Source organism: Flavobacterium sp. 2755, from assembly GCF_031455715.1.
Taxonomy (GTDB): domain Bacteria; phylum Bacteroidota; class Bacteroidia; order Flavobacteriales; family Flavobacteriaceae; genus Flavobacterium.
Window position 1 is genome coordinate 461,371 of sequence record NZ_JAVDTG010000004.1, and the last position, 57,671, is coordinate 519,041.

The following is a 57,671-nucleotide window of genomic DNA, read 5'->3' on the forward strand; positions in this document are numbered from 1 at the left end:
ATGACAGTAAAAATGATGTTGACAAAAAAACAAACGAATTAGGAACTTACGATGACAAACGAAGCGATGATAAAGGTTCTGAACCAGAAGCTGTAGTTGTTGCTAAAATGGGAAATCAGAATATTTTATTTGTAGGTCTTGAAAGATCTGATGCTTTTATGACTTATGATGTTACGAATCCTGCTTCACCTCAATATTTACAAACGGTAAAAACGGGTGATGCTCCAGAAGGTGTACTTTATATTCCTGCTTCAAAAAGCCCAACTAAAAGAAGTTTAGTTGTTGTGAGCAGCGAAGGTGACGGAACAATAAAAATTTATCAGCCAGATTTAAAATAACCAGTATTTTAAAATTCAAAAAGGGTAAAATTTAGATTTTATCCTTTTTTTTTTGCTAAAAACAAAAGTTTAATTAATGTATTTTCAGATTCTTAGACAAAACAATGGGAATTATGTAAGACGGTATACAACACATTCCAAAAATGCCAGCCCTACTTTTGCTAAGAGTTTAAATAAAAGCCGAATTAAATTTTTTGATATTATGAAAAAGAAATTAGCATCTGTATCTCTTTTACTATTAGCCTTCGCTGCAAATGCACAAATGACTACCATGTCTACAGCACCAAGTATTGAAAAGCCAGAATATAACAAATGGTCTATCGAATTAAATGGTGGTGTTAATAAACCAACAAGAGCCATGACTCCGGGATATGCTACTGAAAGCCTGAATTTGTTTCATGGTGATTTAGGTGTACGATATATGTTTAATCCAAAGTTTGGTGTAAAGTTAGATGTTGGATACGATCAATTTACAGAAAAAAACAATACTCCTGATTTTGAAAGTCGATATGTACGTGCAAGTTTACAAGGGGTTATTAATGTTGGACGCGCCTTAAATTTTGAAACATGGACAAATACTATTGGGATTTTGGCTCATGGGGGTTTTGGAGTTTCGCAAATTAGTACTGAAACCGGTTTTGGTGGTCAGGATTATATGGCGCACGGAATCGCAGGTTTGACAGGACAAATTAAATTAAGTAACCGAGTTGCTTTGACTGGTGATCTTACCGGAATTATTAACGGAAGACAAAACTGGAATTTTGACGGAATGGGAAATACTACAACTGATTCTTTTGATGGTATTTTACTAAATGCTTCTGTTGGTTTGACTTTCTATTTAGGTAAAAATGAAAAACATGCTGACTGGTATTCTGAAGAAAATGAAAGGTTAAATAAATTAGAAGATAGGGTTACTACTATTGAAACTGGCCTTATTGACAGTGATAAAGATGGTGTCGCTGATCTATATGATTTAGAACCAAATACGATTGCCGGAGTGGCTGTAAATACAAAAGGACAATCTATTGACAATAATCAAAATGGTGTACCGGATGAACTGGAAAGCTATTTAGAGAAAACATACGGACAAAACGGTAAAGGTGCAACAAACAGCACTGTAGAAGAATTAATTAATGGAGGATATGTAAATGTTTATTTCGATTTTAATTCGTCTAAACCAACAAACGCTTCTTTATCAGGTGTTGATTTCTTAGTGAAATATCTAAAAAATAATCCTGGAAAATCTGCGGATATTGTGGGTTACGCTGACGAAATTGGAAAAACAAGTTACAATACTGAGTTGTCAAGAAAAAGAGCTGAAGCTGTTAAGAAAGTCGCTGTTAATGCGGGAATTGATGCTTCAAGATTGAATGTAATTGCGAACGGAGAAGATACTTCGGTAAACAAAAACTCAAAAGAGGCACGTCAAATCGTGAGAAGAGTTACTTTCAAGGTAAAGTAAATTATATATTACATTAAAAAAGTCGGTTTCAAATTATTGAAACCGACTTTTTATTTTATATCAAGATAAATCTAAATTATTTATCAATTGCTCTTTTTGTAATATCTCCAAAAGCATCAATTCTTCTGTCTCTGAAGAATGGCCAGTTTTGACGAACATTTTCCTGTAAATCTAAGTCAACCTCAGCAATTAAGATTTCTTCTTTATCATGAGATGCCTGCGCTAAAATTTCTCCTTGCGGACCAGCAATGAATGATGCTCCCCAAAATTGAATTCCTTCTGTTCCTTCAAGATATTTTTCAAGACCAATTCGGTTTGCTGCTGCAACGAAAACACCATTTGCAACGGCGTGGCCTTTCATTACGTTCATCCAGGCTCCGTATTGGTTTTCTCCGTATTGTTCTTTTTCTTTTGGATGCCATCCAATTGCAGTTGGATAAAATAAAACTTCTGCACCTTTTAAAGCTGTAATACGAGCTGCTTCCGGATACCATTGATCCCAGCAGATTAATGTTCCAACTGTTCCTTTTTTAGTTTCTATTGCCTTGAAACCTAAATCACCTGGCGTAAAATAGAATTTTTCATAGAAATGCGGATCGTCTGGAATATGCATTTTACGGTATAAACCAGCTTCTGTACCATCTGTATCGATGATATAAGCACTGTTGTGGTAAATTCCTGCCATTCTTTTTTCGAAGAAAGGAACAATAACTACTACTCCAAGTTCTTTTGCCAACTCGCTGAAAGCAATAAATGAAGTGCTGTAAAGTGGTTCTGCTAATGCAAAATTGTCCACATCTTCGCTTTGGCAGAAATAATGACTGCTATATAATTCCGGAAGTAAGATAACTTCTGCGCCTTGACTTGCCGCATCTCTTACCCAGCTGATACATTTTTTTAAATTGTTTTCGGCTACATCATTCAGGTTTAACTGAATTACCGATATTTTATATTTTCTTTTCGACATGACATAAAATTTAGAGTGCAAAAATAGTAAATTTTAGAGGAATGGCAAAAGCGCAATATTTTATGATACAATTAAATTTGTAGATATTACTAAAATAAAAACCATTTCACATCGGTTTAAAATTAAACGTCTGCAAAATGGTTTTACCACCTAAAGTAATCAACTAAGAAATGTTAGTCTATAACAACACTTTTAGTTATGAATTCTGTTGCTGATTTTTTGAATTTAATGTCAAAAGTTCCTTTTGCAGTTGCTTTAAATTTGTAAGCTGTCTTTTTAGGATCTGGAACCTGCTGTGTGCAAACTCCAGTTGGATATTTCGCTATAACTTGTAATCCGTTTACGTCTCCAATTTTTACTTCAGAAATTTTATCGAATTCTCCACAACCATTATCTACAACAAAAGATATTTCGTAGCTTAACTCGTCATTCACTTTTCCTGTCGCCGGTCCTTTAATTTCAGTAACAAATGCTGTTTTTGAAAATGAATTGTTTACCGGTTCCTCGTCGTCATCATTATTACATGAAACAAATGCAATTGACAAGAATAAAACTACTAAAACTGATTTTAATTTAAAACTTTTCATATAAAATAATAATTTAATGTTATAATATGAAGATGCGGAATAAATAAAATGGTTGCTTTAGCCAAATGTTAATTTGCACAATAAAAAGAGTAAACTTTTGTAATTGAGAGACTTATTTAGCAAAAATAATTTTAAAAAGAAACATAATTTCTTATGAAAAACAAAAAAGTCTCGTTTAGCCCCGATAGAAACGGCATCCTTTTATGGTCTCGTTTCTTTAACGAGACCATAAAAGATATAGTGGATAGCGGGACTGCAGGTACTTTGAAAATTGATAATTCTGCTTCAAAAAAAAACACCAATCTTTCGACTGGTGTTTCATAAATTATTTAATCTTATTTTTAGATTAATGTTTTTTCTTTTTGAATATTTTTTTGAAGAGATTCACAAATCCTAAAACGACAAGTCCTAAAGCCAATCCAATTACGAATTCTTTTATAATGGAAGGGATCTTAATTTCTTCAGATAAATGATGGAAATATGGAATGTAGTGCACAAAAATACCTCCGGCAACTAATATTAAAGCGATTGTACCAATTACGGTTAAACTTTTAATAACTAATGGAAGTGCTTTAACTAAAATATTTCCGATGAATTTTGATATGCTTTTTTCTCTTTTACTAAATTTAATAAGCTTATACCCTGCTTCGTCCATTCTAACAATAAGGGCTACAATACCATAAACTCCTATCGTTGCGATTACGGCAATTATTGATGTTACGATAATTTGCTGTGTAAGAGGTTCATCAATAACAGTTCCCAAAGCTATAATTACGATTTCGACAGATAAGATAAAATCGGTTACGATTGCTGATTTTATTTTTCCTTTCTCTACTTCTAAAATTTGTTCTTCTGTTAGAACTTCTTCGGTAATTCCTTCTGATTCTTCGTGATCATGAGGAAAAATAAATTCGTAAATTTTTTCGGCTCCTTCATACGCCAGGAAAAGTCCGCCTAGAACCAGAATTACAATGATTGCAATAGGAAAAAATGCACTTAATAGAAAAGCGACAGGCAAAATAATGATTTTGTTAAGAAGCGAACCTTTGCTTATTGCCCACAAAACAGGAAGCTCTCTCGATGAAGCAAATCCAGAAGCTTTCTCGGCATTAACCGCTAAGTCATCGCCCAGAATACCTGCTGTTTTTTTTGCTGCAACTTTACTCATTACTGCAACGTCGTCCATAATTGCTGCGATATCGTCTAGTAGTACGAAAAAACCTGATGCCATTATATTTTGTCTTTGTTTAAAATTTAGTTGTGCGAATTTAAGACTTTTTATGCTGATGTTTTTAATGATTTCATGGATTTAATTTTTAACTGCACTGACCTAATAAAAGCCAGATAATTACAAAAACCAGTATGGTTCCAAAACATCCGCCGCCTAATTTTTTTGCTCCATATCCTGCGATTAACCCTCTAAATATATTGTTCATGATAATTAGTTTTATGTTATAGTAAATTTGAGAATTAAATCAGATTTCTTGTTTATAGGACTTTTGGAAAAAGTTTCATTATTTACGGATATAAAAAAACACCAGCCTTTCGACTGGTGTTTTCTCCTCAAAAATAATTAACCAAATAAATTATAGTTGTGTTTGATTTCTAAAAACCAAATTACCATCAAAAGCATCTAGTAAAATGATGCTGTCTGTTGTTATATTTCCTGCCAAAATTTCTTTTGACAATTGATTCAATACTTCTCTCTGAACCACACGTTTTACAGGTCTTGCACCAAAATGCGGATCATAACCTTTGTCTGACAAGTAAGCAATTGCTTCTGGAGTTGCATCCATCGTAATACCTTGAAGTGCCAGCATTTTTGTAACGCTCTTTAATTGCAGACTTACAATTTTTGAAATATTCTCAACTGTAAGCGGCGTAAACATTACGATTTCGTCGATACGATTTATAAATTCAGGACGAACGGTTTGTTTCAACAATCCTAAAACTTCGTTTTTAGCAGCTTCTGTAGCAACTTCAACGCTTCCTTTTAGGTTTTCAAATTTTTCCTGAATAATATGACTTCCCATATTTGAGGTCATAATGATAATCGTGTTTTTAAAATCGGCAAGGCGGCCTTTGTTATCTGTTAATCGGCCTTCATCAAGAACCTGCAATAAAATATTGAACGTATCCGGATGGGCTTTTTCGATTTCATCTAATAAAATAACTGAATACGGTTTTCTACGAACGGCTTCTGTCAATTGTCCGCCTTCATCATAACCTACATATCCCGGAGGCGCACCAACTAAACGGCTCACGCTGTGACGTTCCTGGTACTCACTCATATCGATACGGGTCATCGCATTTTCGTCATCAAAAAGATATTCTGCCAATGCTTTTGCCAACTCTGTTTTACCAACTCCGGTTGTTCCAAGGAATAAGAAAGTTCCAACTGGTTTTTTCATATCTTGTAGACCCGCACGGCTTCTGCGAACGGCATCACTAACAGCTTCAATCGCTTCTTCCTGACCCACTACACGTTTGTGTAATTCATCTTCAAGATGCAATAGTTTTTCTCTTTCTGTCTGAAGCATTTTCATAACCGGAATTCCAGTCCATTTTGCTATAACTTCTGCAATATCTTCACGGGTTACTTCTTCTTTAATCAAAGAATTATTTGATTGAAATTCTAACAATTGTTTTTGTAATGCTTCCTGACGTTCTTGTGCTTCTTTTATTTTTCCGTAACGAATTTCGGCTACTTTTCCGTAATCACCGTCACGTTCTGCACGTTCTGCTTCGTATTTAAAATCTTCGATTTCTAATTTTACAGCCTGAATTCCGTCCACAATATCTTTTTCAGATTTCCATCTGGCGTAGATTTCGTTGCGTTCTTCTTTCAGGTTTGCCAAATCCATACGAAGGATTTTCAGTTTGCTTTCTTCTTTCTCACGTTTGATCGCTTCAATTTCAATTTCCAACTGCATGATTTTACGATCCAAAACATCTAATTCCTCAGGTTTTGAATTGATTTCCATACGCAGTTTCGAAGCCGCTTCGTCCATTAAGTCAATCGCTTTATCTGGTAAAAAACGATTGGTAATATAACGCTGTGAAAGTTCAACAGCGGCTATAATCGCCTCATCTTTAATCTGTACTTTATGGTGTGTTTCGTATTTCTCTTTAATTCCACGTAAAATTGAAATCGCACTTTCTGTATCCGGTTCGTCAATTAAAACTTTTTGAAAACGTCTTTCAAGCGCTTTGTCTTTCTCAAAATATTTTTGATATTCGTCCAAAGTTGTGGCACCAATTGCTCTCAATTCTCCACGAGCCAAAGCCGGTTTCAGGATATTAGCCGCATCCATTGCGCCTTCACCTCCACCCGCGCCTACAAGCGTGTGAATTTCATCAATAAACAAAACGATATCTCCTTCGGCAGAAGTAACTTCTTTTACAACCGATTTTAATCGTTCTTCAAATTCTCCTTTAAATTTTGCTCCGGCAATCAAAGCCCCCATATCTAATGAGAAAACGATTTTATCTTTTAAGTTTTCCGGAACGTCACCATCAACAATTCTGTGTGCTAAACCTTCTGCAATGGCAGTTTTACCAACTCCGGGCTCACCAATAAGCATTGGGTTATTTTTTGTTCTACGAGTCAAAATTTGCAATACACGACGAATTTCTTCGTCACGGCCAATAACCGGGTCCAGTTTTCCTGTACGGGCTAATTCATTTAAGTTTTTAGCGTATTTATTTAATGAATTATAAGTTTCTTCGGCAGATGCAGAAGTTACTCTTTCACCTTTACGTAATTCTTCGATTGCGGCTTTTAAGCCTTTTCCGGTAACGCCCTGATCTTTTAAAATTTGAGAAACTTTGCTTTTTGAATCGAAAATTGCCAAAATTAAATGTTCGATAGAAACGTATTCGTCATTCATTTTTTGCGCAATGATTTCTGCTTCATTCAAAGCTTTATTTGCATCTCTGGAAAGCAGAATATCGCCTCCTGAAACTTTTGGAAAACTCTGAATTGTGCTGTCTAAAATTTGTAAAAACAAAGGCACATTTACGTTTAATTTTTTCAAAATAAATGGCGCGACGTTTTCATCAACTTCAAAAATGGCTTTGAAAATGTGTTCATTTTCAATTTGCTGCTGGCCGTTTCGCTGTGCTAATTGCTGCGACAACTGAATGGCTTCCTGCGATTTAATAGTAAATTTATTTATGTTCATATTGTTAAGATTTGATTGATTTTTTATTTTAAATATTCGATTACATTAAAGTTAAGTCTTATTGAGATATTTTTTTAACTCAAAAGATTTAACTTTGCTAATCGATATTCAAATTATATTCCACAGTAAAAACAAAGACAAAATGACGTAAAAATCTTGATTTTAATCAGTTTTAGATGTCAAAAAGTCACAAAACAAGCCAAATATGAGTTTTTTAAATTCAATCTTCGGAAATTCTGAGAACTCAGATGCTCCAAAAAGCAAAGTTAATTGGACAGAATTGACCGATATTCATCAGTTAATGGAAATCGAAGCCATATCTAACGAAAAACCTGTTGTAATTTTTAAACACAGTACAAGATGCAGTATCAGCCGTATGGCTTTAAAACAATTTGAAAGAGAATTTGATCTTGAAGAAGTTGTTGATGCTTATTTTCTTGATTTAATTGCACATAGAGATATTTCTAATGAAATTGCAGATAGATTTGGGGTTTACCACGAATCGCCTCAATTAATTTTAATCAAAAACGGAAAAGCAGTTTACAATGTTTCGCATAGTGATATTGATGCTGAGGCTTTGAAAAGTAAAGTTTAATAATTCTAAAGTTGATTAAATGGATGTTCAGACGGCTTATCAAAAAACAATAATTTTTGCAACAATAAAGCATTTAGAAAATAATCAGACTATTACTGATTCTAATCTTCCGTATGTCATTCATTTGAGCAATGTTGCGATGGAAATTTTAATTGCATCGAATAATACTGAAAATTTCGATTTAAATTTTGCTACACAAGTTGCTTTATTGCACGATACTTTAGAAGATACCAATACTACTTTTGAAGAACTTGAACTTGAGTTTGGATTAGATATTGCCGAAGGAGTTTCTGCTCTTACAAAAAACAGTGATCTACCAAAAGAAGAAAGAATACTGGATAGCTTAACCCGAATTTCAAAACTTAAAAAAGAAGTCTGGGCTGTAAAATTAGCGGATAGAATTACCAATTTGCAAAAACCTCCAAAAAGCTGGGATAATCTTAAAAGAAGAAAATATAAAGATGATGCCGCAATTATTTTAGAAAAATTAAAAGGCGGTAATGCCTATTTAGAAAATCGTTTACGTTCTAAAATTGAAGAGTATGAACAATATCTTGATTAAGATTCTTTATTAAAACAAACAAAAAACGCTGAATAAAAATTCAGCGTTTTTTGTTTTATAAGTTTTCACTTTTTAAATTTTCACTTTTTAAATTTTCACTATAATAATAATTAACCATTCACAATTTACAATTAATTAAAAGCTCTCTCCGGATCCGCCGCCGCTAAACCCTCCTCCTCCAAAATCCATTGGCGATTCTGTTTTAACTTCTGGTTTCATACCAAAAGTTGAAGCTACGATTAAAGTCTGAGCATTTAAAATTGCAGTTGAATGATTGATCCTGTCTGGTTTAAAAGTTAATCCGGATTCTTTATTTTTTAATTTTTGGATAGAGAAAAATGCAATGGCAAACATCACTAATCCTCCAATAGTCAAAGCTGCTTCAATTGGTAAAACTGAATAATAAAATCGGATGGTAAAAACAGTAAAAGCTATTACTCCAAAACTAATCCAAAGCATGATTCTGTCTTTGGTTTTTAAAGCCTGAACCAAATACACAACCGGTACTATAAACGTAAATGCGTAAAAGAAATAGGCAAACGGAATATCCTGTCCCGGCTGAACTTCAACTCCTAAAAGTTCTGCAGAAAGTTCTCTTACTACTAAATAATTGCAGGAAAGATAAAATAGAATCAAACAGAAACTATTGGCTAACAATAATCCGTTGTAATAGTAAACTTCTTTTAAATTCTTGATTCTTTGTTTTGTAAAAAAATAAAATCCTGCTGAAGTTAACATTGCCACAAAAGGTAAAATTGTTTTACCAATATCTCCAATTTCAAACATACCGAAAAATAAAACTGCTGAACTTGCCAAACAAAAAACAAACATAGAAAGCAGATGTAAATATCTTTTATAAGTTAAAAAAGAAGCAATAGCAACAAAAATAGCGGGAGTTAATCCTGTTTCAAAATCTTCTGTAAGTATGAAAACTGCTCCGCCTACATTTAAAAGTATCCCTAAAATAAAAGCATCATCTAAGCCGTTTCTGTAATATTTGTTATTCGACAAAAATTCAGCACCTGCAATACCAACGCCTGCAAAAAGAAAGCAGCAAATTTTAAAAAAAGAATCTGCTCCTGATAATGCAATTAAAGAGATAAAACTGCAAATCGATGAATATAAAAATGATCCTAACAGAAAAAATCCTAAACGAACTAGAATGTTATTTTGGATTTTGAAAGACGGTAATTGATTTCTAATTATTTTCTTTTGGTCTTTGCTGATAAATCCTCCACTTTCAAGAGAATCAGTTTCTTCGGTTAAAAATAAATTATTTAGTAAATTTTTATCGTGTACTATCATTCGGCTATTTCTTTATTGAAGTTTTTAATCAGTTTGATAAACAATACTATCGAGCCAATGAAGTAAGCGGGTAATATCATAATAAATAACACCCATATATCGCCAAAATCAACGTGCTCGAAAATTCTAAATATGAAAATATTAATGCCAATGTAGGCGTAAACAATCATAAAAATGTACAGTGAAATTGCTTTGAGCTGATGGCTTATTTTATAAAAGTAAACAGATGAAGCTGCTAAAATCAAAGAGAAAAGAAGCCAGATAATATCTTCACTAACCATATTGCTTATCGATGCAATACTTATAATATGCAAAGCAAATGTGAGATAAACGAGCGCAAAATGTGTTTTTAAATTAATTCTGAAACTATAAACTGTCCATAGAATAAGTAAAACGCCCAGCATAATCGCAGAGTAACTTAAACTCTGGCTCGCGTAAAAATTATTATTGCTGTTAAAAATATCCTGAGGTGTTACCGAAAGCCCAACATAAGCCGCCAAACCTGTAACGGCAATGGTTAAAACGCTTTTGTTATCAAAATAATAGGCGCAAAAGAAACTGACAATTGTAGGAACTAAAGTTGCCAAACCATAATGTGTTCCAAATAACTCATATTGAACCTGCAGATATCCTATAAAAATACAAGTGAGAACATTGGCTGTTAAAACTATATATTCCAGAAAATGACTTTCTGTAGTGGTTTCAGTTTTCTGAAAACCTTTGGAATTTTTAAAGCAGTAATAAAAACAACCGCAAACAAGAACAAACAAAATAGCCAGAAGTGCAATATGTCCAATACTGTCGATATTGTCATAAATAAGAATTCCAATCCCTGAGGTAAACATTAAAACCGAAATCGAAAGTAACAGCTTTAATTCGACATTGAGTGAGAAAATATTGAGGCTTCGATATTCTTTTATTTCCTGAAACTGATTCTCTGTAATTAAGTTTTTCTCAAAAAGGCCTTGAGATGCCTGTTCGTCAAATTGCGTCATATTTTTGATTTAAAAATAATAGATTCTCAAATTTAGATAATTAGGTCGAAATTTCTTAAGTTTCAAAAATATAATTTGAAGAAATAAAAAAACCGATCTGCATTAGCTGCAAATCGGTTTAAAATATTTAGGAAATAAGCTTTTAGAAAGCCGCTTTCATTTTTTGTTTTATTTGCTCTAAGCACAAATTATTAATACTTCCTTCGTGCGTATGTTTTGTTTGTTTTGGAGATTTATATGTTCCAGCTTCTAATTGTTCTGCAACGGCTTTATACGCGTCTCTAAACGGCATTCCATCCACAACCATTTCGTTTAAAGTATCTACAGTAAATAAGTAATCGTATTTTTTATCTTCCAAAATATGATCTTTAACTGTAATATCTTTTATAGAAAATATAGCAATATCCAAACATGATTTTAAAGTCTGAATTGCAGGAAACAAGCCTTCTTTTAAAAGCTGTAAATCTCTATGGTAACCGCTTGGAAGATTATTAGTAATTAGAGTGATTTCGTATGGAAGTGCCTGAATTTTATTGCATTTCCCTCTTATTAATTCAAAAACATCAGGATTCTTTTTGTGAGGCATAATACTTGAACCTGTTGTAAGATGTGCAGGTAAACCAATAAAATCAAAGTTTTGGCTCATATACAAACAAACGTCCATGGCAAATTTAGATAATGTCCCAGCAACGCTTGTCATAGCAAAAGCAACTGTTTTCTCTGCTTTTCCACGGCTCATCTGCGCTGCAACGGCGTTATATTTTAGAGTTTCAAAACCTAATTCTTGAGTTGTAAATGTTCTGTTGATTGGAAATGAGCTTCCGTAACCTGCTGCAGAACCTAACGGATTTTGGTCTACAATTTTTGAAGCTGCATTTAACATTGTAATATCGTCTATTAAACTTTCAGCGTAAGCAGAAAACCACATTCCGAAAGACGATGGCATGGCGATTTGTAAATGCGTATAACCTGGCAATAATACATTTTGATGTTTCTCTGCTGATTCCATCAACAAGTCAAACAAGGTTTTTACCTGTTCTTTTATAGCTTTTAATTCGTCTTTTAAATACAAATGAACATCAACCAAAACCTGATCGTTACGAGAACGTGCGGTGTGGATTTTCTTTCCTGCATCGCCTAATTTTACGGTTAACAGATATTCAATTTTAGAATGTACGTCTTCGAAACTATCTTCGATTTCGAAATTCCCAACTACGATATCTGCAATAATTTCGTTTAAGGCATCAACTAAAGAAGTTGTTTCTTCCTGAGTCAATAAACCAATCTGCCCCAACATTTTAGCATGAGCGATTGAACCTAAAGCATCGTATTTTGCTAAAACTAAATCCAGTTCACGATCATTTCCAACTGTGAATTGCTCGATTTGTTTATCTGTTGGTATTCCTTTTTCCCAAAGTTTCATAACTTAGATTTTTAGACTTCTTAGATTTTAGACTTCTTAGATTGTTTTCTAATTTAGACCTAATGTCATTGTTTATACTGGTGGTGTTTCTAGCCCCGATAGTAGTGGAAATCCTTTTGTGCCGGGGTTCGGCACAAAAGATTGTAACGGATAGCGGGATTAGCTCCTAAAAAAATTATAATTTAAAGAAATCGGTTAGTATTTTGATATACAAATCGACTCCTTCTTCAATTTCATTTACAAAAATAAATTCGTCTGCTGAATGTGAACGTAACGTTTCTCCTGGTCCTAATTTCAAAGACTGACAGCTTAAAACGGATTGATCTGAAAGTGTTGGCGAACCATAAGTTGTTCTTCCTAGAGCAATTCCTGCCTGTACTAAACCATGCGCAACTGGAATAGACGAAGCATTTAAATGCATTGATCTTGGTGTTACTTCGGCATTTACATTTGCTTTTACAACTTCCAAAATTTCAGCGTTTGTGTAACGGTCTGTTACACGAATATCCACAACCAAATCACATTCTGATGGCACAACATTATGCTGTTTTCCAGCGTTAATCTGCGTTACGGTCATTTTTACAGGGCCTAAAACGTCTGAAATTTTGTCGAATTTATAGTTTTTAAACCATTCCATTACCGGAATTGATTTGTATAATGCATTATCATCATTTTGGTGCGCGGCGTGGCTTGCAGTTCCTTTTACTTTTACGTCAAGAACTAATAAACCTTTTTCGGCAACTGCCAATTGCATTAAAGTTGGTTCTCCAACAATCGCGCAATCTAATTCAGGTAAGCTTTTTAAAACGCTGTTTAAACCATTTTTTCCACTGCTTTCTTCTTCGGCGGAAGCCACAATTACAATATTGTGTGACAGGTTTTGATTTTCGTAAAAATGTACAAACGTTGCTAATAATGAAACTAAGCATCCTCCTGCGTCATTACTTCCTAAACCGAATAATTTGCCGTCTTTTTCAATTGCTTTAAACGGGTCATTGGTGTAAGCCTGATTAGGTCTTACCGTATCGTGATGTGAGTTTAATAAAAGTGTTGGTTTATTTTCGTCGAAATATTTGTTGAAAGCCCATACATTGTTGTTTTCTCTCTTGAATGGAATCTCGTTTTGATTGAACCAATTTTCAATTAACAAAGCTGTTTGGTCTTCTTCACTTGAAAATGAAGGGGTTTCGATTAAGCTTTTTAATAAACTAATTGCTTCCTGGGTAAGCGTATCTATATTTTTCATTTTGTTGTGCTCTTGCCACAAAGGCGCTAAGTCGCTAAGTTTTTTTTAAGCTTTTACTTTCTTAACTAAATAATATGCGACATTTTTAATTTGCGCAAATTTCTTAAATTAATATTTAAAAGCACTGCGCAGTTCCGTTTTTTTGCCACTGATTACACGTATTTTCATAAATTATTTTTTTATCTCAGATTTAAAATCAAAATAAACTTTTTAATGTATGTCTAAAATTATTTTCTCTTTTAACAGAGAAAATTAGCGTCAATTCATGGCAACATTTTTTATAATGTAATAGTTGTATGCGGAATATCTGAATTTTGGAGCATTTTGTGATGCCCAATTTTGATTTTCTTCACTCCTCTTGATAAACTATTGAAACAGTTATCTAGTTTCGGAATCATTCCGGAATGGATCACTTTTTCTTCTTTTAGTTTATTATATAATGCTTCGTTGATTTCTGTTATTACAGATGAATCGTCTTCTGAATCTTGTAAAACACCTTGTTTTTCAAAACAATATGTCAAAGTAACATCAAAAACTTCTGATAATGCAATTGATAATTCGCTTGCAATCGTATCAGCATTTGTATTTAATAATTGTCCGTTTTTATCGTGTGTGATGGCACAGAAAACAGGAACAACTCCAGCTTCCAATAAAGTTGCCAGCAATTTTGTATTGACTTGTTTTACATCGCCTACAAATCCGTAATCGATAGTTGGGTGATTTCTTTTTACAGATTGAATTAAATTCCCATCAGCTCCCGAAAAACCAATTGCATTGTTGTCTTTTGCCTGCAATTGCGCTACAATATGTTTGTTGATTTGTCCTGCGTAAATCATTACTACAACATCAAGCATTGGAGCATCTGTAATTCGGCGTCCATCAATCATTTGCGGAACCAGACCAATACTCTGTGCCATCTTTGTAGCCGATTTTCCACCTCCGTGAACTAAAACTTTATAGCCTTCAATTTTAGAAAAATCGGTTAAGAATTGTTCTAATTCTGCTGGATTGTCGATGATGTTTCCACCTATTTTTATTACTGATACGTTCATTATCTTTAAGGTTCAGAGAGACAAAGTAACAAAGTTGCAAAGTTTTTTTACGAGGTTATTAAACCTCCGTTTCTCTGCAACTTTGTTTCTTTGTCACTTTAATTTACAATTTCTTCAAAATCTTTTGTAAAACTAATTGTGCCGAATACGTTCTGTTATTAGCCTGTTCGATTACAATTGAATTTTCCCCGTCTAAAACTTCATCGCTTACAATTACGTTACGACGAACTGGAAGACAGTGCATGAATTTTCCGTTATTGGTTAAAGCCATTTTTTCAGCAGTAACCGTCCAGTTTGGATCGCTGTTGGTTACTTTTCCGTAATCGTTGAAGTTGCTCCAGTTTTTTACGTAAACGAAGTCGGCATTTTCAAAAGCTTTGTTTTGATCGTATTCGATTTTGCAGTCTTGTGTAATTTCTGGACTTAGTTCGTAACCTTCTGGATGGGTGATTACAAAATCCATATCTTTTTGCATTTGCATCATTTCTACGAATGAATTTGCAACTGCCTGAGGTAAAGCTTTTGGGTGCGGTGCCCAAGAAAGCACCACTTTTGGTTTGTGTTTTGTTTTGTGCTCTTCCATTGTAATCGCATCCGCTAAAGACTGCATTGGATGACGAACTGCACTTTCCATATTTACAATTGGCACCGTAGCGTATTTCAAAAATCCTGAAATAACGGTTTCCTGATAATCTTTTTCTTTGTCAACCAAACCTGCAAAAGCACGGATTGCGATGATATCGCAATATTGTGAAACGACTTCTGCCGCTTCTTTAATGTGTTCAGATGCCCCAGAATTCATCACTGCTCCATCTTCGAATTCTAATGTCCATCCTTCATTGGTAAAATTCATTACCATAACGTTCATTCCTAAATTTAAAGCCGCTTTTTGAGTACTCAAACGCGTTCTTAAACTTGGGTTGAAGAATAACATTCCTAAGGTTTTGTTTTTTCCTAATTTTTTATTTTTAAGCGGGTCTTTTTTGATCTTGATCGCGCTTTTTACCCATTTTGATAATGAGTCGATATCTTGTATTGAAATATAATTCATGTCTTTTTGTTTTCTATTGCTTTCTAAAATTAGACGCGGATTCTACTGATTCGCTATCGCGAAGACGCAGATTAACGCGGATTTTTTATATTCTTAATTTTCTACTATTTTCAAATATTTTTCGTCTAAATTCTGGTTTTGCCCCAAAATTTAAAAGTAAACCTACTTCACAGTTCGTCCCTTTTAAATAATTCAAAATTTGATTTTCAAACTCGATTACAATACAATTAGCTGCTTTTAGCTCTAAAATAATTAAATCTTCAACTACTAAATCTGCATAATATTCTCCAACTTCAATACCTTTATAATAAACTTTAATTTTCTTCTGAGCTTCAACATACAAACCTTTATTTTTCAATTCCAAATACAAGGAATTTTGATAAACTCTTTCTAAAAATCCATGTCCTAATTCATTATATACTTCATAAAAAGTTTTAATAATGACTTCAGTTAACTCTCGATGTAATAATTCCATAAAAATAAATTTGAATGAAATATATTACATAAAATTAAAATACAAAGATAAAATCCGATTTAATCCGCGTCTTCGCGATAGCGAATCCGTTTCATCCGCGTTCAATATCACACAATCTTAGTAAACGGGATTTCGTCCTTTAATGCTTTTAAAATAAAATTATCATTTAAGCCATTTACGATCCAGGTTTCAATATTTGCTGCTTTTGCAATTCCAGCTGCTTCTATTTTTGATTGCATTCCTCCTGTTCCGTGTGATGATTTTGATTCACCAATTTCTTTTTCAAGCGACTTCAAATCATTTACCAATTTGATCGTTTCTGGAATTTCATCATGAATAGAATCTTTCGTATAAATTCCGTTTGTATTCGTTGCAATGATCAGAATATCAACATTTAAAAGAACAGCCGTTAAAGCCGCTAATTTGTCATTATCTCCAAACCGAATCTCATCTGTGGCAACGGTATCATTTTCATTGATAATCGGAATGTAATTGTTTTTAACCAATACATTAATTGTATTTACAATGTTCTTTTTGGTCTGCTCTTTTTCGAAATCAGAATAAGAAAGTAAACACTGCGAAGTATTTAATCCTAAATCCTTAAAATTTTCATTGTAAATCCGCATTAAATGCGGCTGTCCGATTGAAGCCAAAGCTTGCTTTACAAAAACATCTTTATCTTGATTATCCAGTTTTACAAATTGCTTCGCTGCCGCAATTGCTCCTGAACTTACTATGATAAACTCATACTCGTCGTTTAAAGCCGCAATCTGTATTCCTAGGTCTTCAATCTTTCCCCGCGAAATATGATTGGTTTCCTTGGTTAAAGTATTACTTCCTATTTTTAATAAAATCCGTTTTTTTGCCATGTCTTTTGTTTTTGCCACGAAGGCGCTAAGGCATTAAGTTTTTTTTTTAACGCAAAGGGCGCAAGGTTTTTTTATATTGTTTGTGTTTGCAAACGGTAAGTTCGCAAAGCTTTGTCTATATTAAATTCCAATAAATAAATTCCAAATTCCAATAATCTGAAATCAAAAATCGTTAATTATCAATCTAAAATCTGAACTCTAAAATCTAAAATTATCGTATCTGTCCTTCTCCGTAAACGTACCATTTATTGGTTACGAGATGTTGAAGGCCGATTGGTCCTCTTTGATGTAATTTATCAGTGCTTATTGCTAATTCTCCGCCCAGACCAAATTGTCCACCGTCTGTGAAACGGGTTGAAGCATTTTGGTAAACCGCTGCAGCATCTATCGATTCCATAAACTGCTGTGCAACATCGTTATCTCTGGTAATAATTGCTGCCGAATGTCCGCCACAATATTTATTTATTTTTTCGATTGCATTTTCCTCAGAATCAATTGTTCCGATTACAATTTTATAATCTAAAAACTCTTCATACCAGATATCATCATTTTGAAGTGTTTTAGTATTTTCAAAATTTTCTAAGGTTTTATCGACAATAACTTCCACTTTTGCTTCTATTAAAGCTTCAATCAACATTGCTGTGAAACCTTCAAAATTTGGCAGTTTAGAATCTATCAAAACTTTATCCAAAGCATTACAAGCTGAAATTTTAGCTGTTTTAGCGTTTAAAATTACTTTTAAAGCTAAATCTGTATCAGCATCTTTATGAACGTAAACAAAATTATTTCCTCGACCGCTTACGATTACGGGACAAGTTGCATGCGCTTTTACAAACTCAATTAGCTTTTCTCCGCCTCTTGGAACTATCAAATCGACTTTTTGAGTTGGTTTTTCTAGAAAAGCCTGAGTTTCGGTTCTGTTGTAATTCAGGTATTCCACCCAGTCTTTTGAAACTCCGTTTTCTTCTAGAGCTTTGTGCCAAAGACTTACTATTTTCAAGTTTGATTTTAGAGATTCTTTTCCACCTTTCAATAAAATCTTATTTCCGGATTTAAAAGCTATTCCGCCCGCTTCGATTGTAACATCTGGGCGAGATTCGTATATGATTAAAATCGTTCCGAAAGCAGCAGTTTTATTTATTACTTTAATTCCATTATCGTGAGTAAAATGAAAACGCTCAACGCCAACGGGGTCTTCCTGAGAAGCCAATTGGTTTAATGATAAAATCATTTCGTCGACTTTTTTATCATCTACTTTTAAGCGTTCTTCCATCGCTAAATCGGAACCGTCGTAATCAGCAAGATCTTCCTGATTGGTCAAGATTATCTCATTCCGCTCCTGCTCGACCAGCTTTGCCATGGACTGCAAAACGAGATTGCGTTTTTCAATTGATAATGGATTCATAATTTCTAGTTGGTTGGTTGTTTTTTGGTTTAGTTTCTTTTTAGAAACTTATATTTTAAACCTGACGGGTTTTAAAAACCCGTCAGGTTAACTTTGTGGTAATTTAGTTTTTTAGTTCTTCTAAACTTTCTTTTAAAGCTACAATAAATGTATCAATATCAGCTTTTTTAACTGTTAATGGCGGTAAAATTCTAAGCAGATTTTTGTTGTTTGCACTTCCTGTAAAAATGTGTTTTTCGATAATTAATTTCTTTCTTAAAGCAGCTACGTCAAAATCGAATTCAACACCAAGCATTAAACCTTTTCCTTTTACTTGTTTGATTCCCTCAACTTCTTTGATTTTTTCTAAGAAATATTCATAAACTTCATTTACATTTTTCTGTAAATCTAGTTTTTCGATTACATCTAAAACTGCAATTCCTGCTGCACAAGATAAGTGGCTTCCTCCGAAAGTAGTGCCTAATAATCCGAAACTTGCTTCAAATTTTGGAGAAATTAAAATAGCTCCAACCGGAAATCCGTTCCCCATTCCTTTTGCCACCGAAATAATATCAGCGTTGATTCCGTGATGTTGGAATGCGAAGAATTTTCCGCTTCTTCCGTATCCTGATTGTACTTCGTCTAAAATCAAAACAACATCGTGTTTTTTACATGCTTTTTCTAGCGCTTGAAAAAATTCAGTTGTTCCTTGGTCTAAACCTCCAACTCCTTGAATTCCTTCGATAATTACTGCTGTAACATCACCTTTAGCCAATTCAGCTTCAACTAATTCGATTTGGTTTAATGGTAAAAAAGTTACTTCTTGCTGTGCGTTAATTGGGGCAACAATCTTTTTATTATCTGTAACAGCAACGGCTGCAGATGTTCTTCCGTGGAAAGAATTATCAAAAGCTACAACTCTTGATTTTCCGTTATGGAAAGAAGCTAATTTTAAAGCATTTTCATTGGCTTCAGCTCCAGAACTACATAAAAACAATTCGTAATCTTCAAGACCAGAAAGTTTTCCTAATTTCTGAGCCAATTCCACCTGCAAAGGATTCTGAATGGCATTCGAATAAAATCCTAAATTATCTATTTGATTCTTCAATTTTGCTACATAATCCGGTTGTGTGTGTCCAATGGAAATCACACCATGTCCGCTGTATAAATCTAAATATTCTACTCCTTTGTCGTCAATAATGGTACAATCAATTGCTTTTACTGGAGTTATGTTGTATAATGGGTAAACGTTGAATAAGTTCATTTTTTGTTTTGTTTATTTTGTTTCAAGTTTCATGTTTCAGGTTACGTACAGAACGTGAAACCTGAAACTTAAAACTTGAAACTATTATTAAAATCCGCTTGGTCTCAAATTTAAACCTGTGGTTTCTTCTAAACCGAACATTAAATTCATGTTTTGAATCGCTTGTCCCGAAGCACCTTTGGTTAAGTTATCTATAATTGATGTTATGAGAACCCGGTTTCCTTTTTTCAATAAACTAATGATACATTTATTCGTTTGCACCACTTGCTTTAGGTTGATGTTTGTTGTGGTAATGGTTACAAAAGGTTCGTTTTTATAGAAATCTTCATATTTCTCTACTAATTGTTCCAAACTATCATCACATAATGTATATAAAGTTGCGAAAATTCCTCTTGGAAAATCTCCTCTGTTCGGAATAAAAAGTAATTCGCTTTCAAAATCATCTTGCAGCTGAACCAAACTTTCTGAAATTTCACCTAAATGCTGGTGCTCAAAAGCTTTATAATGCGACATATTATTGTTTCTCCAACTGAAATGAGAAGTTTCTGAAAGTCCAACTCCTGCGCCTGTACTTCCTGTTGTCGCATTAATATGAACATCGTTATTAAGCATATTGTGTTCTGCTAATGGCAATAAAGCCAATTGTATAGCTGTTGCAAAACAACCTGGATTTGCAATATAATTTGCTTTTTTGATTTCTGCTTTGTTCAATTCAGGCAATCCGTAAACAAAATCTTTTCCTTGGAAATGAGCATCTTTATTTAATCTGAAATCATTTCCTAAATCAATGATTTTAGTGTGGCTTGCAAATGCGTTTTGTTGTAAAAATGAAATCGATTTTCCATGGCCTAAACATAAAAAAACCACATTTACATTAGGATTTATTATATCTGTAAAATTCATTTCGATATCGCCCATCAAATCGTGGTGCGCCACAGAAAGTGGTTTACCAGCGTTTGTTGTGCTGTAAACAAAATCGATGTTTACTTTTGGGTGATACATTAAAATTCTGATGAGTTCTCCAGCTGTGTAGCCCGAACCACCAATTATTCCGACATTAATCATGATCTAATTGATTTACAGATGAAAATATGTTTTGTGCATTTCCAAGAATCTTAATAAATCCTTTAGCATCATCAGATGTCCAAGCGTTGTTCATTTCTCCGTATTGACCAAAACCTGTATTCATCAAATCGTTTTTAGATTCAATTCCATCAAGTGAAAAATGGTATGGTTTTAATGAAACGGTTACAGTTCCGTTTACTGTTTTTTGTGTGTCTTGCAGGAAAGTTTCAATGTTTCTCATAACCGGATCTAAGAACTGACCTTCGTGGAATAACATTCCGTACCAGTTCCCTAATTGTTCTTTCCAGTATTGCTGCCATTTTCCAAGAGTATGTTTCTCTAATAAATGGTGCGCTTTGATAATAATTAAAGGAGCAGCGGCTTCAAAACCAACTCTTCCTTTAATTCCGATAATAGTATCTCCAACATGAATATCTCTACCAATTGCATAAGCATTTGCCAGTTTTTCCAGAGATACAATATTGTTAGATGGTTTATCTGTTTTACCATTTATTCCAACTAATTCGCCTTGTTCAAAATGTAAGGTTACTTTTTCTTCTCCTTCTTTTTTCAATTGAGATGGATAAGCTTCACTTGGCAATGGCTGTCCTGAAGTTAAAGTTTCTTTTCCTCCTACGCTTGTTCCCCAAAGTCCTTTATTGATAGAATATTGTGCTTTTTCCCAAGAATAATGAACTCCGTTTTGAGCCAAATAATCTACTTCTTCTTGTCTTGAAAGTTTTAAATCTCTAATTGGTGTAATAATTTCAATTTCCGGAGCAATGGTTTGGAAAATTAAATCGAAACGAATTTGGTCATTTCCTGCACCAGTACTTCCGTGTGCGATCGCGCTTGCTCCAACTTTTTTAGCATATTTTATAGCTTCAATTGCCTGAAAAACACGTTCTGCACTTACTGATAAAGGATAAGTATTGTTTTTTAATACGTTTCCAAAAATCAAATATTTTATAGCTTTATCATAATATTTGTCTACGATGGTAAGGTTTGCGTGTTGTGCGCTTCCTAATTCGTAAGCTCTTTTTTCAATGGCTGATAATTCTTCTGCATCAAATCCTCCTGTATCTACCAATACAGTGTGAACTTCGTATCCTTTTTCATTTTTTAAATATTTCAAACAATACGAGGTATCTAATCCTCCGCTATAAGCTAATACTACTTTTTTCATTTTTTATAATTTTGGCCAATACTTTCGTATTTAGCAGTTTGAGATTTCTTTTTGGTTAAATTTTAAATAAAAAAACAAATGACAATATTTTGTTTAAAAACAAAGCTTGTTTGATTTTTTTAAGTCTGCTTAAAACAGCCTCATTAAAAGGATGTCTTGGCGGTGTTTTTTGTTTTTCTTTTGGGTCGTATAACATTCCGGTGCAAAGACACATTTTGTTTTCCTTACTCTGCAGAATTTGGTAATTGGTACAAGTTTTACAACCTGACCAAAAACTAGGGTCTGTCGTTAATTCTGAGAAAGGAACTGGTTTATAACCTAATTCAGAATTGATTTTCATAACTGCCAAACCAGTTGTGATTCCGAATATTTTAGCGTCAGGATATCTCTTCAAAGAATAATCAAAAACTTTAGATTTTATCTTTTTTGCCAATCCTAAACTTCTGTAGTCAGGATGAACGATTAATCCAGAATGTGCCACAAATTTTCCGTGCTGCCAGCTTTCGATGTAACAAAAACCTGCAAATTTCCCGTCTGCCAGAGCAATCATTGCATCACCATTCGACATTTTTTTCTGAATGTACTCAGGAGTTCTTTTAGCAATCCCCGTACCTCTTAACAAGGCAGATGATTCTATCGTATCGCAAATTTCTTGTGCGAATTTGAAGTGTTCTTCCTGGGTAACAACAATAGAGATCTTCATTTCAATAATTGAAGTTAGAGTTAAAAATTAAAGCATATTGTTTAGTTTGAAATCCAGATTTGAATCCAATAAAATTAAGCAAAACAGAAGTAACATCTTCAAAATCAAAAAGTTGATTAAGAAAATTTACAAAATAATAAATACTTTTAGGATATGTTTGTCCAATGGACAAATTATGTGATTTCAAAATGAAAAATGGATATGAATAAATATACGGCTATAAAACTCAGTGAATACTATAGAGATAGTATCCGTACTTCGGGAGAAGTAATCGGTGAGTTTGTCCGTGACAAAGAAGTTGTATGTAAACTTATTTTATTCATCGGTGCAAAAGTACATTATTTTTTTATTCACAAAACAAAAAATAAAAATTCTAACATTTTTTCAATGAAAAGTTATTTTTTGAAAGATACTGAGATTCTAAGTTGCTAAGGTTCTAAGATTTTAAATTCGGGCACGCAAACTTGAAACCTGAAACTTAAAAACAAAAGAAAACCCGATAGCTATAAATAACTATCGGGTTTTGAATATTTCTAATTTGAATTATTACTTTTTCGTAAATGGAATTACTTGTCCATTATCTATAAGTGTCATATCGAAACCTGTTTTAGCTTCGTTGAATTTAAATTTCAATCCTGCTCTTTTTGATTCAAATGTATCTTTTTCACCTGCAACAGGAGTTAAAGTAAATTTTGGATAGTTTGGAAGTTCAGCATTTAAAACGCTGTTTTTCTCTGTCAATTCAATTGTTAAAGGCGATTTTGTAGTACCATAAGTCCCAACAAAACCATCTAAAATAATATCTTTTTCAACTTTTCCCTTTCCCGCTGTCCACACGTTATTACTTTCGTTATAATCAGGGAAAGCGTGATCTGGATCTAGTGTAATACTTTCAATTTCTTCTGTTGAATTATGTTTGAAAGACCACTCGTTGTTACGTTGCCAAATTTCTACCGGCAGCTTAACTCTTGTTACTTTTCCGCTTTTTGTTTTAACGTCTAAAACAATTGGCATTGGCATTTTGTCGAAGTTCTCAACATTGATTACAACACCTTTTGCCGGATCATTTTTTACATATTTAATCCAGTTGATTCCTTGGTCAAATCTCCAGTTGTTTACGAACCAGCTTCTCCAGAACCAGCTTAAATCTTCACCAGCAACATTTTCAATTGTTCTAAAAAAATCGTCCGGAGTTGGGTGTTTGTAAGCCCAGCGCTCTACATAAGTACGTAATGCCTTATCAAAACGCTCTTGTCCTAAAACCTGCTCTCTTAAAATAACTAATCCTGCACTTGGTTTTGCATAACATAAAACGCCAATATTAGCTTCCTTCATATTATCAGGAGAACTCATAATTGTTTCTAATTTTGGGCTTGTAAAATATTCTGCTTCTTCATGTAAATTAGATGCAGGCTGTTTGTATTCGCCATTATTAAAATCATAAGAACTTACAGAGTTAATAAAGGTATTAAAACCTTCATCCATCCATGCAAAATAACGCTCGTTTGAACCTACAATCATTGGGAACCAAATATGCCCGAATTCGTGATCTGTAACTCCCCATAAATCATCTCCTTTAGATTTCCATCCGCAGAAAACAATTCCAGGATATTCCATTCCACCCTCGTTCCCTGCTACGTTTGTAGCTGCAGGATAAGGATATTCGAACCATCTTTTAGAATAATTTTCGATAGACGCTTTAGTATATTCTGTAGAACGTCCCCAAGCATCATTTCCTGAACTTTCAACAGGATATGCTGATAATGCTAAAGATTTTTTTCCGCTTGGTAAGTTTATTTTTGCTCCATCTAAAATAAAAGCCGGAGATGATGCCCAAGAAAAATCACGTGCATTTTTAATTTTATAATGCCAGGTTTTTTGTGCCGAAGCATTACTGTTTGCAGTCGCCGCAACTTCATCTGCAGAGCGAATTATAACAGTTTTATCACTTTGAGAAGCGTCTTTATATCTTTTCAATTGTTCTGCAGAAAAAACTTCTGCTCCGTTTATTAATTCTCCAGAACCTACAACATAATGGTTTGCAGGAACAGTCAATTTAACATCAAAATCTCCATATTCTAAATAAAACTCAGAAGCTCCTAAATACGGTGCCGTATTCCAGCCTCTTACATCATCATACACACACATACGCGGATACCATTGTGCGATTGTGAATATTTTTCCGTTTTTAGTTTCTAAAACTCCCATTCTGTCTGAACCTTCAAATGGTGCAATGAATGAGAATTCAATTTTAATTTTTACAGAAGCTCCTTTTGCTGCTAATTCCTGTGGAAGGAAAATCTGCATTCTGGTATCTGTAACGATATATTTTGCCTCAACTTCTGTTTTTGTTTTTCCACCAGAAATTACTTTTACTGACTTAATTTTATTTCCTCCGTCAAAAACCTGACCTTGAGCTCCGTTACGGCTTCCGGTTAATGGCACAACAGCATTTCCTCTAGAATCTTCTTTGAACAAATTTTGATCTAAATTCAGCCAAAGAAATCCAAGTTTATCAGGACTATTATTTGTATAGGTAATTTCATCTGTACCTACAATTTCATTTGTAGTTCCGTTTAACTTCGCTGTTATTTGATAATCAGCTCTGTTCTGCCAGTATTCAACTCCTGGCTGACCGCTTGCTGTACGCGTCGAAGTACCGTTTTTAGTATAAAAATGTGGTGCAAATGCATCGTGATAATTATAATTGTTTGCTGGATTTGCTGTCGTCGCCGGCGGAGTCTGCTGCGCCCAAACTGAAGAAATCCCAACAAGTAAAGCCATGGTTAAAAAGGCTCTTGAAGATTGTTTTTTCATATTTTTTAGCTGTTTATGTAGCAAATTAATGAAAAAAAAAGCTATTTACAGAGAAAACGAAAAGGATAAATTTAATTTTAGCAAAAATTTATTAAAAAAATAATTCTAAGCTTTTTCCTAAAAAATAAAATTTATAAAATATATTTACATCAAGATTTAAGACTAATTCTTTTCAACAAACAACATTTTGAGCACAACTATATCAAATTCAACACTTAAGGCTTCGATTAAAAATGCCGGAGCAGAATTGTTCTCTTTAAAAGACAATCAAAATAAAGAATACATCTGGGAAGGAAATCCTGATTTTTGGGGTAAACACTCACCTATTCTTTTCCCTATTGTTGGTACATTAAAAAACAATACTTACACTATTGATAAAAAAGAATATCAATTGCCAAGACATGGTTTTGCAAGAGATATGGAATTTCAACTAATTGAAAAAAGCGGCAATAGCGCTGTTTTTTCTTTAGAATCAAATGCCGAAACTTTAAAGAAATATCCATTTGAATTTGAACTGCAGCTTATTTATACATTAGAAAATACTACGTTAAATATAGAATATGTAGTCATCAATAAAAGTAAATCAAAAATGCCTTTCTCAATTGGTGCACATCCGGCGATTGCTCTTCCTGAAAAGTTTGAAAATTATGCTTTTAAGTTTGAAAAAGCAGAACCTTTGAAATATAATCTTCTTGAAAATGATTTGATTTCGAATAAAACCGAAACTTTAAAAACTACTGAGAATGTTGTTCCGCTAAACTATAAACTTTTTGAAAATGATGCTTTAGTTTTTAAAACATTAGAATCTAATTCATTGACTATTCTTGAAAATTCAAAACCGTATGTACAAGTTGAATTTGAAGATTTTCCGAGTTTAGGAATCTGGACAAAAGATCAGGCACCTTTCGTTTGTATCGAGCCTTGGTTTGGATATTCGGACACAGCAGATAATTCAGGAGATTTGTTTAAAAAAGAAGGGATTTTGATTTTAGATGTCGATCAATCATTTCATTCAAAATTCAGTATTAAAATAGTATAATTTAAGATGTTAGAATTTAACTTTCACCCATTTCCGATAATTGAAACGGAGCGTTTACTTTTAAGAAGAATTACGAATGACGATGTAAATGAAATTTTTGAATTGCGTTCGAATCCTGAAACTATGAAATATATTCCGCGTCCATTAGTTAAAAATAATGAAGATGCTTTGGAACATATTGCTATGATTGAGGAAAAAATAGAAACTAATGTTGGAATTAATTGGGGAATTACCCTAAAAGATAATCCTAAACTTCTGGGAATTATTGGTTATTACAGAATGCAGCCCGAAAATCATCGTGCCGAAATTGGATATATGTTATCGCCTGATTTTCATGGAAAAGGAATTATTCCTGAAGCTGTAAACCGATTGATACAATATGGTTTTGAAGATTTAAAACTGCATTCTATCGAAGCGGTAATTGATCCGGAAAATTATGCATCTGAAAAAGTATTACAAAAATGTGGTTTCGTGAAAGAAGCTCATTTAAAAGAAGCTGAACTTTATGAAGGCAAATTTCTCGATAAAGTAATTTATTCTTTACTCCAGAATTAACCCTTTTACTATTCCGCACAAAAAACATTTCTTGTTAAAATCATCTATTCCTGCAATAGTAAATGCGCTATTGCGTTATATTTGTGGCCGAAAACAGATTACGTCCGCGATCACAAAAAAATACCATGAAAAAATTATTCGCCTTTATTGTTCTTTTTTTAACCATACAATTACAAAGTCAAACCTTTATAAAATTTAACGGAGCTACTGCTTTAGTAGGTATTCCAAATGTTGGTATCGAAACCAGTATTGGCGAAAAAACTACCTTTAGTTTTGATGTTATGGCTTCTTTCTGGAAATCGTTTAACGGAAATAGTCCAATGGAATTTTACACTTTTACTCCAGAAGTTCGTTATCATTTTAAAGAAAAATATAACGGATTTTATGTTGGTGCTCACGCCGGTCCTGATTTTTATCAATTACAAAAATGGAATTACTGGGATACTAACAAGTACGAACACGGTTTTGGCTACCGTTTAGGAGTTACAGTAGGTTATAATATTAAATTGAACGATAAATTTTTACTGGATATTTTTGCCGGAGGTGGATGGCATCAGGGTTTTTACCACGGATATTATAATGACGGAACGCCAGGCAGATATGAAAAAGCCCAACACTGGAACAAAAGCGGAGAATGGCTTCCGTATCGCGGCGGTGTAATGCTTTCGTATAAACTGAACTAAAATCAGCTGAGTTTAGGAAGCGTTTTTACATATAATTCTTCCACTTTTTTTCGCGCCCAATCGGTTTTTCTTAAAAAAGTAAGGCTTGATTTTACACTCGGGTTTGACATAAAGCATTTTACAGGAATTAATTCTCCTAAAGTATCAAAACCATAATAATCAACCAAAGTTTCTACAATTTTTTGAAGTGTGATTCCGTGCAGCGGATCTTTAGATTTACTTTCCATTTTATATAATTTAAATAATACAAAAGACCGTCCTCAAAAAGAACGGTCTTTTTTGCAAAATTAACGAATTCACCTAATACAATTCGTTAAATGCTAAATTAGAATATGAATTTAAATCCAAAAGAAAGCGGTGAAGTTAAATTTGGATTACTTCCCGCCAAAACCGTGTTGTAAAACGGATCTACATTTGCAACATGCGCCAACCCAAAATTTGTAACCGTCGTTTTTTCTCCATTTTTAGGCTCAATGGTCGTAGAAGTAAAATTAGCCAAATCGTAAGAGAACTCTACCGAGAAGTTTTTCGTTACAAAATAATCAAAACCTCCTGATACTGATAATCCTACCTGATTAACTTTTAACTCGCTTTCTTTTTCTTTTCCTGTAATAACCGGCAAAGCTGCTTGTCCGAAGAAATACAATGAGCCTGCTACATTCCAATATTTTCTTGCCAAAGGCTGAATCACAAATAAATCTGTTTTTGCAGCTGTTCCAGCGTTAGAATCTGCTTTTATATTAATAAACCCAATTCCTGCTCCAACAGCAACTGAAGGCGTAACAAATGTACCAACAACTGGAAGTACAGATAAACTTGTGTTTTTCAAATCTGCAGTTTTTGTCTGCTGATAACCAAATTGCGAAGTCGCAAACCAAGCTCCTTTTAAACCTTGAGCCGAATCCTGAGCTTTTACAGATAAACCAATTAATGCAATACCAACTAATGTAAAAATCTTTTTCATTTTAAGTTTGTTTTATAATTACAGAACAAACTTATGAGTAAGGTTTTGTGCCAAAGCTGATTAAAATCATAGATTAAAAGAAATCTTTAATTATATTTGACAGTATGAATGTCTTGCAATTTTCTTACTTTTGCCACCATGTTAAAATCAGTCAATATACTTAATAAGAGAGCTCGTTTTGATTACGAGATAATCGACACTTATACTGCCGGAATTGTTTTGGCGGGAACCGAAATTAAATCGATACGTTTAGGAAAAGCGAATATTACAGAAAGCTTTTGCGAATTTAGCGGTTTGGAGCTTTTTGCTATCAATACTTATATAGAAGAATATTCTTTTGGAAATCAGTTTAATCATAAATCAAGAAGTGAACGTAAATTGCTTTTAAACAAAAAAGAATTAAAAACACTTCATAAAAGCGTTCAGGCAAAAGGTCTTACTATTGTTCCGCTTAAGTTATTTACAAACGAAAAAGGTCTTGCAAAACTGCAAATTGGTCTTTGTAAAGGAAAGAAAAACTACGACAAACGTGAATCCCTAAAAGAACAAGATACAAAACGCGACTTAGACAGGATTAAAAAAGCGTACAACTAATCTTTCATTTATTCTAGCTAAATCTATGTTTATCAAAATTTTATAGTTATTTTTATAGAAACAATATAACTGTAAAATATGAAAAAGTACTTAATTCTACTCCTTGTAATTCTGTCACTTTCAGGTTGTGGCAGTAACACCACTATTGTAAACAGTTGGAGAGATCCAAAAATAACGGTTGCTCAGGAACACTTTAAAAAAGTCTTAGTTGTTGCTTTAGTTAAAGATGAAGCTTCGAGGAGAATTACCGAAAATCGAATTGCATCAAGTAATCCGATTTTTAAAACTTCTTACCAATACTTAAACGAAACTACCAAAGAACTTACAAAGGAACAAAAGCTAAAAATTCTTCAGGACGAAAATTTTGACGGCGTTGTAACCATGCGTTTGGTAAGCACCGAAAAAGAAACTACTTATGTTCCCGGATCTTACACCGGAATGTATTACGGCGGTTTCGACGGTTTATATTCTGGAGTTTATGGTTATGGTTTCGGAAATTGGTACGGAATGTATTCTCCTGCTTATTATGATCCTGGTTATTATCAGGAAACAACCTATTATATGGTTGAAACCAATATTTTTTCTTTAAAAGAAAATAAACTAATCTGGACGGGAACTACAAAATCAGATTATGTTACAGACTTAGGCCAAACTGTAGATGCTATTATGCAGGCCGTAGTTAAAGAAATGAGAAAAGACGGTTCTTTACCTCCAAAATAAAAACAAAGAAAGCAATATTTGAATTATTGCTTTTTTTATAATTTAAAAAATGACTAAATTTGTCAAGACTTAAATTTTCATCAAAAATGAAATCACTTTTAAAAAATGCAAGAGAACAAAAGGGCTTAAAAACACGTGAACTAGCGCAGCTTGCCGGAATTGATCAGGCATTAATAAGCAAATTTGAATCGGGAACACGAAAACCTACCAAAGATCAAATTACAAAACTCGCCCAGCTTTTAGAAATCGATTACGAAACTTTAATGATTGCATGGCTTAAAGAAAAAATTCTTTATGAAATTGGTGATGATGATTTAGCATTAAAAGCTCTAAAAGTTGCAGAAGATGAAATCAAATACAATAAAACTGTATCTAACCTTAAGTTGTCAACTTCTTTAGAAAAAATTTTAAAAGAAATTGATCTTTTAAAAGAAAAATTAGACTCTTACAGGCAATTCGACAGTTTTAAGATCAAACAAGCATTAGAACTTGAGTATACTTTTGAAAGCAATAGAATTGAAGGAAATACAATGACACTTCGTGAAACTGATATGGTTATTAATGAAGGTTTGACCATTTCCGGAAAAAGTATGCGAGAACATCTTGAGGCAATAAATCATCAGGAAGCCATTGGTTTTATTAAAGATTTAATGAGCAAAAATAATTCATTAAACGAACGTGATCTCTTATCTATTCATAATTTAATTCTTAGAGGAATAATTCCTGAAGATGCCGGACGTTACAGAAAAGTTCAGGTTATGATACAAGGCAGCAGCCACATGCCGCCGCAGCCTTTGTTGGTTCAACAAGAAATGGAGGAATATTTTATTTGGTATGAAATCAACAAAAACAAACTTCATCCGGTTATTTTAGCTGCTGAAATGCATGAAAGATTGGCTACAATTCATCCTTTTATTGATGGAAACGGAAGGACTTCAAGATTAATCATGAATTTAATTTTGATGCAAAAAGGATATTTAATAGCCAATATTAAAGGTGATTATGAAAACAGAATGCGTTATTATCAATCTCTGGAAACTGCTCAGACCAAAAAGGATAAAGAAGATTTTTTACTTTTTATAGCTCAAACACAAAAAGAAAGTTTAGAAAGATATATCGCAATTCTTACTCAATAAAGAAAGCCCAGCTAAAACTGGGCTTTTTCATTAATTTTTATCTTCTAATAAAGGAACAAATCTAAACTCTCCAAACTCATGTTTTTCAAATTGAGTTTCGTTCTTTCTAATTAATAAAGTCATAATCTGAACATCCTCTCCAAGCGGGATTACCAGCCTTCCTCCTATTTTTAACTGCGCCATTAACGGCTGTGGAATAAATGGCGCGCCTGCCGTTACAATAATACTATCAAACGGAGCATAATGCGGCAACCCTTTATAACCATCACCAAAAGAAACATGTTTTGGGCGAATATTTAACTTCGGAAATAAAATTGAAGTCTGTTTAAACAATTCGTTTTGTCTTTCGATAGTGTACACTTTTGCTCCTAAAGCAAATAAAACTGCCGTTTGGTAACCTGAACCAGTTCCTATTTCCAGAATCTTGTGATCTTTTTTTACTTCCAGCAACTGAGATTGAAACGCCACAGTGTACGGCTGCGAAATAGTCTGCCCTGCACCAATAGGAAAAGCCTTATCCTGATAGGCAAAATCTTCAAAACTTGAATTCAAAAAAAGGTGTCTTGGGATTTTTTTAATCGCATCCAGAACCGTTCTATCAGTAATTCCTTTTTGTTCTAAAGTGCTTACTAATTGATTACGAAGTCCTTGATGTTTGGCAGTGTCTTTCAAAATGGGTAGGTTTTATTCTCGCAAAAGTAAAGAAACTAAAAAGGAAATCAAATATTGATTTTTAATTATTAAATTAATAAAGTTAAGAGTCAAAAGTCAAAAGCTACACTGACAATTTACAATTCACAATTCACAACTCACAATTAGTTAAATTCATTTTCACGTTCGACAAATAAATTATATTTTTGTTTAAAATACATTCTCATGTTAAAAGTAGGAGTTTTAGGTGCTGGTCATCTTGGTAAAATACATTTACGCTTATTACAACAATCTGACAAATACGAATTAGTTGGATTTTACGACGAAAATCAAGAAAATGCCGAAAGAATCTCAAAAGAATTTGGCTATAAAAATTTCAGCACAATTGCAAAACTTATACACGCTGTCGATGTAATCGACATTGTAACTCCGACACTTTCTCACTATAAATGTGCAAAAGTGGCAATTAAATCAGGAAAACATATTTTTATTGAAAAGCCAATTGCCAATACCGTTGAAGAAGCCGAAGAAATTATCGCTTTAGCAAAAGAATACAACGTAAAAGGACAAGTTGGTCATGTTGAGCGTTTTAATCCAGCTTTTATTGCTACAAAAAACATGATCGAAAATCCGATGTTTATAGAAACACATCGTTTGGCAGAATTTAATCCGCGTGGTACAGACGTTCCTGTAGTTCTGGATTTAATGATTCATGACATTGATGCTATTTTAAGTGTTGTAAAATCAAAAGTAAAAAATATTAATGCAAGCGGTGTTTCGGTTATTAGTGAAACTCCGGATATTGCCAATGCCCGAATCGAATTCGAAAATGGCTGCGTTGCTAATTTAACTGCCAGTAGAATTTCTTTAAAGAATATGCGTAAATCACGTTTCTTTCAAAAAGACGCTTACATTTCAGTTGACTTTTTAGAGAAAAAATGCGAAGTAGTTCGTATGAAAGATGCACCGGAAGTCCCGGGAGATTTTGATATGATCCTGCAAAATGCAGAAGGTGTAAAAAAACAAATCTATTTTACAAATCCTGATGTAGAACAAAACAACGCAATTCTTGACGAATTAGAATCTTTTGCAAATGCAATCAATACAGATACAACTCCGGTTGTAACACTTGAACAAGCCACTGATGCATTGCGTGTTGCCTATCAAATTATTGATTGTTTCGATAAATAATATAAAAATATAACTCATTATTTTTAAGGTTTAAAGCTGGCAGAAAAGCCACTTTAAACCTTAACTTTTAAAATTTAAATACCAAAAACAAAATGAAAACTATAGCTGTAATTGGTGCAGGAACAATGGGTAACGGGATTGCTCATACATTTGCACAAAGCGGATTTACTGTAAAATTAATCGACGTTTCTGAAAAATCACTAGATAAAGGAATGGCAACTATTGCGGCCAATTTAGATCGTATGCTTTCAAAAGGAACAATTACGCAGGAAGATATTGCTAAAACAATCACTAATATTATTACCTATACTGATATAAAAGATGGCGTTGTTGGTGCTGACTTAGTTGTAGAAGCTGCAACTGAAAACGTAGAATTAAAACTAAACATTTTCAAGCAGTTAAACGAAGCTTGTTCTCACAATACCATTTTAGCAACCAATACTTCATCAATTTCGATTACACAAATTGGTTCTGTTGTTGCACATCCTGAACGCGTTATCGGAATGCACTTTATGAATCCGGTGCCAATTATGAAATTGGTTGAAATCATTCGCGGTTACAATACCAGCGATGAAGTCACAAAAATCATCATGGACTTATCTCTAAAACTAGGTAAAGTTCCTGTTGAAGTAAACGATTATCCTGGTTTCGTAGCAAATAGAATTTTAATGCCAATGCTAAACGAAGCGATCGAAACGTTATATAATAAAGTTGCCGGAGTTTATGAAATTGATACCGTAATGAAATTAGGAATGGGACACCCAATGGGACCACTTCAATTAGCTGATTTTATTGGTCTTGATGTTTGTCTTGCCATTTTAAACGTAATGTACGAAGGTTTCAAAAACCCAAAATATGCTCCTTGCCCATTATTAGTAAATATGGTTAGAGCCGGAAAACTGGGGGTAAAATCTGGTGAAGGTTTTTACGATTACAGCGAAAGTAAAAAAGCAGAGAAAATTTCGAAGCAGTTTATCTAGAAAATAATTATGAGGAATCTGTTTTTAATTGTGGTGCATTTTACAACAATCATTTGTATATCTCAAAACACAAATCCAGATTCTGATAAACAATTTACAATTCATGAAATTGACAGCATCTCTGACAAAAATGGCAGATATATAATTTCTGAAGGAAAAATTGGAGCGACTCTCGAAATTAAAGAAAAGAGACAAAAAACAAAAATTCTAAACGGAAGCGGAGGTTTCTCATACAATCTTTATCAGTATCATTTTAATGAAGAGAAATACAATGCATTATCACAAATAGAACAGAGAAAATATAATTTTGATAAATACACTAATTTAATAAAAGGAAAATATCATCAGGCAATTCACTATGAAAATGCGTATTCTGAAAATATTTATGGTGAGTTTTATTATTTTAAAACATTGCTTTTTTATGTAAAAATTAGAATTATTAAATCAGAAAATAATAAAGAAGATATTTCAGAAACATTCAGCTTGAGTCTTGCAGGATTAGACGATCCAAAAGAAATAAAAAGTTCTTTCATTAATGTAAAAAACTGGGTGAACGAAAAAAATAATGAAATATTAAAGATTTACAATCGAAAATGAGTGCAATAAAGCAAAATCTGATTCAAATAAAATCAACACTTCCTGAAAATGTAACACTAGTTGCCGTTTCAAAAACAAAACCTGTTTCAGATTTGATACAGGCTTATGAAGCCGGCCAACGCATTTTTGGAGAAAACAAAATTCAGGAAATGACTGAAAAATGGGAACAAATGCCAAAAGACATTCAATGGCATATGATTGGTCATGTTCAGTCGAATAAAGTCAAATTTATGGCACCGTTTGTGAGTTTGATTCATGGAGTTGACAGTTTGAAATTATTACAGGAAATCAACAAGCAGGCTTCAAAAAATAACAGAACAATAGATTGTCTTCTTCAAATATATATTGCCGAAGAAGAATCTAAATTTGGTTTAGACGAAAACGAACTAAATGAACTTTTAACTTCTGTGGAGTTTAAAGAGTTAAAAAATATTCGTATCTTAGGTTTAATGGGAATGGCAACCTTTACAGAAGATCAAAATCAAATAAAAAAAGAATTTACCCATTTAAAATCAATTTTTGATTCATTAAAAAATATTGATGGATATGGTAAAGACGCACTGCAGTGCGTCTCTACAATTTCTATGGGAATGTCCGGAGATTATCAACTTGCAATAGAATGCGGCAGCACAATGGTTCGCATTGGAAGCAGCATTTTTGGAGGAAGATAATTTTCAAAAGCCACTATTGTAAGACGCACTGCGGTGTGCCTCTATAAAAAACTGAATACTAAAAACTGAGACTGAACACTTAATTTGTACGCAATACTTGACATAGAAACTACTGGAGGACAGTTTAATGAAGAAGGAATTACTGAAATTGCCATCTATAAATTTGATGGACATGAAGTAATAGACCAGTTCATAAGCCTTGTCAATCCAGAAATTCCGATTCAGCCTTTCGTAGTAAAACTGACCGGAATCAACAATGCTATGTTACGTTCTGCTCCAAAGTTTTATGAAGTTGCCAAACGCATAATCGAAATAACTACCGACTGCGTTATTGTCGCTCACAACGCCTCTTTTGACTACCGAATTTTACGAACAGAATTCAGACGTTTAGGCTACGATTTTGAAGCCAGAACACTTTGTACAGTAGAATTAGCAAAAAAACTAATTCCAGAACAGCCATCGTACAGTTTAGGAAAACTAGTGCGTGCACTCGGAATTCCAATGGCCGACAGACATCGCGCCAGCGGAGACGCAATGGCAACCACAAAGCTTTTCAAAATGCTTCTTGAAAAAGATGTCGAAAAAACAATCGTAAAAGACTTTATAAAACTTGAAATCGAAAAAGGAATTGCGCCAAAATTCCTTGATCTTTTAAGTCAAATGCCAACAAAAACCGGCGTTTATTATATTTATAACGAAAGCGGAACTCTAATATACATTGGCAAAAGCCAAAATATCAAAAAGAGGATCAATCAGCATTTTACAGGAATCACAACAAAAAGTAAAAAAATACAAGCCGAAGTTTTTACCATAACGTATGATGAAACCGGAAGCGAATTAATCGCACTTTTAAAAGAAAGTCAGGAAGTAAAAATAAACCGTCCGAGATACAATCGTTCGCAAAAAAAATCATTTTTCCCATTTGCCTTATATGCTGAAAAAGATTCAAATGGTTATATAAACTTAAAACTGGAAAAAGCCGACGGACGTAAAAAAGAAATTACATCCTATGCTTCTTTGCAGGAAGGCAAAAATGCACTTTTTAAATTTACCACAAAATATCATTTATGCCAGAAATTGACCGGTTTATATCAAAGTAAAAAAGAGTGTTTTCAGTATAAAATAAAAGAATGTGACGGCGCCTGTATTGGCGAAGTAACTCCGGAAATATATAATTTAAGGGTACAGCAGTTTATTTCTGAAAACAGCTTCGAAAACAAAAGCATGATTTTAATCGACCGAGGCAGAAACGTAAACGAAAGAAGCGCTATTTTAATCGAAAACGGAACGTATCAAGGTTACGCCTATTATGATCTTAACTATCAGATTAACAATATAGATATCCTAAAAAATATCTTAATACCAATGCAGCACAACCGCGATGTAAAAAATATTATACAAAACTACATCCGCAAGAGTAAATCTCTTAAAATCCTTACTTTTTAACAAAACAAAACTTTCATTATCTTCGCAGATATGAAAAAGAGAAAATCAAAATACGAAACCTTTAGGGAAAAAGTCAAAATCATTCTATATGGTACCAATACCATTTTAGGACGAATGTTCGATTTAGTACTTTTAGGTTTGATTTTATTGAGCGTTTTATTAATAATGCTTGATACCGTTGAAGGAATTAGTCAAAAATATCATGAACAACTGCTTATTTGCGAATGGGTCATTACAGCCTTTTTTACAATTGAATATATTCTAAGAATTATCTCCATTCAAAAACCAGTTAAATACATTTTCAGCTTTTACGGAATCATCGATTTACTTGCTGTATTGCCCATGTATTTATCCATATTTTTTCCAGGTGCAGGTATTTTATCAATTGTCAGAGCACTACGTTTCTTCAGATTGTTCAAAATATTACATATCCCGCAAATTTCACATCAATCTGCACAACTTAAAGATGCTATAGAAGCCAGTAAAGAGAAAATTTTAGTTTTCATTTATTTTGTCCTTATCAGTACCGTAATTATCGGTTCGGTTATGTATTTAGTCGAAGGAAAAGAATCCGGATTTACCAGTATCCCAATGGGAATTTACTGGACAATCGTAACTTTAACAACAGTTGGTTACGGAGACATTTCACCTCAATCCCCTTTAGGACAGTTTATTGCGGCATTAGTAATGATTTTAGGTTACGGAATCATTGCTGTTCCAACCGGAATTGTAACAGCAGAATTTGCAAAAAACACTTTAAAAAACAACACAGTAAGCGGTAAAAAAACATGCAGAAAATGTCAGTCGCAAGTTCACTTTGACAACGCAAAATACTGCTACGAATGCGGAACCCAATTGCCAAATAATTAATTTATGGAGCTAATCCAGCTGTACATTGCAACTCCTCCTTATCTTTGTTGTTTTTTTAAGGCATAAAAGGAGCTTACGCTGGTCGCTCTTTTTACACCAAAAAAAATGAACAAATATAAGTCCGGGGTTTCCATTTCCATCTGGGCTAAAAAATATGAAATACCTAATAACCATTGTCGGACCAACAGCTATAGGCAAAACAGCCTTGAGTATTGCTTTGGCACATCATTTTAAATGCGAAATCGTTTCTTGCGACAGTCGTCAGTTTTTTAAAGAAATGACCATTGGAACAGCAGTTCCCAATAAAGATGAACTGAATTCAGCCCAGCATCATTTCATTCAAAACAAATCCATCTTCGAAAATTATACCGTTGGCGATTACGAAAAAGAAGCTTTAGCCAAAATTGAAGAACTATTTCAAACCAATGATTTTGTAATTCTTATTGGCGGATCAGGATTATACGTTGATGCAATTTTAAAAGGTTTTGATGAATTTCCTGAAATTAATCCGCAAGTTCGCTCAGAAGTAAATTCAAATTACGAAAAACTAGGAATTGAATATCTTCAGGAACAATTAAAAAACCTGGATCCAGAATATTATCAAAAAATAACTTTAGAAAATCCACAAACCTTGCAAAATCCACAGCGAATGATGCGTTTTGTAGAAGTTTGCATTGGAACACAAAAACCGTATTCTTCCTTTTTAAACCAAAAGAAAAACAATAGAAACTTCACTCCTATTTTAATAGGTTTAGATGCTGACAGAGAAATCATCTACAGCCGAATCAACCAGCGAGTTGACATTATGATGAAAGAAGGTTTACTTGAAGAAGCAAAAGCATTGTATCCTAATAAAGCGTTAAATGCACTTCAAACCGTCGGTTATAGAGAATTATTTAGTTATTTTGACGAAGAATTCACTTTACCATTTGCCATTGAAGAAATCAAGAAAAACACAAGAAGATTCTCCAAAAGGCAATTAACGTGGTTCAAGAGAAATGAAAACACAAAATGGTTTGATTATGCAGCAGATAGAAAAGAAATTATAGATTACATAGAAAATCTTCTAAAGTAAAATCAAAAATCTTTTTTCTATACTCTTTATTCTATTCTCTAATAGAAAAAATCTAAACTCAACAATCTAAAATCTAAAATTCAAAAATGCCAATATCTCCAAATTTCACATCAGTTTTAAGTAAAGACTGGGAAATCAATTTCACACAATGTACGCCAACTGGTTTTTTAAAATATACCGATTTGTGTAATATTTTACAATTAACCGCCGCAGCGCATTCAGAAATTGGGGGAATTAGTTTTTATGATATGCAGGAATTTCACCAAGCCTGGGTTTTAAGCCGAATGCGCGTTGAAGTTCACTCTTTACCAAAATGGCAGGATGTTGTAACCGTAAAAACATGGATCAACAGTCTGGAAAATTCACGCTCGGTCCGTGCGTTGGAAATGTATGTAAACGGAAAAAAAATCGTAGGCTGCGAAACGTATTGGGCAGTTTTCAATACACAATTACGCCGTCCGGAAGCTTTGGCTTTACCTTACGAACATTTTGAATTATTCCCTGAAAACAGAGCTACAGAAGAAGGTTTTTCTAAAATAAACATCAATCACGAAAAAGAAGCTGTTTTTGAAAAAATAGTTTATTTATCTGATTTAGACATTGTAAATCACGTAAATAACGTAAAATATTTAGAATGGTGTCTGGATCACGTTGACCCAAAAAGAATCATGAAACAAGAAGTTAAAAGCTTCGAAATGAATTTCATGAAAGAGCTTTCCCTAAAAGATAATGTTGTAATTCACGAAAGCGAAGATGATGATCATACAACAGCAACATTCAGCATTACAAAAGGTGAAAAAACTTGTTTTGCTTTGGAGCTGCATTGGAAATAAAATTGCCCACAGATTAAACGGATTAAACTGATAAACACAGATTTTTAATTTAAAATTCGTGGGAATTCATGAAATTCGTGACAAACAAAAAACGATGCAATCTTGCATCGTTTTTCTTTCAATCAAAATCATTTCGATTTCTTTTTAGAATCTTTTTTAGATTTCTTTTTCTTCTTTAGCAAATCCATCTTGCCTTCAATTCTTTTTTCTACATCGCTAATATTGCATTCGTATGCAAATTGTAAAGAATGAAGTTTAGCATTTTTTATCTCTTTTAATGCATTCTTAAATTCATGTTGTGCTTCCAAAAGAATTGCTTTTTTAACGTAAATATCAGATTTGTTAATCCCTTTTATGGTTAAAGCAAAATCAATTAACTTTTGTGCTTCTTCATAATCTTCATTCAAAATTAAAGTCTGTAAATAATACGGATAAACTTCAAGCGCATGAATATTAATCGATAAAGCTTCCTGAAAATAGGGTTTTGCCTCTTCATAATTCATTAATTGTTCAGCCTGAATTCTTCCGTATAAACACAAAACCATTGTGTTTTTTGCATCATAAGAAAAAGCATAATCTAAAGACTCAATCGTTTCTTCAAGCGAATACGGATAGTTATCCAAAGCCTGAAAAAGGTATTTATCAATTGTTTTCATGTCGTAAATCGTTTTTTAATTTCTGACGAGTTCCTTTGTAACTTTTCTCTACTTTATTCTTTTTAAAATCACTTCCAGTAAAAACTCTAACAGGATTTCCACGCTCGATATTCAGCTGATTTTCCCATTGTTTCCCCACGTGATTTTTAAGCTGAACCAATTTCTCGTCTTCTAGTTTTTTTAATAATCTTTCCGTAGCCAGTTTTTTGTTTTGATGCTGCGAGCGGCTGTCCATAGAAACAACCGCAATCCCTGTTGGAATATGCGTCGCCCGAATCGCCGAACTCACTTTGTTTACGTGCTGACCGCCTGCTCCCGAACTTCGCATTGCCTGATATTGAATATCATTTTCCGAAACTGATGTATTTTTTTGCTGTTCGATTTCAAAAATTCCAATAAACCAGTTCTTGCGTTTGTGCATTTTCCTAAACTGACTCTGACCAATCCATTGAATTGTTCCAATCCAAGATTTTACAAAGCTCTCAGCATTTTTTCCTTTTACAGAAATTGAAGCTGTTTCAACCGTTCCGTTTTCTTCTCCAACTTCCCGTTGCAGCAACACAACATCTAATTGCTGATCTTGTGCTTCTTCCAGCACTTTTTTAAGCACTTGGGCGACAACCCAAGTGCATTCTGCAGGTCCACGACCCGCTGTTATTTGAATTATTCTTTCCATTTTTCTAATATTTTAAGAAGCTTTTCTCTGTTTTTCGCTTCTTTTATAAATTTTGGAAGTCTTGAAATCATTGTTCCATTACCACTACCATTATTATTTCTTTCTCTTAAACCAGCTTTAATGTATCTTTCCAAATACGCTATATGTTCCTGATTGTAAGCCCAAAAAATTGATTTCCCAAAATCTTTTTGATACCAGATTTCTACATTAAAATTTGTATCATACATCTTAGAATTATCTCTATCAAATACAAAAGGAACCATGTCAATTCTTGGTTTATAATGTTTAACTTCACTACAAATCGGGCATTTTAACTTAATTTGTTTTGGTTCTTCATTTAGTAATTGCGATTGAAACTGTATCTTATCCTCATTATTACAGCAGTATGCATCTACATAAGCGAGATACTTTACAGCTACTTCTTTTTGAGAATAATAGCAATTTTTACATTCTAAAATTCTTTTATCAGAGTAATACCATTCAGATACAAAAGTTCTTCTAACAATTGCTTTTGAAGCACACTTTGGGCATTTTACATTGATAATATCTCCAAAGCTGCCCAACCATTTATTTTCATCTTGAAATCTTTCCATAATTTTACTTTTTTAACGATCCATTCTAACAATCTTCGGCGTAAAAGTTCCTAAGACTTCGACCAAATCGGTTTGGTTTGCCATTACTTTTGTAATGTCTTTGTATGCCATTGGAGCTTCATCAATATTTCCACCAATCAAGGTTACATCATTTGCTTTCAATACCTTTTTGATTTCACTTTGCGTAAAAGTGCTTTTGCATTTTGCTCTCGAAAATAAACGTCCGGCGCCATGCGAAGCAGAATTTAAACTCTCTGCATTTCCTTTCCCTTTCACAATGTAACCTGGAGCAGTCATTGAACCAGGAATAATTCCCAATTGCCCTTCTGCAGCAGGAGTTGCTCCTTTTCTGTGCACAATACATTCCTGACCGTTTACCATTTCTTTCCATGCAAAATTGTGATGGTTTTCAATTGTAACCACTACTCTTTTTCCTATTGCTTTAGCAATTCGTCTATGAATATCATCGTGACAGGCTTTTGCATATTCTCCAGCTAAATTCATTGCCAGCCAATATTCCTGACCATCGTGTGTATTCAAATCCAGCCAGGCCAAATGCTGTACATTTTTTGGCAACGGACATTGTTTTGTTGCCAAATAAGTATAATGCTTCGCAATATTTGCACCTAAACCACGAGAGCCGCTATGTGAAAGAACTGCGAAATATTCGCCTTTTTCAAGCTTCCATTCATTCTCCGGGTTTTCAATTTTAGCAATTCCGAATTCTACAAAATGGTTTCCTCCGCCTGAACTTCCTAATTGCTTATAAGCTTTTGGCAAAAGATTCTTTAGCAGCGGAATATCCTGAAATTCACTTTTATGAAAAACTTCATGATCTACTCTTGAAGCGTGTGTTTCATTCATCCCGAATTTTGTATTGTCTTTTAAAATTGATTCTAACTGATGTTCTTTTCCTTTGAAATGCGACGCTGGCAAATCAAAAATTGAAAGACTCATTCGGCATCCAATATCAACTCCAACTCCGTATGGAATCACAGCGTTATCTGTTGCTAAAACTCCGCCAATTGGCAATCCATATCCCGAATGCGCATCTGGCATTAAAGCTCCGGCTACTGAAATTGGCAGTTTCAACGAATCATACAATTGAAATTTTGCCTGCTGGTCAATTTCATTTTCACCAAAAATCGTAAAAGGAGCTCTTGTTGCTTTAAGCTGATGCATTCTTACCTGAACCGGTTTAATCAAACCTTCGGCAACTTTTCCCCAAGTTCCGTGGCCTTCAAATTTTTCAGGATTCAGCAGAACGTCTTTTGCCTCTATTAGAATAGATTCTTTTTTTTCTCTTTTTCTATATCTGTTTATCTGCCCTAAAGCAATATTTATTGAATTGTTCTTTGGAAAACCCAATTTAATCAGGTCTTTTCCAGTTAATTTATTTCCCATAAATTTTTTATAATTATGTTGATGCATAATCAAATCAGATTGAAACCAATCAAGGATTCAAGAATGAAATAAGCATGCGGATTTTTTATCCTTTCGGATAGTTTGTAAAATATTCTTCGGGAAAATTTTGAAGTGTCTAGAATAAAAAAAGCCCGAAACTAAATGTCTTCGGGCTTTTTTATATATCTAAAAATGTATTTCTAAGATTGAAATAAGCCACGAAGAAGTGCTGCACCAAATCCGTTTGGTGTGAAGCTTTGTGATGTCAATGTAAGTACAAACATTTTTCTTCGTTTTTAAAGGGTTATTATTTTTTTCGTCTGCAAATATTCAGAATTGTTTTTTGAATTTCCAAATTTATTTTTCAGAAAAGTCGTGTAAAAAATGTTTTTGGCTTTAAATTCTTTAACAAATAAGAAGTTATTATTCTAAAAATGAGAGCAATAAACGCTGTAAAAATAAAATTAAAAATTCTAGTATTTTATGTCTTTTTTGTCATTTCGACCGAAAGGAGAAATCGCACGCGTATATCGACAAAGATTCTTGATTCTCTTTGCGTAGACGCACTGCTGTGCGTCTCTATAATTTACGTTATCTATAAATCATGACAATTCATATTTTAATGTAGAGATGCACTGCAGTGCATCTAAACAAAGATTGGCGACTTTAATTTCCTTTCTAAACATAAAAAAAGCCCTGATTTCTCAGAGCTTTTGTATTGTTTTTAGGTGAATTCGTTATTCAGAAACTTTGCTTTTTACAACTAATCTGAAACCTTCTCCGTGAATGTTAAGAATCTCAACATCTTCATCAGATTTTAGGTATTTTCTAAGTTTAGCGATGTAAACGTCCATACTTCTTGAAGTAAAGTAGTTGTCATCTCTCCAGATTTTAGTCAAAGCTAATTCTCTAGGCATTAAATCATTTTCATGAAGAATTAACATTTTAAGCAATTCATTCTCTTTTGGAGACAATTTAATTGGCTCTTCATCCTGGAAAGTCAGGAATCTAAGTTTTGAGTTTAAATGGAATTTACCAATATTAAATTCAAATTGTACTTGTTCTGCTTTTGTATCAGCTGATTTTCTTTGAATAATCGCTTTGATTTTCATCAATAAAACTTCTGAGTCAAAAGGCTTGTTTAAATAATCGTCAGCACCAGCTTTGTATCCTTTTAACACATCTTCTTTCATAGATTTTGCCGTCAAGAAGATAATTGGCACTTCACTGTTTTTTTCTCTAATTTCTTTTGCTAAAGTATAACCATCTTTATAAGGCATCATTACATCGAGAATACATAAATCATACACATCCTTCTTGAATTTCTCGAAACCTTCCATACCGTTTTTAGCTAAAGTAACTTCAAAGTCATTTAACATTAGATAATCTTTAAGAACCGCCCCAAAATTTAGGTCATCTTCTACTAAAAGTATTCTTTTGTTAGTATTTTCCATATTTTAATTTATTAATGGTATTTTTATTATAAAGGTGCTACCTTTTCCTTTTTCGCTTTCAACATATACTTGACCATTATGGTCCTCTACAATTCTTTTTACGTATGCAAGACCTAAGCCGTGCCCTTTTACATTATGAAGGTCTCCAGTGTGCTCTCTATAAAACTTCTCGAACACTCGCTTTTGAGCTATCTTACTCATTCCCAATCCATGATCTCTTACTTTTATCAAAATCATGTCTTTTACATTTTCAGTAAAAATTTCGATTTCAGGAATATCAGGTGAATATTTTATGGCATTCTCTAAAATATTAACCAGAACGTTTGTAAAATGAACTTCATTAATCAAACAAGTCGTTCTTGCTGCATTATAATGTTTTACTACTGTACCTTTTCTATCTTCTAAAATCAAATTTACATGCTCAATTGCATCGTCAATTACATCTGTCACCACGGTTGGTTCTTTAGTAATATCAAGTTCTCGTTTTTCTAGTTTAGAAATACGCAAAACGTTCTCAACCTGCGCATGCATTCTTTTATTTTCATCCCTTATCATTTGAAGATATCTATAAACTTTGTCTTTATCTTCGATAATTTTAGGGTTTCTAATCGCATCAAGTGCTAAATTTATTGTCGCAATTGGAGTTTTAAACTCGTGCGTCATATTATTTATAAAATCTGTTTTGATTTCAGAAATATGTTTCTGACGCAATAATTGATTCAAGGCACTCGTGTATGCAACTATTATAATTAATGTAAAAACTATTGATAAAATAGTAATACTTAATAATTCAGATAATAAAAATTTCTTTTTATGAGGAAATGTAACTGACAATTCATATCTGCTATTTCCTTCGTTATCAGTATATATCGGAATATTATAAGTTGCTTCTTTATCGTAGTGAAATCCATCCGATTTAATTTTGGTTGGAACACCGCTACTATAAATTCCAAATTCAAATTTGGTTTTAACTCCGTACTCTTGTAATTCTTTCTTTAAAAGCTTAGAAAGTTTATCTTTAGTAATTCTACCTTCAATTGGAGTTAAGGACGCAATATCTTTATACTGAATTTGCTGCTGAACTTTATTTAAAATATCTAAACTTCCTGATTTTTCAATTGTAAGGTCCGGTATTATACTTTGACCTAAATTGTTATTATCAATTCCGTTATTGTTATTATATACTTCGGTTACTCTTTTAGAGCTGAAATTCTTAAATCGCTCACTACTGAATTTTTTATTAAAAAACGATCCGCTTATATCGTAATCTTCAGAAGTCAGCGTATTAGAATAAACAATTGTTTTATTTGTTTTTGCATTTCTCTGCACATAAAACACTTGAAGTAAGTCCTCTTTTTTAGGAATTTTACCGGTACTGTCTTTTATGCGGTTGTATTTATCGTAAAAACTGTATTCTTCTTGCTGTTCAAGCTTGTCAGCTACATTTCCGATAACTTGGGTAACGTGGTATTTAAATTGCTCTTCGTTATTTTTAAATGAAGAGTTAAACCAAAATACCTGCACTAGAATTATCCCTATTAAGGACAAACTCATCAGTAAAACAAGTATTCTAAAAAATAATTTATTCATCGAAACAAAATTAATATTTTAACAATATACTAAATAATACATTAACCAAATATTAACATTTAAGACTGTTTTTGTTTTATTTTCAAAATTTTAAGAATTTCAACTACTTCTTCTTTAGCAATTTTAAGATTACCGTTATTAATAACAAAATTGCTCAAAGAAATTCGTTTTTTATCATCCCACTGCATTTTCATTCTGCTTAAAACGTGTTCGCGTGTTGTATTATCACGCTTCATCACTCTTTCAATTCTTAATTCTTCTGGAGCAGTAACGGTAACTATATAATCAAATTCTTTGTATTTTCCGCTTTCAAATAAAATGGCCGCTTCGTAAACTACAAAAGGTTCGTTTTTATTTTGAGAGAGCCAAAATTGAAAATCCTTTTTTACTGCAGGATGTACAATCGAATTTAAAACTGTTAATTTATCTGCATCATTAAAAACAATATCAGCTAATTTTGCCCGGTTTAAAACATTATTTTCAAAGAGCGATTCTCCAAAAGCATTTTTTATTGCAGCAATAATTTCTGCTGACTGCATTATCTTTTTAGCTTCATCATCTGCGATGTAAACAGGAATTCCCATTTCCTTAAAAAAAGCAGTGATTGTTGTTTTGCCGCTTCCTATTCCGCCGGTCAAGCCGATAATTTTTGTCATATTATATTTTAAAAAACATACGAGGAAAAGCTTCTTGTGGTTTCTTCTTTAATAAAATCACTTTTACAAAAGATTCCAAAAATCCAGTTCCGTAACCGTAAAATTGTTTCCAAACAGCAATAACCGATAAATACCCAATTTTGATACTTTTATTTTGAATACTTGCTGTAAGAAAAATAATAACGAAATATACAAAATATAATTGTAATAAAATATCAATATTGAAAATTAATAGTAAAAAAGCTATCAATAAACCTACAATAAATACGGTTGGAAAGAAGAAAGTAAGCTTATTATGTTCTGGATACCAACTGTTTAATATTGGTCTTGCTATACCGAATTTTTTTACCTGAATGGAGAATTTTTCCCAGTCAATCCTACGTTTGTGGTACACAAAAGCCTCAGAAAAGAGTCTGGTTTCAAATCCTAAGTTCCATAAACGGATCGATAAGTCTGGATCTTCGCCGGGATGAATGTTTCCAAAGCCTTTTGAAGCTTCAAAAGCTTTCTTTGAAATTCCCATATTAAAACTTCTTGGCTGGAATTTATTAATTTTTTCAGAACCGCCGCGAATTCCACCTGTAGTTAGAAAAGAAGTCATTGCAAAATTGATTGCTTTTTGAATACTCGAAAAACTTTTCAAAGCTTTATCCGGCCCGCCAAAACAGTCCACATATTTTTCATCTAAAGCTTTACGAACTTCAGTTAAATAATTAGGTGGAATAATACAATCAGAATCAAAAATGATAAAATAATCCCCTCTCGCCTTCTGCATTCCAAAATTTCTGGAGTCGCCGGGACCAGAATTTGGTTTAAAATAATATGAGATATTCAATTTTCCTTCATAGTTCATTACAACATCTTTACAAGGAATCGATGATCCGTCTTCAACTAGAACAATTTCAAAAGGTTCGTTGTAATCAGATTTTGTAAGACTTTCTAAAAGTTCATCAACTTCGTCCGGACGATTATACACGGGTATAATTAAAGAAAAAATCATAGCGGGAATGCGGTTTTAAGTGGAATATTTTAAAAATTTAAAATTTCAGCAAAGATAGGTTATATTCATAAAAAAACCACCAACTTTTGGTTGATGGTTTTTACTGTAAGATTTATGTTTTTATTTGATACTGTCAATATTAACTACTTCATTAGCTTCTGCTTTGTAGTCAACTCCGTCAAATTCAAATCCAAATAAGTTTAAGAAATCATTTCTGTAACCTGCTAAGTCTCCAATAGCCGGTAACGTTTCTGTTGTAGCTTCTTTCCAAAGTTCAGCCACTTTTGCCTGAACATCGTCACGCATTTCCCAGTCGTCAATTCTAATTCTTCCCTTTTCATCAACAGGAACTTCAGAACCGTTGTATAATCTATCCTGGAATAAACGCTGAATCTGCTCGATACATCCTTCGTGAATACCTTCTTCTTTCATGATTTTATATAAAAGAGAAATATACAATGGAATAACCGGAATTGCAGAACTTGCTTGTGTAACTAATGCTTTGTTTACAGAAACATAAGCTTTTCCACCAATAGATTTTAAGTTATCTGTAATAGTGAATGCAGTAGCTTCTAAATGGTCTTTTGCACGACCAATTGTTCCTTTACGGTAAACAGCTTCTGTTAATGCTGGCCCAATATAAGAATAAGCTACTGTTGCAGCACCTTCTGCCAATAAATTTTCATTTTTTAAAGCATCGATCCACATTGCCCAGTCTTCACCACCCATTACAGCTACTGTGTTTTCAATATCTTCCTCGTTTGCAGGAGCGATTGAAACCTCAGTTACATTTCCTGTATGAAAATCAACTGTTTTGTTTGTAAAAGTTTGTCCAATTGGTTTTAAAACTGAACGGTGTAAAACTCCTGTATTAGGGTTTGTACGCACTGGAGAAGCTAAACTGTAAATTACAAGATCTACTTGTCCTAAATCAGCTTTTATTAAATCTAAAGTTTCTCTTTTTATTTCGTTTGAAAAAGCATCTCCGTTGATACTTTTTGCATATAGACCTGCTTTATGAGCTTCTGCTTCAAAAGCTGCAGAGTTATACCATCCTGGTGAAGCCGTTTTTCCTTCAACCGGTGGTTTTTCGAAAAATACTCCAATTGTAGCAGCATCAGATCCGAAAGCACTTGTGATTCTTGAAGCTAATCCGAAACCTGTTGAAGCACCAATAACTAATACTTTTTTTGCTCCGGCAATTGCACCTTTTGATTTGATATATTCAATTTGATTTTTAACGTTTTGCTCAGCTCCCTTTGGGTGGGCAGTCAAACAAATAAATCCTCTCATTCTAGGTTCTATAATCATACTCTTTTTATTTACTCATAAATTAATCATTATCAAGATAAATGACAACTTATGCCTGTTTTGTTTAATTATTTTTCGATGACAAATATAAAGTATTTCTTTAGTTCAACAAGGCTTTGGCGTGATTTAAAGCCGAATCTGAAACGACTGCTCCTGATAACATTTGAGCAATTTCTATAACTCTTTCGTCCTGAGACAGTAACTTTAATTCTGACTGCGTATGATCGCCTACTGTTGCTTTAGAAACTTTGAAGTGCGAATCTCCTTTTGCCGCAATCTGCGGTAAATGTGTAATCGCAAAAATCTGCATTTTGGCACTCATTTCTTTCATAATCTCTCCCATTCTAATGGCAATTTCTCCCGAAACTCCGGTGTCAATTTCATCAAAAATTAAGGTTGGCAGTTTCGAATATTGTGCTAAAATTGCTTTAACTGCCAGCATAATACGTGACATTTCCCCACCTGAAGCTACTTTTTTCAATAAGCCAAAATCGGTTCCTTTATTAGCAGAAAACAAAAACTGTAATTCATCTTTTCCGTTTTGGAAATAGGTTTCAGATGGTAAAAGTTCCATATTAAAACGAACATTTGGCATTCCTAATGTTTCTAAAATCGATATTAACTGATTTGATAATACCGGAATAGCATTTATTCTATTTTGATGAATTGTTGCTGCAAAAGCATCTAATTCTGTTGCTTTTTCTTCGATTGATTTAGATAACGTTTCGATTTCTTCTTCGATATTATCTAATTCTAAAAGTGTATTTCCTAAATCTGCCTGAATTTGAAGTAATTCGTCTACAGAATTAACATGGTGTTTCTTTTGCAGATTAAAAATTAACTGCAGTTTTTGACTCACTAATTCTAATTGTTCCGGATCGTTTAATAATTTTTCAGAAGCGTTTTGCAATTCTTTTGAAACATCATCAAATTCAATTGAAATACTAGTGATTCGTTCAAAAAAGTTTTGATATTCTGCTGAAAACGGCGCAATTTTTTGCAGTGCATTTTTAATTTCATTCAGATTATGAAAAACTCCAAACTGCTCTTCGTTTGCAATTACAAGCGATTTATCAATTGATTCTTTGATAATTTCGACGTTATTCAGTTTTTCAAAATCAGCTTCTAATTCTGCCTGTTCTCCAGATTTTAATTTAGCCGAAACCAATTCATTCAATAAAAAAGTATTGTATTCCTGCTCTTTTCCTGAATCGCTTTGTTTTTTTAGTAAAGCATTTAATTTTGATTTCTCTGATTTATACAGTTTTAACAAATTTTGATAGGTTAGAATTGTATCAAAATTATCAGCAATAGCATCAATTATTTTAAATTGAACTGTTTCATCAGACAATTCCTGAGTTTGCTGCTGCGAATGTATGTCTATTAAAAAAAGACTCAAATCCTGTAATTCCTGAAGATTTACCGGACTGTCGTTTATAAAAGCTCTTGATTTTCCCGAAGGCAAAATTTCACGTCTAATTATGGTTTCATCTTCATAATCGAGATCATTTTCTGCAAAAAAATCTTTCAAGTTGTATTTAGAAATTTCAAAATGTGCTTCAATAACACATTTTTCTTCTTTGTTTTTTAATGAAGTTAAATCTGCTCTTTTTCCTAAAACGAGTCCAATCGCTCCTAATATAATCGATTTTCCTGCTCCTGTTTCACCAGTAATTATAGAAAAACCTTTTGAAAAATCAATAGAAAGCTTTTCAATCAGAGCATAATTTTTAATCGATAGTGAAGTTATCATAAAGGGAAATTATAAAAATAAAGTGCTACGAAGAAAGGAAAAAAAATTAAGTTTTTAAAACTTAATTTGCGACCATTTTGAATTATTTAAAGGCGAAACTCTATTCAAAATATCTGTTAAGTCCGTAACAGGAATACTTGGGCCTCCTGAAAAAATAGAAACTATCTCATCTGATTTTGCATCAAAAAATACGCGGGTTAAAAATGCATTTGGTCTAACTGAATTTACTTTTCCAATAAGTAATAAAGAAGATTTTACTTTTTCTTTTGCTCCTTTTAAATCATTGCTCATGGTATCTAAACCTGTATGATATAAAAACGTTGTCTGACGTAAATCAGTATACATTGGAGAAAGCATATCTGTTATTAAATAATAACGATTTTGAAGCCCGTCTGTTTGGCTCCATCCTCTAAATCCGCCTTGCTGTGCAACACTTGCAATGTTTTGAGCTGTTTCAAAATATTGATTTCCAGCGCCGCTTTGAAACGTATCAGCATCCATACCCAAAATTATGTAACTGTAAAAAGATACTACAGATACTAAATTTGATTCGAAAACAGTTGGATTAAACAATAATGGCTCGTATTCTGTGTATCTAAAATTAAAGTCTTTGTCGTTAAAATTTAGAACTGGCGAAGAATAAGTCGAATTGTAAATTAATCTTGAAGACTGCACTTGAATAGTTCCTGTAAACTGGTCAGAACTATAGGAGGACAATGTAATATACATTGAGCAATTAATTCTTTCATGCTGTTTTAAAGCAGATCCAGATCCTGTCCAGTCTGTTTTGTTTACAAATTCAGATAAAGAGGTCTGCAGTGTTTTAAAAACCTGCTGATTTGGTGTAGGAAGCCTTTCAGTATTAATAGTTACTGTACAATTTAGCTGCTGCGCCTGAGTAAAGCCAAAAATAAAAAATACGAAAAGTGTAACTATTTTGTTCATACAAATAAAATTTTATTAGTAGCAAAAATAGAACAACTATTCTTACTTTTTATAAAATATTTTAAATCTTTATGATTTTGAAAAATGCGAAATCACTTTGTTTAAAATATCGACTGCTACAAATTCTTTCGATTTTAATTCCATTGGCTCGATATTAAAGTTTTTATCAATAAATGTTACTTTATTGGTTTCTTTTTTAAAACCGGCACCTTCATCCTGCAAAGAATTTAGAACTATCAAATCTAAGTTTTTTTTCTGGATTTTCAGCTTAGCATTTTCAATTTCATTTTCTGTTTCAAGAGCAAAACCTATTAAAAATTGATTCTTTTTAATAGCCCCTAAAGAGGATAAAATGTCTTTTGTTTTCTCTAATTCAATCGAAAACTCACTTGCATTTTTCTTAATCTTTTGCAATGCAACCTCTTTTGGTTTGTAATCTGCTACAGCCGCTGCTGCAATTGCTGCATCAGAATCATTAAAATGTTTGTGGCAGGCATCGTACATTTCCTGCGCCGACATTATATTTATAACTTCAATCGAAGGATTTTTAGCTTTATAATGTGTTGGTCCTGAAACTAAAACAACCTGTGCTCCAAGATTAGCTGCTGCATTTGCAATATCAAATCCCATTTTTCCAGAAGAATGATTTCCTATAAAACGTACGGGATCTATTGCTTCGTATGTTGGACCTGCAGTTATTAGTATTTTTTTTCCTTTAAGGGGTAATTTGCTTTCTAAATCTGCTTCAAGAAAAGCTATAATGTTTTCAGGTTCAGCCATTCGGCCTTCTCCAGATAAACCACTTGCTAATTCTCCTTTTTCAGCGGGAATAATTATATTCCCGAATTGCTTTAAGGCATTGAAACTAGAAATTGTAGAGGGATGCTTGTACATGTCCAAGTCCATTGCGGGAGCAAAATAAACTGGACATTTAGCCGATAAGTATATAGCAATTAGAAGATTATCACAATTACCTGTTGCCATTTTTGACATTGTATTTGCTGTTGCAGGAGCAATCAGCATCAAATCTGCCCAAAGGCCTAATTCAACGTGATTATTCCATACAGCATCTTCATTGTCATCGTTAAAGAAACTGGAATGTACAGGATTTTTTGATAAGGTAGATAATGTAAGCGGGGTTACAAAATCCTTAGAAGCAGGTGTCATTATCACTTGGACATGTGCACCTGCTTTTATAAAAAGTCGTACTAATGAGGCTGTTTTATACGCTGCAATTCCACCGGAAACTCCCAGTAAAATCTTTTTTCCGTTTAAAACTGACATTATACTATATTATTTGTTTGAACCTCTGTGGTAAGTTTTTCCGTCTAACCATTCCTGAACAGCTAAAGCGTGTGGTTTTGGTAATTTTTCGTAAAATTTAGAAACTTCAATTTGTTCTTTATTTTCAAAAACTTCTTCAAGACTGTCATTGTAAGTTGCAAACTCTTCTAATTTCTCAGTTAATTCTTTTTTAATTTCAGAATTAATTTGGTTTGCTCTTTTAGCCATAATGGTAATTGCTTCATACACATTTCCTGTTGGCTCTTCAATAACTGTTTTATTGTAAGTTATTGTGTTAACAGGAGCATTCGTCTTTTTTAAATCCATGACTTATTTTTATTTAGTATATTTTTGTAAATCCGTTTCAACTCTGGCATTCATTTCGTCTGCCTCTTTTTTATATTTTGTATCGCTTTTATACTTGATTAAGTTTGCGTAAGCTGTTTTTGCAATATTTAAACGTTCTTCCATTTTTGAAGGAACACTGTTTATTGCTAACTTATATGCTGAATCATATTTGTAAAACAAAGCGTCTTCTTTAAAAGGAGTCCCTGGAAAATCAGCTATAAAATTATCAAAAGCTACAAGAGCTGATTTATAATCTGAAATTGTATTGTATCCTTTAGCATTTTCGTATGCTTTTTTCTCTAATTTCCCATTCAAAACCTGCACTGTTTTATTTGCCTCAGGTATGTATTCTGAATTTGGATAATTATCAATAAATGCTTGTAATTTCTCTAAAGCTTTTACGGTATCTGCCTGATCTAAACTGTAAACCGGAGATAATTTTGAATAACTGTAAGCTCCTAAATAAGCACATTCCTGTACTTTTTCGCTTCGCGGATATCCTGAAACAAAACTTTCAAACTGGTATCCTGCCAGATAATATTGTTTTGTTTTGTAATAAGACTGTGAAAACATATAAAAAAGTTTTTCAGCCTGAGGTTTACCTCTATATGTTGGCGCTAATTGTTCAAAAAGACGAATGGCTTTATTATACTTGCCTGATTCGTACATTTTTGTCGCCACTTCGAACTTTGCTGCAACATCTTCATTTTTTAATGCCTTTTGGTAATCACTACAAGAACAAAAAAGGGCTACAACAATTAATAGAGATACTATTTTTTTCATTTATTTACTTTTATTATGATTTTCTTAGACATTATGCCAAAGTAAAAATCACACCGAAGCTTTCGGGTGCAAATTTAGTCATTAATTTAGCGACTGCAAAATAATTTTTTAGTATCTTATAATACTAACACTTTAACAATTATTTAATGCTATTTTTTACAAACTCATTTAATCTTGCTGCTAAAGCGTCATCTACAGAAACCAGAGGTAAACGCACCACATTTTCAGCAATACCAAGGGCTTGAAAGACTTGTTTTATTCCGGCAGGATTTCCTTGTTCGAAAATCATATCAATACAATCTGCTAAAAAATATTGTGTTTTAAACGCTTCAACGGCTTTTTTATTCAGTCCTAAGCGAATCATTTCTGAAAATTCTTTTGGAAAACCTTGTCCAATTACTGAAATTACACCTGCACCGCCCGCTAAAACGATAGGTAAAGCAATCATATCATCTCCGGAAATTACCAGAAAATCTTTTGGAGTATCTTTTATAAGTTTTAATGCCTGAGCCATGTCTCCTGCCGCTTCTTTTATAGCTACGATATTTTTAAAATCATTTGCTAAACGAACAACTGTCGACGGAAGCATATTACTTGATGTTCTTGCCGGAACGTTATATAATATTACAGGAAGCGGAGATGCTTCTGCAATTGCTTTAAAGTGCTGATAAATTCCTTCCTGAGTTGGTTTATTATAATATGGTGAAACTGAAAGTATGGCTTCGAAAGCAGAAAAATCTCTTGTTTTTAATTCTTCAACAATCTGCATGGTGTTATTTCCTCCAACTCCAAGAACTAATGGCAGTCTTCCTTTATTAACATCAATTACGGTGCTGATAACTAACTCTTTTTCTTCTTGTGTTAAGGTAGCATTTTCTGCTGTAGTTCCCATAACGACAAGATATTCAACTCCTCCGTCAATCGAAAAGTTAACGACACGCTGCAACGCTTCGATATCTACTGAAAAGTCTTTTTTAAATGGGGTTACAAGCGCAACACCAGTTCCTATTAATGATTGCATATTTTGATTTATAATTTTATTTTATACTTTTTAAATACTTAAACAATTCTGTAATGAAAAGTTTATACTGTTCCATTGTAGTACTAATCATCCATCGATTTAATTTTTCATCGACCGAAGAAAATCCTACTTTAAATTTTGCTTTTGACTTACTTGTGATCATCATTAAAATGGGAGTTTCCTCTTCATAATAACTAATCAAAAGATCAAATTCTGTATCGATAAATTCATTTAAAAAAACTTCTGTAATCTGCCCTCTCCAATCGATATGTTTTTTACCGAAAGTTGGTCTTGAGTACTCTTTTTTCTTGTCGAATTTACGTCTGTACGCAGCAATTTTTATGTTTTCCGGAGAAATTCCATTCAACTCAAGTTCTTTTATTAACTCTTTCGAATGTCTAAAATTACTCTCATCAACCAGCAAACCAATGGTTTGTATATTGCTTGTAAAAACCTCGTTTTTGATAGTATTCAGGTTATTTTTTAATGATTTTTTTACAAAAAATTCTCTTATATAATCTAAAAACATAGTACTTTTACGAATTACAAAATTAATTATTTAAGCCGCATTTAAAATGGTAAAACTAAAAAAGTATAACCGATTTTTAAAACTTTTTGTTATATTCTTAACACTAACTACAATAATTTCTTGCAGTCCTAAGAATTATAATTTAACGAAGATAGAAGGAAAACAGATTCCAGTCGCAGAAAATAGTGCACAAACTCCAGAAATTGAGAAATTTATTAAACCTTATCGCGATCATATTAATAAGGATTTAGACAGCGTTTTGGCATATTGTCCAGAAACTCTTGATAAAAGTACTGGAAAATGGCAGACTTCTATTGGAAATTTATTGGCCGATGTCTGCTTAGAAAGAGGCAATAAAGTTTTTCAAACGCGTGAAAATAAAAGTATCGATATATGTTTTTTAAATCATGGCGGTATCAGGGCAATTTTACCTAAAGGAAATGTTACGACGAGATCTGCTTTTGAAATTATGCCTTTTGAAAATAATATGGTTGTTCTGGCTTTAAAAGGTGAACAAATTTTAGAAATTACATCTTATATAATAAGAGAGAAAAAACCGCATCCTTTGTCTGGTATGACTTTTACTATTGCAAAAGATAATACGGCAAAAAATATCCTGGTTCAGGGAAAACCGCTTGACGTTAATAAAACGTATTATGTTGCTACAAATGATTATTTGGCAAATGGCGGCGACAATATGAGTTTCTTTGCAAAAAACATTCAGAAATATGATTTGAATTATAAACTTCGAAATGTTTTAATTGATTATTTCAAGGAAGTTGATACGATTCCGGTTCCTAGAGATATTCGTATTACAGAAGAGTAAAAAAAGTTTGCCACGAATTGCACGAATTTACACGAATTATTTTTTTGATAGTTTAAAATTCGTGGCCAAAAAAATCACCAAAATATAAAGTTCCCCGCAAAAAATATATAAAATGAAAAGAAGAGAATTTATCGAAAAAACAGCTGCAAGTACTGCCTTATTAAGTTTGGGATTGTCATTGAGCAGTTTTGGAAATAACGATATAAAACACTTAACTGTTCTGCATACAAACGATGTTCATAGTCATATAGATCCGTTTCCGGCTGATGATCCGCGTAACCCAAATAAGGGTGGCGTTTCTCGTCGTGCGGCACTTATTGAAACGATTCGCAGGGAAAATCCAAATGTTCTTTTGTTAGATGCGGGTGATATTTTTCAGGGAACTCCGTATTTTAATTATTATGGAGGTGAATTGGAATTTAAGCTGATGAGTATGATGAAATATGATGCGTCAACTATTGGAAATCATGATTTCGACAACGGTCTTGATGGTTTATACGCTCAAATGCCACATGCTACTTTTGAATTTATAAATTCTAATTACGATTTTAAAAATACCGTAATGAATGGTTTGGTGAAACCGTATAAAATTTTCAATAAAAACGGAATCAAAGTGGGTGTTTTTGGTGTAGGTATTGAACTTCAGGGTTTGGTTGACAAACAATTATATAAGGAAACAGTTTATAATAATCCTGTTGAAATTGCTCAGGATATGACACGTTTATTAAAACAGGAAGAAAAATGCGATTTGGTAATTTGTCTTTCGCATCTTGGATATAAATATAAAGATGAGCCTTCGAAAATTTCTGATTTAAAATTTGCAGAACTTACGCAGGATATTGATTTAATTATTGGCGGACATACGCATACTTTTCTTGATAAACCTACTGTTGTAAAAAACAAAGACGGAAAAGAGGTATTGGTTAATCAGGTTGGCTGTTACGGAATCAATTTAGGCCGTATCGATTTTTATTTTGATAAGGATAAAGCGCACAGCAATCAAGCGAAATCAATTATTGTATAAGGCTCTTTTATGCATTTTTATTTTTTCGAGGAAATATTCTACCATAAAGTAGTAGGCTAAAATTTGTGTTATATCACGAATTAAAACTAAAACTACAGAGTGTGAAAAGTATTCGTTGAAGATGTAGAATATATCTGAAAATATATAACTTACTGCCATTAATGACATTAATAGGGTTATGAATGTACCTTTTGTAATATAACTTACAAAAGAGAAATAACTTATATAACTGAGAATTATTCCGTAGATGATATAGATATAATCAAACTTTTTAGTGTTGTCA

59 protein-coding genes (2 of these 59 only partly in view) are annotated in these 57,671 nt (G+C 33.0%); 21 read left to right on the plus strand and 38 right to left on the minus strand.

The features are described from left to right. Both J2Y38_RS12260 and J2Y38_RS12265 read left to right on the plus strand, forming a co-directional pair. Positions 1-338 carry the 3' portion of a choice-of-anchor I family protein gene (locus J2Y38_RS12260; protein ID WP_309842847.1) on the plus strand. It extends 1,183 nt beyond the left edge of the window, so only the last 338 of its 1,521 coding nucleotides appear in the window; the start codon falls outside the window, past its left edge; the stop codon is at positions 336-338. 202 nt (positions 339-540) lie between these two features. After that, positions 541-1,800 (plus strand): OmpA family protein, encoded by a 1,260-nt coding sequence (locus J2Y38_RS12265; RefSeq protein WP_309842848.1) that lies wholly within the window; start codon positions 541-543, stop codon positions 1,798-1,800. Positions 1,801-1,876: 76 nt separating this feature from the next. On the opposite strand, the gene J2Y38_RS12270 is transcribed toward J2Y38_RS12265, so the two are convergent. The 4 genes from J2Y38_RS12270 to clpB form a co-directional block, all read right to left on the minus strand. Beyond that, a complete protein-coding gene (locus J2Y38_RS12270; RefSeq protein ID WP_309842851.1) occupies positions 1,877-2,767 on the minus strand; it encodes a carbon-nitrogen hydrolase in 891 nt (296 codons plus the stop codon). Between the two features lie 173 nt (positions 2,768-2,940). Then, entirely contained in the window at positions 2,941-3,354 is a 414-nt protein-coding gene (locus J2Y38_RS12275) for a hypothetical protein (RefSeq protein ID WP_309842853.1), read from the minus strand. A 346-nt stretch (positions 3,355-3,700) separates the two neighbouring features. After that, the gene (locus tag J2Y38_RS12280) at positions 3,701-4,585 is read right to left on the minus strand and encodes a DUF808 domain-containing protein (protein ID WP_309842856.1); all 885 of its coding nucleotides are present in this window, start codon (positions 4,583-4,585) and stop codon (positions 3,701-3,703) included. A gap of 355 nt (positions 4,586-4,940) precedes the next feature. After that, positions 4,941-7,538, minus strand: a complete 2,598-nt coding sequence (clpB, locus tag J2Y38_RS12285; protein ID WP_309842858.1) for an ATP-dependent chaperone ClpB — start codon at positions 7,536-7,538, stop codon at positions 4,941-4,943. A 205-nt stretch (positions 7,539-7,743) separates the two neighbouring features. Here clpB and ytxJ point away from each other — a divergent pair, with 205 nt between their 5' ends. Together ytxJ and J2Y38_RS12295 are read left to right on the plus strand one after the other, a co-directional pair. Next, positions 7,744-8,133 (plus strand): bacillithiol system redox-active protein YtxJ, encoded by a 390-nt coding sequence (gene ytxJ, locus J2Y38_RS12290; RefSeq protein ID WP_073482078.1) that lies wholly within the window; start codon positions 7,744-7,746, stop codon positions 8,131-8,133. Positions 8,134-8,152: 19 nt separating this feature from the next. Then, positions 8,153-8,695 (plus strand): HD domain-containing protein, encoded by a 543-nt coding sequence (locus J2Y38_RS12295; protein ID WP_309842863.1) that lies wholly within the window; start codon positions 8,153-8,155, stop codon positions 8,693-8,695. Positions 8,696-8,830: 135 nt separating this feature from the next. Here the strand turns inward: J2Y38_RS12295 and J2Y38_RS12300 are convergent, their stop codons facing one another. The 13 genes from J2Y38_RS12300 to J2Y38_RS12360 form a co-directional block, all read right to left on the minus strand. Further along, positions 8,831-10,000 carry a hypothetical protein gene (locus tag J2Y38_RS12300; protein WP_309842867.1) on the minus strand — a complete coding sequence of 390 codons (1,170 nt, stop codon included), beginning with the start codon at positions 9,998-10,000 and terminating at the stop codon, positions 8,831-8,833. Next, the gene (locus tag J2Y38_RS12305; protein ID WP_309842870.1) at positions 9,997-10,995 is read right to left on the minus strand and encodes a DUF2157 domain-containing protein; all 999 of its coding nucleotides are present in this window, start codon (positions 10,993-10,995) and stop codon (positions 9,997-9,999) included. Before J2Y38_RS12305 ends, J2Y38_RS12300 begins: the two co-directional genes overlap by 4 nt. A gap of 142 nt (positions 10,996-11,137) precedes the next feature. Next, entirely contained in the window at positions 11,138-12,418 is a 1,281-nt protein-coding gene (gene argH, locus J2Y38_RS12310; RefSeq protein ID WP_309842873.1) for an argininosuccinate lyase, read from the minus strand. Between the two features lie 175 nt (positions 12,419-12,593). Continuing rightward, complete coding sequence (locus tag J2Y38_RS12315) at positions 12,594-13,664, minus strand: M20 family metallo-hydrolase (protein ID WP_035644856.1); 1,071 nt, start codon at positions 13,662-13,664, stop codon at positions 12,594-12,596. A 278-nt stretch (positions 13,665-13,942) separates the two neighbouring features. Further along, positions 13,943-14,716, minus strand: coding sequence for an acetylglutamate kinase (argB, locus tag J2Y38_RS12320; protein WP_309842878.1), 774 nt, complete (start codon positions 14,714-14,716; stop codon positions 13,943-13,945). A 103-nt stretch (positions 14,717-14,819) separates the two neighbouring features. After that, entirely contained in the window at positions 14,820-15,767 is a 948-nt protein-coding gene (locus J2Y38_RS12325) for an N-acetylornithine carbamoyltransferase (protein ID WP_309842880.1), read from the minus strand. Positions 15,768-15,852: 85 nt separating this feature from the next. Next, on the minus strand, positions 15,853-16,242 hold the full coding sequence (locus tag J2Y38_RS12330) for a GxxExxY protein (RefSeq protein ID WP_309842884.1): 390 nt from the start codon (positions 16,240-16,242) through the stop codon (positions 15,853-15,855). 107 nt (positions 16,243-16,349) lie between these two features. Beyond that, a complete protein-coding gene (proB, locus tag J2Y38_RS12335; RefSeq protein WP_073483021.1) occupies positions 16,350-17,111 on the minus strand; it encodes a glutamate 5-kinase in 762 nt (253 codons plus the stop codon). A gap of 211 nt (positions 17,112-17,322) precedes the next feature. Then, complete coding sequence (locus tag J2Y38_RS12340) at positions 17,323-18,516, minus strand: glutamate-5-semialdehyde dehydrogenase (protein WP_409025141.1); 1,194 nt, start codon at positions 18,514-18,516, stop codon at positions 17,323-17,325. Between the two features lie 103 nt (positions 18,517-18,619). Beyond that, the gene (locus J2Y38_RS12345) at positions 18,620-19,759 is read right to left on the minus strand and encodes an aminotransferase class III-fold pyridoxal phosphate-dependent enzyme (RefSeq protein ID WP_309842888.1); all 1,140 of its coding nucleotides are present in this window, start codon (positions 19,757-19,759) and stop codon (positions 18,620-18,622) included. A gap of 87 nt (positions 19,760-19,846) precedes the next feature. Then, positions 19,847-20,824 (minus strand): N-acetyl-gamma-glutamyl-phosphate reductase, encoded by a 978-nt coding sequence (gene argC / locus J2Y38_RS12350; protein WP_309842891.1) that lies wholly within the window; start codon positions 20,822-20,824, stop codon positions 19,847-19,849. Further along, positions 20,817-22,010: an argininosuccinate synthase domain-containing protein gene (locus tag J2Y38_RS12355; RefSeq protein ID WP_309842894.1), complete on the minus strand. Its 1,194-nt coding sequence runs from the start codon at positions 22,008-22,010 to the stop codon at positions 20,817-20,819. Before J2Y38_RS12355 ends, argC begins: the two co-directional genes overlap by 8 nt. Positions 22,011-22,065: 55 nt before the next feature. Then, positions 22,066-22,713, minus strand: coding sequence for a GNAT family N-acetyltransferase (locus J2Y38_RS12360; protein WP_180856961.1), 648 nt, complete (start codon positions 22,711-22,713; stop codon positions 22,066-22,068). Positions 22,714-22,914: 201 nt separating this feature from the next. Here J2Y38_RS12360 and J2Y38_RS12365 point away from each other — a divergent pair, with 201 nt between their 5' ends. Beyond that, on the plus strand, positions 22,915-23,145 hold the full coding sequence (locus J2Y38_RS12365; protein ID WP_309842897.1) for a hypothetical protein: 231 nt from the start codon (positions 22,915-22,917) through the stop codon (positions 23,143-23,145). Positions 23,146-23,259: 114 nt separating this feature from the next. On the opposite strand, the gene J2Y38_RS12370 is transcribed toward J2Y38_RS12365, so the two are convergent. Next, positions 23,260-25,530 carry a M1 family metallopeptidase gene (locus J2Y38_RS12370; protein WP_309842900.1) on the minus strand — a complete coding sequence of 757 codons (2,271 nt, stop codon included), beginning with the start codon at positions 25,528-25,530 and terminating at the stop codon, positions 23,260-23,262. A 187-nt stretch (positions 25,531-25,717) separates the two neighbouring features. On the opposite strand from J2Y38_RS12370, the gene J2Y38_RS12375 reads away from it, so the two are divergent. From J2Y38_RS12375 to J2Y38_RS12385, 3 genes are all read left to right on the plus strand, one after another. After that, positions 25,718-26,569 carry an aldose 1-epimerase family protein gene (locus J2Y38_RS12375; protein ID WP_309842903.1) on the plus strand — a complete coding sequence of 284 codons (852 nt, stop codon included), beginning with the start codon at positions 25,718-25,720 and terminating at the stop codon, positions 26,567-26,569. A gap of 6 nt (positions 26,570-26,575) precedes the next feature. Then, the gene (locus tag J2Y38_RS12380; protein WP_309842906.1) at positions 26,576-27,124 is read left to right on the plus strand and encodes a GNAT family N-acetyltransferase; all 549 of its coding nucleotides are present in this window, start codon (positions 26,576-26,578) and stop codon (positions 27,122-27,124) included. A gap of 125 nt (positions 27,125-27,249) precedes the next feature. Then, positions 27,250-27,807 carry a DUF3575 domain-containing protein gene (locus tag J2Y38_RS12385; protein ID WP_309842909.1) on the plus strand — a complete coding sequence of 186 codons (558 nt, stop codon included), beginning with the start codon at positions 27,250-27,252 and terminating at the stop codon, positions 27,805-27,807. Positions 27,808-27,809: 2 nt separating this feature from the next. On the opposite strand, the gene J2Y38_RS12390 is transcribed toward J2Y38_RS12385, so the two are convergent. Both J2Y38_RS12390 and J2Y38_RS12395 read right to left on the minus strand, forming a co-directional pair. After that, a complete protein-coding gene (locus tag J2Y38_RS12390; protein ID WP_309842912.1) occupies positions 27,810-28,034 on the minus strand; it encodes a VF530 family protein in 225 nt (74 codons plus the stop codon). Positions 28,035-28,132: 98 nt separating this feature from the next. Continuing rightward, a complete protein-coding gene (locus J2Y38_RS12395) occupies positions 28,133-28,771 on the minus strand; it encodes a hypothetical protein (RefSeq protein ID WP_309842915.1) in 639 nt (212 codons plus the stop codon). Positions 28,772-28,909: 138 nt separating this feature from the next. On the opposite strand from J2Y38_RS12395, the gene smpB reads away from it, so the two are divergent. From smpB to J2Y38_RS12410, 3 genes are all read left to right on the plus strand, one after another. Continuing rightward, a complete protein-coding gene (smpB, locus tag J2Y38_RS12400; protein ID WP_073482130.1) occupies positions 28,910-29,365 on the plus strand; it encodes an SsrA-binding protein SmpB in 456 nt (151 codons plus the stop codon). A gap of 78 nt (positions 29,366-29,443) precedes the next feature. Further along, positions 29,444-30,085, plus strand: a complete 642-nt coding sequence (locus J2Y38_RS12405) for a hypothetical protein (protein WP_291144592.1) — start codon at positions 29,444-29,446, stop codon at positions 30,083-30,085. A gap of 86 nt (positions 30,086-30,171) precedes the next feature. Next, a complete protein-coding gene (locus J2Y38_RS12410; RefSeq protein ID WP_309842922.1) occupies positions 30,172-31,221 on the plus strand; it encodes a Fic family protein in 1,050 nt (349 codons plus the stop codon). 30 nt (positions 31,222-31,251) lie between these two features. Here the strand turns inward: J2Y38_RS12410 and J2Y38_RS12415 are convergent, their stop codons facing one another. After that, positions 31,252-31,893 (minus strand): protein-L-isoaspartate(D-aspartate) O-methyltransferase, encoded by a 642-nt coding sequence (locus J2Y38_RS12415; RefSeq protein ID WP_073482136.1) that lies wholly within the window; start codon positions 31,891-31,893, stop codon positions 31,252-31,254. A 204-nt stretch (positions 31,894-32,097) separates the two neighbouring features. Between J2Y38_RS12415 and J2Y38_RS12420 the strand changes: the two genes are divergently transcribed. The 8 genes from J2Y38_RS12420 to J2Y38_RS12455 all read left to right on the plus strand — a co-directional run bounded on the left by J2Y38_RS12420 (position 32,098) and on the right by J2Y38_RS12455 (position 39,535). After that, positions 32,098-33,063, plus strand: a complete 966-nt coding sequence (locus J2Y38_RS12420) for a Gfo/Idh/MocA family protein (protein ID WP_256634491.1) — start codon at positions 32,098-32,100, stop codon at positions 33,061-33,063. 92 nt (positions 33,064-33,155) lie between these two features. Further along, on the plus strand, positions 33,156-34,043 hold the full coding sequence (locus J2Y38_RS12425; RefSeq protein ID WP_309842928.1) for a 3-hydroxyacyl-CoA dehydrogenase NAD-binding domain-containing protein: 888 nt from the start codon (positions 33,156-33,158) through the stop codon (positions 34,041-34,043). Positions 34,044-34,052: 9 nt separating this feature from the next. Further along, complete coding sequence (locus J2Y38_RS12430) at positions 34,053-34,640, plus strand: hypothetical protein (protein WP_309842931.1); 588 nt, start codon at positions 34,053-34,055, stop codon at positions 34,638-34,640. Then, positions 34,637-35,311, plus strand: coding sequence for a YggS family pyridoxal phosphate-dependent enzyme (locus J2Y38_RS12435; protein ID WP_309842935.1), 675 nt, complete (start codon positions 34,637-34,639; stop codon positions 35,309-35,311). Before J2Y38_RS12430 ends, J2Y38_RS12435 begins: the two co-directional genes overlap by 4 nt. 84 nt (positions 35,312-35,395) lie before the next feature. After that, entirely contained in the window at positions 35,396-36,757 is a 1,362-nt protein-coding gene (locus J2Y38_RS12440) for an exonuclease domain-containing protein (protein ID WP_309842937.1), read from the plus strand. A gap of 30 nt (positions 36,758-36,787) precedes the next feature. Continuing rightward, entirely contained in the window at positions 36,788-37,627 is an 840-nt protein-coding gene (locus J2Y38_RS12445) for an ion transporter (protein WP_309842940.1), read from the plus strand. A gap of 154 nt (positions 37,628-37,781) precedes the next feature. Beyond that, positions 37,782-38,702 (plus strand): tRNA (adenosine(37)-N6)-dimethylallyltransferase MiaA, encoded by a 921-nt coding sequence (gene miaA / locus J2Y38_RS12450; RefSeq protein WP_309842942.1) that lies wholly within the window; start codon positions 37,782-37,784, stop codon positions 38,700-38,702. A gap of 86 nt (positions 38,703-38,788) precedes the next feature. Next, complete coding sequence (locus J2Y38_RS12455) at positions 38,789-39,535, plus strand: acyl-ACP thioesterase domain-containing protein (protein WP_309842944.1); 747 nt, start codon at positions 38,789-38,791, stop codon at positions 39,533-39,535. 128 nt (positions 39,536-39,663) lie between these two features. Here the strand turns inward: J2Y38_RS12455 and J2Y38_RS12460 are convergent, their stop codons facing one another. The 16 genes from J2Y38_RS12460 to J2Y38_RS12535 form a co-directional block, all read right to left on the minus strand. Beyond that, entirely contained in the window at positions 39,664-40,191 is a 528-nt protein-coding gene (locus J2Y38_RS12460; protein ID WP_309842946.1) for a hypothetical protein, read from the minus strand. Then, a complete protein-coding gene (prfH, locus tag J2Y38_RS12465; RefSeq protein WP_309842948.1) occupies positions 40,178-40,867 on the minus strand; it encodes a peptide chain release factor H in 690 nt (229 codons plus the stop codon). Before prfH ends, J2Y38_RS12460 begins: the two co-directional genes overlap by 14 nt. Next, positions 40,855-41,460 carry a hypothetical protein gene (locus tag J2Y38_RS12470; RefSeq protein ID WP_309842951.1) on the minus strand — a complete coding sequence of 202 codons (606 nt, stop codon included), beginning with the start codon at positions 41,458-41,460 and terminating at the stop codon, positions 40,855-40,857. Before J2Y38_RS12470 ends, prfH begins: the two co-directional genes overlap by 13 nt. A 12-nt stretch (positions 41,461-41,472) precedes the next feature. After that, positions 41,473-42,864: an RtcB family protein gene (locus J2Y38_RS12475; RefSeq protein WP_309842954.1), complete on the minus strand. Its 1,392-nt coding sequence runs from the start codon at positions 42,862-42,864 to the stop codon at positions 41,473-41,475. A gap of 737 nt (positions 42,865-43,601) precedes the next feature. Next, positions 43,602-44,318 carry a response regulator transcription factor gene (locus J2Y38_RS12480; RefSeq protein ID WP_012025443.1) on the minus strand — a complete coding sequence of 239 codons (717 nt, stop codon included), beginning with the start codon at positions 44,316-44,318 and terminating at the stop codon, positions 43,602-43,604. Between the two features lie 3 nt (positions 44,319-44,321). After that, on the minus strand, positions 44,322-45,908 hold the full coding sequence (locus J2Y38_RS12485; protein WP_309842960.1) for a HAMP domain-containing sensor histidine kinase: 1,587 nt from the start codon (positions 45,906-45,908) through the stop codon (positions 44,322-44,324). Between the two features lie 59 nt (positions 45,909-45,967). After that, complete coding sequence (gene coaE, locus J2Y38_RS12490) at positions 45,968-46,564, minus strand: dephospho-CoA kinase (RefSeq protein ID WP_309842961.1); 597 nt, start codon at positions 46,562-46,564, stop codon at positions 45,968-45,970. A gap of 1 nt (position 46,565) precedes the next feature. Beyond that, positions 46,566-47,564, minus strand: coding sequence for a glycosyltransferase (locus tag J2Y38_RS12495; RefSeq protein ID WP_309842964.1), 999 nt, complete (start codon positions 47,562-47,564; stop codon positions 46,566-46,568). 120 nt (positions 47,565-47,684) lie between these two features. Further along, positions 47,685-48,875: an enoyl-ACP reductase FabV gene (gene fabV, locus J2Y38_RS12500; protein WP_073482174.1), complete on the minus strand. Its 1,191-nt coding sequence runs from the start codon at positions 48,873-48,875 to the stop codon at positions 47,685-47,687. A 100-nt stretch (positions 48,876-48,975) separates the two neighbouring features. Beyond that, positions 48,976-50,628 carry a DNA repair protein RecN gene (gene recN / locus J2Y38_RS12505; protein WP_309842968.1) on the minus strand — a complete coding sequence of 551 codons (1,653 nt, stop codon included), beginning with the start codon at positions 50,626-50,628 and terminating at the stop codon, positions 48,976-48,978. A 54-nt stretch (positions 50,629-50,682) separates the two neighbouring features. Then, positions 50,683-51,573 (minus strand): DUF4835 family protein, encoded by an 891-nt coding sequence (locus tag J2Y38_RS12510; RefSeq protein WP_309842971.1) that lies wholly within the window; start codon positions 51,571-51,573, stop codon positions 50,683-50,685. Between the two features lie 69 nt (positions 51,574-51,642). Next, entirely contained in the window at positions 51,643-52,857 is a 1,215-nt protein-coding gene (coaBC, locus tag J2Y38_RS12515; protein ID WP_309842974.1) for a bifunctional phosphopantothenoylcysteine decarboxylase/phosphopantothenate--cysteine ligase CoaBC, read from the minus strand. Between the two features lie 9 nt (positions 52,858-52,866). Next, positions 52,867-53,184: a DNA-directed RNA polymerase subunit omega gene (locus tag J2Y38_RS12520; protein WP_007807938.1), complete on the minus strand. Its 318-nt coding sequence runs from the start codon at positions 53,182-53,184 to the stop codon at positions 52,867-52,869. A gap of 9 nt (positions 53,185-53,193) precedes the next feature. Next, on the minus strand, positions 53,194-53,988 hold the full coding sequence (locus tag J2Y38_RS12525; RefSeq protein ID WP_309842993.1) for an outer membrane protein assembly factor BamD: 795 nt from the start codon (positions 53,986-53,988) through the stop codon (positions 53,194-53,196). A gap of 139 nt (positions 53,989-54,127) precedes the next feature. Further along, positions 54,128-55,009 (minus strand): 4-hydroxy-tetrahydrodipicolinate synthase, encoded by an 882-nt coding sequence (gene dapA, locus J2Y38_RS12530; RefSeq protein WP_309842996.1) that lies wholly within the window; start codon positions 55,007-55,009, stop codon positions 54,128-54,130. 16 nt (positions 55,010-55,025) lie between these two features. Beyond that, the gene (locus tag J2Y38_RS12535) at positions 55,026-55,538 is read right to left on the minus strand and encodes a DUF6913 domain-containing protein (RefSeq protein WP_309842999.1); all 513 of its coding nucleotides are present in this window, start codon (positions 55,536-55,538) and stop codon (positions 55,026-55,028) included. 46 nt (positions 55,539-55,584) lie between these two features. Here J2Y38_RS12535 and J2Y38_RS12540 point away from each other — a divergent pair, with 46 nt between their 5' ends. Both J2Y38_RS12540 and J2Y38_RS12545 read left to right on the plus strand, forming a co-directional pair. Next, entirely contained in the window at positions 55,585-56,364 is a 780-nt protein-coding gene (locus J2Y38_RS12540; protein WP_309843003.1) for a 5'-nucleotidase, read from the plus strand. Positions 56,365-56,476: 112 nt separating this feature from the next. Then, entirely contained in the window at positions 56,477-57,388 is a 912-nt protein-coding gene (locus J2Y38_RS12545) for a metallophosphatase (protein ID WP_309843004.1), read from the plus strand. On the opposite strand, the gene J2Y38_RS12550 is transcribed toward J2Y38_RS12545, so the two are convergent. Continuing rightward, on the minus strand, positions 57,374-57,671 hold the 3' portion of the coding sequence (locus J2Y38_RS12550) for a hypothetical protein (RefSeq protein ID WP_309843006.1). The gene runs 398 nt beyond the window's last position; only the last 298 of its 696 coding nucleotides appear in the window; the start codon falls outside the window, past its right edge — the gene reads right to left on this strand; its stop codon occupies positions 57,374-57,376. The two genes, J2Y38_RS12545 and J2Y38_RS12550, sit on opposite strands and share 15 nt — an antisense overlap.

What these genes read in the sequence shown, in the direction of transcription:
- J2Y38_RS12475 (WP_309842954.1), bottom strand. Translation starts at nt 42,864, where the DNA reads ATGGGAAATAAATTAACTGGAAAAGACCTGATTAAATTGGGTTTTCCA.
- J2Y38_RS12460 (WP_309842946.1), bottom strand. Translation starts at nt 40,191, where the DNA reads ATGAAAACAATTGATAAATACCTTTTTCAGGCTTTGGATAACTATCCG.
- J2Y38_RS12495 (WP_309842964.1), bottom strand. Translation starts at nt 47,564, where the DNA reads ATGATTTTTTCTTTAATTATACCCGTGTATAATCGTCCGGACGAAGTT.
- clpB (WP_309842858.1), bottom strand. Translation starts at nt 7,538, where the DNA reads ATGAACATAAATAAATTTACTATTAAATCGCAGGAAGCCATTCAGTTG.
- J2Y38_RS12425 (WP_309842928.1), top strand. Translation starts at nt 33,156, where the DNA reads ATGAAAACTATAGCTGTAATTGGTGCAGGAACAATGGGTAACGGGATT.
- J2Y38_RS12370 (WP_309842900.1), bottom strand. Translation starts at nt 25,530, where the DNA reads ATGAAAAAACAATCTTCAAGAGCCTTTTTAACCATGGCTTTACTTGTT.
- dapA (WP_309842996.1), bottom strand. Translation starts at nt 55,009, where the DNA reads ATGCAATCATTAATAGGAACTGGTGTTGCGCTTGTAACCCCATTTAAA.
- J2Y38_RS12430 (WP_309842931.1), top strand. Translation starts at nt 34,053, where the DNA reads ATGAGGAATCTGTTTTTAATTGTGGTGCATTTTACAACAATCATTTGT.
- J2Y38_RS12345 (WP_309842888.1), bottom strand. Translation starts at nt 19,759, where the DNA reads ATGAACTTATTCAACGTTTACCCATTATACAACATAACTCCAGTAAAA.
- J2Y38_RS12455 (WP_309842944.1), top strand. Translation starts at nt 38,789, where the DNA reads ATGCCAATATCTCCAAATTTCACATCAGTTTTAAGTAAAGACTGGGAA.
- J2Y38_RS12325 (WP_309842880.1), bottom strand. Translation starts at nt 15,767, where the DNA reads ATGAATTATATTTCAATACAAGATATCGACTCATTATCAAAATGGGTA.
- J2Y38_RS12365 (WP_309842897.1), top strand. Translation starts at nt 22,915, where the DNA reads ATGAATAAATATACGGCTATAAAACTCAGTGAATACTATAGAGATAGT.
- J2Y38_RS12275 (WP_309842853.1), bottom strand. Translation starts at nt 3,354, where the DNA reads ATGAAAAGTTTTAAATTAAAATCAGTTTTAGTAGTTTTATTCTTGTCA.
- J2Y38_RS12535 (WP_309842999.1), bottom strand. Translation starts at nt 55,538, where the DNA reads ATGTTTTTAGATTATATAAGAGAATTTTTTGTAAAAAAATCATTAAAA.
- miaA (WP_309842942.1), top strand. Translation starts at nt 37,782, where the DNA reads ATGAAATACCTAATAACCATTGTCGGACCAACAGCTATAGGCAAAACA.
- J2Y38_RS12340 (WP_409025141.1), bottom strand. Translation starts at nt 18,516, where the DNA reads ATGAATCCATTATCAATTGAAAAACGCAATCTCGTTTTGCAGTCCATG.
- J2Y38_RS12510 (WP_309842971.1), bottom strand. Translation starts at nt 51,573, where the DNA reads ATGAACAAAATAGTTACACTTTTCGTATTTTTTATTTTTGGCTTTACT.
- J2Y38_RS12305 (WP_309842870.1), bottom strand. Translation starts at nt 10,995, where the DNA reads ATGACGCAATTTGACGAACAGGCATCTCAAGGCCTTTTTGAGAAAAAC.
- coaBC (WP_309842974.1), bottom strand. Translation starts at nt 52,857, where the DNA reads ATGTCAGTTTTAAACGGAAAAAAGATTTTACTGGGAGTTTCCGGTGGA.
- proB (WP_073483021.1), bottom strand. Translation starts at nt 17,111, where the DNA reads ATGGCAAAAAAACGGATTTTATTAAAAATAGGAAGTAATACTTTAACC.
- J2Y38_RS12405 (WP_291144592.1), top strand. Translation starts at nt 29,444, where the DNA reads ATGAAAAAGTACTTAATTCTACTCCTTGTAATTCTGTCACTTTCAGGT.
- J2Y38_RS12295 (WP_309842863.1), top strand. Translation starts at nt 8,153, where the DNA reads ATGGATGTTCAGACGGCTTATCAAAAAACAATAATTTTTGCAACAATA.
- J2Y38_RS12470 (WP_309842951.1), bottom strand. Translation starts at nt 41,460, where the DNA reads ATGGAAAGATTTCAAGATGAAAATAAATGGTTGGGCAGCTTTGGAGAT.
- coaE (WP_309842961.1), bottom strand. Translation starts at nt 46,564, where the DNA reads ATGACAAAAATTATCGGCTTGACCGGCGGAATAGGAAGCGGCAAAACA.
- J2Y38_RS12355 (WP_309842894.1), bottom strand. Translation starts at nt 22,010, where the DNA reads ATGAAAAAAGTAGTATTAGCTTATAGCGGAGGATTAGATACCTCGTAT.
- J2Y38_RS12265 (WP_309842848.1), top strand. Translation starts at nt 541, where the DNA reads ATGAAAAAGAAATTAGCATCTGTATCTCTTTTACTATTAGCCTTCGCT.
- J2Y38_RS12330 (WP_309842884.1), bottom strand. Translation starts at nt 16,242, where the DNA reads ATGGAATTATTACATCGAGAGTTAACTGAAGTCATTATTAAAACTTTT.
- argB (WP_309842878.1), bottom strand. Translation starts at nt 14,716, where the DNA reads ATGAACGTATCAGTAATAAAAATAGGTGGAAACATCATCGACAATCCA.
- J2Y38_RS12300 (WP_309842867.1), bottom strand. Translation starts at nt 10,000, where the DNA reads ATGATAGTACACGATAAAAATTTACTAAATAATTTATTTTTAACCGAA.
- smpB (WP_073482130.1), top strand. Translation starts at nt 28,910, where the DNA reads ATGTTAAAATCAGTCAATATACTTAATAAGAGAGCTCGTTTTGATTAC.
- fabV (WP_073482174.1), bottom strand. Translation starts at nt 48,875, where the DNA reads ATGATTATAGAACCTAGAATGAGAGGATTTATTTGTTTGACTGCCCAC.
- recN (WP_309842968.1), bottom strand. Translation starts at nt 50,628, where the DNA reads ATGATAACTTCACTATCGATTAAAAATTATGCTCTGATTGAAAAGCTT.
- J2Y38_RS12395 (WP_309842915.1), bottom strand. Translation starts at nt 28,771, where the DNA reads ATGAAAAAGATTTTTACATTAGTTGGTATTGCATTAATTGGTTTATCT.
- J2Y38_RS12270 (WP_309842851.1), bottom strand. Translation starts at nt 2,767, where the DNA reads ATGTCGAAAAGAAAATATAAAATATCGGTAATTCAGTTAAACCTGAAT.
- J2Y38_RS12435 (WP_309842935.1), top strand. Translation starts at nt 34,637, where the DNA reads ATGAGTGCAATAAAGCAAAATCTGATTCAAATAAAATCAACACTTCCT.
- J2Y38_RS12390 (WP_309842912.1), bottom strand. Translation starts at nt 28,034, where the DNA reads ATGGAAAGTAAATCTAAAGATCCGCTGCACGGAATCACACTTCAAAAA.
- J2Y38_RS12410 (WP_309842922.1), top strand. Translation starts at nt 30,172, where the DNA reads ATGAAATCACTTTTAAAAAATGCAAGAGAACAAAAGGGCTTAAAAACA.
- J2Y38_RS12385 (WP_309842909.1), top strand. Translation starts at nt 27,250, where the DNA reads ATGAAAAAATTATTCGCCTTTATTGTTCTTTTTTTAACCATACAATTA.
- J2Y38_RS12315 (WP_035644856.1), bottom strand. Translation starts at nt 13,664, where the DNA reads ATGAAAAATATAGATACGCTTACCCAGGAAGCAATTAGTTTATTAAAA.
- J2Y38_RS12520 (WP_007807938.1), bottom strand. Translation starts at nt 53,184, where the DNA reads ATGGATTTAAAAAAGACGAATGCTCCTGTTAACACAATAACTTACAAT.
- J2Y38_RS12380 (WP_309842906.1), top strand. Translation starts at nt 26,576, where the DNA reads ATGTTAGAATTTAACTTTCACCCATTTCCGATAATTGAAACGGAGCGT.
- J2Y38_RS12525 (WP_309842993.1), bottom strand. Translation starts at nt 53,988, where the DNA reads ATGAAAAAAATAGTATCTCTATTAATTGTTGTAGCCCTTTTTTGTTCT.
- J2Y38_RS12545 (WP_309843004.1), top strand. Translation starts at nt 56,477, where the DNA reads ATGAAAAGAAGAGAATTTATCGAAAAAACAGCTGCAAGTACTGCCTTA.
- ytxJ (WP_073482078.1), top strand. Translation starts at nt 7,744, where the DNA reads ATGAGTTTTTTAAATTCAATCTTCGGAAATTCTGAGAACTCAGATGCT.
- J2Y38_RS12540 (WP_309843003.1), top strand. Translation starts at nt 55,585, where the DNA reads ATGGTAAAACTAAAAAAGTATAACCGATTTTTAAAACTTTTTGTTATA.
- J2Y38_RS12280 (WP_309842856.1), bottom strand. Translation starts at nt 4,585, where the DNA reads ATGGCATCAGGTTTTTTCGTACTACTAGACGATATCGCAGCAATTATG.
- J2Y38_RS12485 (WP_309842960.1), bottom strand. Translation starts at nt 45,908, where the DNA reads ATGAATAAATTATTTTTTAGAATACTTGTTTTACTGATGAGTTTGTCC.
- J2Y38_RS12445 (WP_309842940.1), top strand. Translation starts at nt 36,788, where the DNA reads ATGAAAAAGAGAAAATCAAAATACGAAACCTTTAGGGAAAAAGTCAAA.
- J2Y38_RS12480 (WP_012025443.1), bottom strand. Translation starts at nt 44,318, where the DNA reads ATGGAAAATACTAACAAAAGAATACTTTTAGTAGAAGATGACCTAAAT.
- argC (WP_309842891.1), bottom strand. Translation starts at nt 20,824, where the DNA reads ATGATTAATGTCGGAATAATTGGTGGTTCGGGCTACACAGCTGGAGAA.
- argH (WP_309842873.1), bottom strand. Translation starts at nt 12,418, where the DNA reads ATGAAACTTTGGGAAAAAGGAATACCAACAGATAAACAAATCGAGCAA.
- J2Y38_RS12420 (WP_256634491.1), top strand. Translation starts at nt 32,098, where the DNA reads ATGTTAAAAGTAGGAGTTTTAGGTGCTGGTCATCTTGGTAAAATACAT.
- prfH (WP_309842948.1), bottom strand. Translation starts at nt 40,867, where the DNA reads ATGGAAAGAATAATTCAAATAACAGCGGGTCGTGGACCTGCAGAATGC.
- J2Y38_RS12360 (WP_180856961.1), bottom strand. Translation starts at nt 22,713, where the DNA reads ATGAAGATCTCTATTGTTGTTACCCAGGAAGAACACTTCAAATTCGCA.